This is a genomic window from Candidatus Enterococcus murrayae (assembly GCF_017315985.1).
GTDB lineage: Bacteria > Bacillota > Bacilli > Lactobacillales > Enterococcaceae > Enterococcus_A > Enterococcus_A murrayae.
Genome location: NZ_JAFLVR010000018.1, coordinates 57,672 through 115,342 on the forward strand (window position 1 = coordinate 57,672; position 57,671 = coordinate 115,342).

60 protein-coding genes and 2 riboswitches (1 of these 62 only partly in view) are annotated in these 57,671 nt (G+C 37.2%); of the genes, 55 read left to right on the forward strand and 5 right to left on the reverse strand.

Going from position 1 to position 57,671, the window contains the following annotated elements; translation table 11 throughout:
• Window positions 1-39: 39 nt before the first annotated feature.
• Window positions 40-1,557: an amino acid permease gene (locus tag JZO85_RS07620; protein WP_207107905.1), complete on the reverse strand. Its 1,518-nt coding sequence runs from the start codon at window positions 1,555-1,557 to the stop codon at window positions 40-42.
• 464 nt (window positions 1,558-2,021) lie between these two features.
• A riboswitch (cobalamin riboswitch) is annotated at window positions 2,022-2,135 on the forward strand.
• A gap of 135 nt (window positions 2,136-2,270) precedes the next feature.
• Here JZO85_RS07620 and JZO85_RS07625 point away from each other — a divergent pair.
• The 34 genes from JZO85_RS07625 (at window position 2,271) to JZO85_RS07790 (ending at window position 32,539) form a co-directional block, all read left to right on the forward strand.
• Window positions 2,271-2,768, forward strand: coding sequence for an ECF transporter S component (locus tag JZO85_RS07625; protein ID WP_207107906.1), 498 nt, complete (start codon window positions 2,271-2,273; stop codon window positions 2,766-2,768).
• Window positions 2,769-2,789: 21 nt separating this feature from the next.
• Complete coding sequence (cobD, locus tag JZO85_RS07630) at window positions 2,790-3,854, forward strand: threonine-phosphate decarboxylase CobD (protein ID WP_207107907.1); 1,065 nt, start codon at window positions 2,790-2,792, stop codon at window positions 3,852-3,854.
• Window positions 3,851-4,840, forward strand: a complete 990-nt coding sequence (locus JZO85_RS07635; RefSeq protein ID WP_207107908.1) for a GHMP family kinase ATP-binding protein — start codon at window positions 3,851-3,853, stop codon at window positions 4,838-4,840. The genes cobD and JZO85_RS07635 overlap by 4 nt, the downstream gene beginning before the upstream one ends.
• Complete coding sequence (locus tag JZO85_RS07640) at window positions 4,731-6,086, forward strand: cobyrinic acid a,c-diamide synthase CobB (RefSeq protein WP_207107909.1); 1,356 nt, start codon at window positions 4,731-4,733, stop codon at window positions 6,084-6,086. The genes JZO85_RS07635 and JZO85_RS07640 overlap by 110 nt, the downstream gene beginning before the upstream one ends.
• Complete coding sequence (cbiB, locus tag JZO85_RS07645) at window positions 6,083-7,039, forward strand: adenosylcobinamide-phosphate synthase CbiB (protein ID WP_207107910.1); 957 nt, start codon at window positions 6,083-6,085, stop codon at window positions 7,037-7,039. The genes JZO85_RS07640 and cbiB overlap by 4 nt, the downstream gene beginning before the upstream one ends.
• A gap of 14 nt (window positions 7,040-7,053) precedes the next feature.
• Window positions 7,054-7,704, forward strand: coding sequence for a cobalt-precorrin-8 methylmutase (locus JZO85_RS07650; protein WP_207107911.1), 651 nt, complete (start codon window positions 7,054-7,056; stop codon window positions 7,702-7,704).
• Window positions 7,704-8,825, forward strand: coding sequence for a cobalt-precorrin-5B (C(1))-methyltransferase CbiD (gene cbiD / locus JZO85_RS07655; RefSeq protein WP_207107912.1), 1,122 nt, complete (start codon window positions 7,704-7,706; stop codon window positions 8,823-8,825). Before JZO85_RS07650 ends, cbiD begins: the two co-directional genes overlap by 1 nt.
• Entirely contained in the window at window positions 8,822-9,433 is a 612-nt protein-coding gene (gene cbiE / locus JZO85_RS07660; protein ID WP_207107913.1) for a precorrin-6y C5,15-methyltransferase (decarboxylating) subunit CbiE, read from the forward strand. Before cbiD ends, cbiE begins: the two co-directional genes overlap by 4 nt.
• Window positions 9,423-9,977, forward strand: a complete 555-nt coding sequence (locus JZO85_RS07665) for a decarboxylating cobalt-precorrin-6B (C(15))-methyltransferase (RefSeq protein WP_207107914.1) — start codon at window positions 9,423-9,425, stop codon at window positions 9,975-9,977. The genes cbiE and JZO85_RS07665 overlap by 11 nt, the downstream gene beginning before the upstream one ends.
• Window positions 9,978-9,981: 4 nt before the next feature.
• The gene (locus JZO85_RS07670) at window positions 9,982-10,749 is read left to right on the forward strand and encodes a cobalt-precorrin-4 methyltransferase (RefSeq protein ID WP_207107915.1); all 768 of its coding nucleotides are present in this window, start codon (window positions 9,982-9,984) and stop codon (window positions 10,747-10,749) included.
• Window positions 10,742-11,800: a cobalt-precorrin 5A hydrolase gene (locus tag JZO85_RS07675; RefSeq protein ID WP_207107916.1), complete on the forward strand. Its 1,059-nt coding sequence runs from the start codon at window positions 10,742-10,744 to the stop codon at window positions 11,798-11,800. Before JZO85_RS07670 ends, JZO85_RS07675 begins: the two co-directional genes overlap by 8 nt.
• Window positions 11,779-12,504 carry a precorrin-3B C(17)-methyltransferase gene (gene cobJ, locus JZO85_RS07680; protein WP_207107917.1) on the forward strand — a complete coding sequence of 242 codons (726 nt, stop codon included), beginning with the start codon at window positions 11,779-11,781 and terminating at the stop codon, window positions 12,502-12,504. Before JZO85_RS07675 ends, cobJ begins: the two co-directional genes overlap by 22 nt.
• The gene (gene cobK / locus JZO85_RS07685; protein WP_207107918.1) at window positions 12,501-13,241 is read left to right on the forward strand and encodes a precorrin-6A reductase; all 741 of its coding nucleotides are present in this window, start codon (window positions 12,501-12,503) and stop codon (window positions 13,239-13,241) included. The genes cobJ and cobK overlap by 4 nt, the downstream gene beginning before the upstream one ends.
• Before the next feature lie 4 nt (window positions 13,242-13,245).
• Window positions 13,246-14,673: a uroporphyrinogen-III C-methyltransferase gene (cobA, locus tag JZO85_RS07690; RefSeq protein WP_207107919.1), complete on the forward strand. Its 1,428-nt coding sequence runs from the start codon at window positions 13,246-13,248 to the stop codon at window positions 14,671-14,673.
• Window positions 14,673-15,455: a sirohydrochlorin cobaltochelatase gene (locus JZO85_RS07695; protein WP_207107920.1), complete on the forward strand. Its 783-nt coding sequence runs from the start codon at window positions 14,673-14,675 to the stop codon at window positions 15,453-15,455. The genes cobA and JZO85_RS07695 overlap by 1 nt, the downstream gene beginning before the upstream one ends.
• Window positions 15,448-16,161, forward strand: a complete 714-nt coding sequence (locus JZO85_RS07700) for a cobalt-factor II C(20)-methyltransferase (RefSeq protein WP_207107921.1) — start codon at window positions 15,448-15,450, stop codon at window positions 16,159-16,161. The genes JZO85_RS07695 and JZO85_RS07700 overlap by 8 nt, the downstream gene beginning before the upstream one ends.
• A gap of 5 nt (window positions 16,162-16,166) precedes the next feature.
• Window positions 16,167-16,916: an energy-coupling factor ABC transporter permease gene (locus tag JZO85_RS07705; RefSeq protein ID WP_207108002.1), complete on the forward strand. Its 750-nt coding sequence runs from the start codon at window positions 16,167-16,169 to the stop codon at window positions 16,914-16,916.
• On the forward strand, window positions 16,903-17,202 hold the full coding sequence (locus JZO85_RS07710) for an energy-coupling factor ABC transporter substrate-binding protein (protein ID WP_207107922.1): 300 nt from the start codon (window positions 16,903-16,905) through the stop codon (window positions 17,200-17,202). Before JZO85_RS07705 ends, JZO85_RS07710 begins: the two co-directional genes overlap by 14 nt.
• The gene (cbiQ, locus tag JZO85_RS07715) at window positions 17,189-17,866 is read left to right on the forward strand and encodes a cobalt ECF transporter T component CbiQ (protein WP_207107923.1); all 678 of its coding nucleotides are present in this window, start codon (window positions 17,189-17,191) and stop codon (window positions 17,864-17,866) included. The genes JZO85_RS07710 and cbiQ overlap by 14 nt, the downstream gene beginning before the upstream one ends.
• A gap of 25 nt (window positions 17,867-17,891) precedes the next feature.
• Window positions 17,892-18,695, forward strand: coding sequence for an ATP-binding cassette domain-containing protein (locus tag JZO85_RS07720; RefSeq protein ID WP_207107924.1), 804 nt, complete (start codon window positions 17,892-17,894; stop codon window positions 18,693-18,695).
• A gap of 5 nt (window positions 18,696-18,700) precedes the next feature.
• The gene (locus tag JZO85_RS07725; protein WP_207107925.1) at window positions 18,701-20,203 is read left to right on the forward strand and encodes a cobyric acid synthase; all 1,503 of its coding nucleotides are present in this window, start codon (window positions 18,701-18,703) and stop codon (window positions 20,201-20,203) included.
• The gene (locus JZO85_RS07730; RefSeq protein ID WP_207107926.1) at window positions 20,200-20,787 is read left to right on the forward strand and encodes a cob(I)yrinic acid a,c-diamide adenosyltransferase; all 588 of its coding nucleotides are present in this window, start codon (window positions 20,200-20,202) and stop codon (window positions 20,785-20,787) included. Before JZO85_RS07725 ends, JZO85_RS07730 begins: the two co-directional genes overlap by 4 nt.
• Before the next feature lie 16 nt (window positions 20,788-20,803).
• On the forward strand, window positions 20,804-21,745 hold the full coding sequence (gene hemC, locus JZO85_RS07735) for a hydroxymethylbilane synthase (protein WP_207107927.1): 942 nt from the start codon (window positions 20,804-20,806) through the stop codon (window positions 21,743-21,745).
• A 10-nt stretch (window positions 21,746-21,755) separates the two neighbouring features.
• Window positions 21,756-22,448 (forward strand): uroporphyrinogen-III synthase, encoded by a 693-nt coding sequence (locus JZO85_RS07740; RefSeq protein ID WP_207107928.1) that lies wholly within the window; start codon window positions 21,756-21,758, stop codon window positions 22,446-22,448.
• A gap of 13 nt (window positions 22,449-22,461) precedes the next feature.
• Window positions 22,462-23,193: a hypothetical protein gene (locus JZO85_RS07745; RefSeq protein ID WP_242550273.1), complete on the forward strand. Its 732-nt coding sequence runs from the start codon at window positions 22,462-22,464 to the stop codon at window positions 23,191-23,193.
• 6 nt (window positions 23,194-23,199) lie between these two features.
• The gene (gene cobU / locus JZO85_RS07750) at window positions 23,200-23,787 is read left to right on the forward strand and encodes a bifunctional adenosylcobinamide kinase/adenosylcobinamide-phosphate guanylyltransferase (RefSeq protein ID WP_207107930.1); all 588 of its coding nucleotides are present in this window, start codon (window positions 23,200-23,202) and stop codon (window positions 23,785-23,787) included.
• Entirely contained in the window at window positions 23,784-24,545 is a 762-nt protein-coding gene (gene cobS, locus JZO85_RS07755) for an adenosylcobinamide-GDP ribazoletransferase (protein WP_207107931.1), read from the forward strand. Before cobU ends, cobS begins: the two co-directional genes overlap by 4 nt.
• Window positions 24,542-25,114 carry a histidine phosphatase family protein gene (locus tag JZO85_RS07760; protein WP_207107932.1) on the forward strand — a complete coding sequence of 191 codons (573 nt, stop codon included), beginning with the start codon at window positions 24,542-24,544 and terminating at the stop codon, window positions 25,112-25,114. The genes cobS and JZO85_RS07760 overlap by 4 nt, the downstream gene beginning before the upstream one ends.
• Before the next feature lie 156 nt (window positions 25,115-25,270).
• Entirely contained in the window at window positions 25,271-26,419 is a 1,149-nt protein-coding gene (hemW, locus tag JZO85_RS07765) for a radical SAM family heme chaperone HemW (RefSeq protein WP_207107933.1), read from the forward strand.
• A 121-nt stretch (window positions 26,420-26,540) separates the two neighbouring features.
• Window positions 26,541-27,581: a heat-inducible transcriptional repressor HrcA gene (hrcA, locus tag JZO85_RS07770; RefSeq protein WP_207107934.1), complete on the forward strand. Its 1,041-nt coding sequence runs from the start codon at window positions 26,541-26,543 to the stop codon at window positions 27,579-27,581.
• Between the two features lie 33 nt (window positions 27,582-27,614).
• Complete coding sequence (gene grpE / locus JZO85_RS07775; protein WP_207107935.1) at window positions 27,615-28,190, forward strand: nucleotide exchange factor GrpE; 576 nt, start codon at window positions 27,615-27,617, stop codon at window positions 28,188-28,190.
• Between the two features lie 48 nt (window positions 28,191-28,238).
• Window positions 28,239-30,068: a molecular chaperone DnaK gene (dnaK, locus tag JZO85_RS07780; RefSeq protein WP_207107936.1), complete on the forward strand. Its 1,830-nt coding sequence runs from the start codon at window positions 28,239-28,241 to the stop codon at window positions 30,066-30,068.
• Between the two features lie 240 nt (window positions 30,069-30,308).
• On the forward strand, window positions 30,309-31,469 hold the full coding sequence (gene dnaJ, locus JZO85_RS07785) for a molecular chaperone DnaJ (RefSeq protein WP_207107937.1): 1,161 nt from the start codon (window positions 30,309-30,311) through the stop codon (window positions 31,467-31,469).
• An 89-nt stretch (window positions 31,470-31,558) separates the two neighbouring features.
• The gene (locus JZO85_RS07790; protein WP_207107938.1) at window positions 31,559-32,539 is read left to right on the forward strand and encodes a plasmid pRiA4b ORF-3 family protein; all 981 of its coding nucleotides are present in this window, start codon (window positions 31,559-31,561) and stop codon (window positions 32,537-32,539) included.
• A gap of 68 nt (window positions 32,540-32,607) precedes the next feature.
• On the opposite strand, the gene JZO85_RS07795 is transcribed toward JZO85_RS07790, so the two are convergent.
• From JZO85_RS07795 to JZO85_RS07805, 3 genes are all read right to left on the reverse strand, one after another.
• Complete coding sequence (locus JZO85_RS07795; RefSeq protein WP_207107939.1) at window positions 32,608-33,342, reverse strand: hypothetical protein; 735 nt, start codon at window positions 33,340-33,342, stop codon at window positions 32,608-32,610.
• 361 nt (window positions 33,343-33,703) lie between these two features.
• On the reverse strand, window positions 33,704-36,283 hold the full coding sequence (gene mprF, locus JZO85_RS07800) for a bifunctional lysylphosphatidylglycerol flippase/synthetase MprF (protein ID WP_207107940.1): 2,580 nt from the start codon (window positions 36,281-36,283) through the stop codon (window positions 33,704-33,706).
• Window positions 36,284-36,287: 4 nt separating this feature from the next.
• On the reverse strand, window positions 36,288-37,010 hold the full coding sequence (locus tag JZO85_RS07805; protein WP_207107941.1) for an alpha/beta fold hydrolase: 723 nt from the start codon (window positions 37,008-37,010) through the stop codon (window positions 36,288-36,290).
• A 183-nt stretch (window positions 37,011-37,193) separates the two neighbouring features.
• Between JZO85_RS07805 and JZO85_RS07810 the strand changes: the two genes are divergently transcribed.
• From JZO85_RS07810 to JZO85_RS07865, 12 genes are all read left to right on the forward strand, one after another.
• Window positions 37,194-37,829: a lysozyme family protein gene (locus tag JZO85_RS07810; RefSeq protein WP_207107942.1), complete on the forward strand. Its 636-nt coding sequence runs from the start codon at window positions 37,194-37,196 to the stop codon at window positions 37,827-37,829.
• Between the two features lie 147 nt (window positions 37,830-37,976).
• The gene (dnaG, locus tag JZO85_RS07815; RefSeq protein ID WP_207107943.1) at window positions 37,977-39,797 is read left to right on the forward strand and encodes a DNA primase; all 1,821 of its coding nucleotides are present in this window, start codon (window positions 37,977-37,979) and stop codon (window positions 39,795-39,797) included.
• Between the two features lie 22 nt (window positions 39,798-39,819).
• On the forward strand, window positions 39,820-40,929 hold the full coding sequence (rpoD, locus tag JZO85_RS07820) for an RNA polymerase sigma factor RpoD (RefSeq protein ID WP_207107944.1): 1,110 nt from the start codon (window positions 39,820-39,822) through the stop codon (window positions 40,927-40,929).
• 265 nt (window positions 40,930-41,194) lie between these two features.
• On the forward strand, window positions 41,195-42,907 hold the full coding sequence (locus tag JZO85_RS07825; protein WP_207107945.1) for a cell division site-positioning protein MapZ family protein: 1,713 nt from the start codon (window positions 41,195-41,197) through the stop codon (window positions 42,905-42,907).
• A gap of 82 nt (window positions 42,908-42,989) precedes the next feature.
• Window positions 42,990-43,847 carry a CvfB family protein gene (locus JZO85_RS07830; RefSeq protein WP_207107946.1) on the forward strand — a complete coding sequence of 286 codons (858 nt, stop codon included), beginning with the start codon at window positions 42,990-42,992 and terminating at the stop codon, window positions 43,845-43,847.
• A 113-nt stretch (window positions 43,848-43,960) separates the two neighbouring features.
• Window positions 43,961-44,416, forward strand: coding sequence for a ferric iron uptake transcriptional regulator (gene fur / locus JZO85_RS07835; RefSeq protein ID WP_207107947.1), 456 nt, complete (start codon window positions 43,961-43,963; stop codon window positions 44,414-44,416).
• A gap of 102 nt (window positions 44,417-44,518) precedes the next feature.
• Complete coding sequence (gene xerD, locus JZO85_RS07840) at window positions 44,519-45,409, forward strand: site-specific tyrosine recombinase XerD (protein WP_207107948.1); 891 nt, start codon at window positions 44,519-44,521, stop codon at window positions 45,407-45,409.
• A 14-nt stretch (window positions 45,410-45,423) separates the two neighbouring features.
• Window positions 45,424-45,789: a GNAT family N-acetyltransferase gene (locus JZO85_RS07845; protein ID WP_207107949.1), complete on the forward strand. Its 366-nt coding sequence runs from the start codon at window positions 45,424-45,426 to the stop codon at window positions 45,787-45,789.
• 2 nt (window positions 45,790-45,791) lie between these two features.
• Complete coding sequence (locus JZO85_RS07850; protein ID WP_207107950.1) at window positions 45,792-46,538, forward strand: segregation/condensation protein A; 747 nt, start codon at window positions 45,792-45,794, stop codon at window positions 46,536-46,538.
• Complete coding sequence (scpB, locus tag JZO85_RS07855; protein ID WP_207107951.1) at window positions 46,535-47,116, forward strand: SMC-Scp complex subunit ScpB; 582 nt, start codon at window positions 46,535-46,537, stop codon at window positions 47,114-47,116. The genes JZO85_RS07850 and scpB overlap by 4 nt, the downstream gene beginning before the upstream one ends.
• Entirely contained in the window at window positions 47,116-47,832 is a 717-nt protein-coding gene (locus tag JZO85_RS07860; RefSeq protein ID WP_207107952.1) for a pseudouridine synthase, read from the forward strand. Before scpB ends, JZO85_RS07860 begins: the two co-directional genes overlap by 1 nt.
• Before the next feature lie 69 nt (window positions 47,833-47,901).
• Window positions 47,902-48,020, forward strand: a riboswitch (FMN riboswitch).
• Between the two features lie 119 nt (window positions 48,021-48,139).
• A complete protein-coding gene (locus JZO85_RS07865; protein ID WP_207107953.1) occupies window positions 48,140-48,733 on the forward strand; it encodes an ECF transporter S component in 594 nt (197 codons plus the stop codon).
• Between the two features lie 61 nt (window positions 48,734-48,794).
• Here the strand turns inward: JZO85_RS07865 and JZO85_RS07870 are convergent, their stop codons facing one another.
• Window positions 48,795-49,004 carry a ferredoxin gene (locus JZO85_RS07870; RefSeq protein ID WP_207107954.1) on the reverse strand — a complete coding sequence of 70 codons (210 nt, stop codon included), beginning with the start codon at window positions 49,002-49,004 and terminating at the stop codon, window positions 48,795-48,797.
• Window positions 49,005-49,032: 28 nt separating this feature from the next.
• On the opposite strand from JZO85_RS07870, the gene JZO85_RS07875 reads away from it, so the two are divergent.
• The 9 genes from JZO85_RS07875 to JZO85_RS07915 all read left to right on the forward strand — a co-directional run.
• Window positions 49,033-50,019 carry a helix-turn-helix domain-containing protein gene (locus JZO85_RS07875; protein ID WP_207107955.1) on the forward strand — a complete coding sequence of 329 codons (987 nt, stop codon included), beginning with the start codon at window positions 49,033-49,035 and terminating at the stop codon, window positions 50,017-50,019.
• A complete protein-coding gene (locus JZO85_RS07880; RefSeq protein ID WP_207107956.1) occupies window positions 50,010-51,401 on the forward strand; it encodes a RecQ family ATP-dependent DNA helicase in 1,392 nt (463 codons plus the stop codon). The genes JZO85_RS07875 and JZO85_RS07880 overlap by 10 nt, the downstream gene beginning before the upstream one ends.
• 68 nt (window positions 51,402-51,469) lie before the next feature.
• Window positions 51,470-52,090 carry a LysM peptidoglycan-binding domain-containing protein gene (locus JZO85_RS07885; protein WP_207107957.1) on the forward strand — a complete coding sequence of 207 codons (621 nt, stop codon included), beginning with the start codon at window positions 51,470-51,472 and terminating at the stop codon, window positions 52,088-52,090.
• A gap of 60 nt (window positions 52,091-52,150) precedes the next feature.
• Window positions 52,151-52,822 (forward strand): (d)CMP kinase, encoded by a 672-nt coding sequence (cmk, locus tag JZO85_RS07890; protein WP_207107958.1) that lies wholly within the window; start codon window positions 52,151-52,153, stop codon window positions 52,820-52,822.
• A gap of 146 nt (window positions 52,823-52,968) precedes the next feature.
• Entirely contained in the window at window positions 52,969-54,186 is a 1,218-nt protein-coding gene (gene rpsA, locus JZO85_RS07895; RefSeq protein ID WP_207107959.1) for a 30S ribosomal protein S1, read from the forward strand.
• A 449-nt stretch (window positions 54,187-54,635) separates the two neighbouring features.
• Window positions 54,636-55,946: a ribosome biogenesis GTPase Der gene (gene der, locus JZO85_RS07900; RefSeq protein WP_207107960.1), complete on the forward strand. Its 1,311-nt coding sequence runs from the start codon at window positions 54,636-54,638 to the stop codon at window positions 55,944-55,946.
• 228 nt (window positions 55,947-56,174) lie between these two features.
• Window positions 56,175-56,450, forward strand: a complete 276-nt coding sequence (locus JZO85_RS07905) for an HU family DNA-binding protein (RefSeq protein ID WP_010744623.1) — start codon at window positions 56,175-56,177, stop codon at window positions 56,448-56,450.
• A gap of 264 nt (window positions 56,451-56,714) precedes the next feature.
• Entirely contained in the window at window positions 56,715-57,437 is a 723-nt protein-coding gene (locus tag JZO85_RS07910; protein WP_207107961.1) for a hypothetical protein, read from the forward strand.
• A 164-nt stretch (window positions 57,438-57,601) separates the two neighbouring features.
• Window positions 57,602-57,671: the 5' portion of a hypothetical protein gene (locus JZO85_RS07915; protein WP_207107962.1), read on the forward strand. The gene runs 983 nt beyond the window's last position; the window shows 70 of its 1,053 coding nt (coding positions 1-70); its start codon is at window positions 57,602-57,604; its stop codon lies beyond the right edge, outside the window.

Here is a 57,671-nt window from a genome sequence, read left to right on the forward strand (position 1 = left end):
AAAGTGTCTCCAAGTTTTTTTATTCAAGAGGTTTCTAATTTACATCAACCGATTGTCTTCATTTTGCTTAGAAGGACGTAATAAAGCTTTCTTTTGTTCCAAGCGAAAATAAATGAAGTGTGAAAGGACACCAAAAAATACTGGGCCTAAAAGTAGTGTAGAAAAGTTCAAGTAATTTCCTAATTTCAGTGGTTCATAGATTTGAAAAGCAATTGCGATAAAAATACAAATACATACACTGAGAGATAAAAAGTAATTTAAGAAATTATTTTTAATAATCAATGAGTCTTTTAAAATGATCCTTTTCCTCAAAGAAAATGGGAAGCTAGCAGCAACGATGAAGTAAGGAATCGCTCTAGAAACATTTGTCATATAAGTCAACTGGTTAAACAGTTCGGATAGGAAGGTGTTACTGAAAGCGAGCAGCCCAATAAATAACGAGATAAGGAATGATTGGATCCAAAGTGCATTCTCTGGCATTTGATTCTTATTAAGCGTTGAAAACTTCGGCCAAAATATTTTCGGGGTACTTTTAATCAAACTTTTTAAAGGTCCATAACTAATAGAACTAAGTAGACTTAAGTAAGCAAGCCCCATAGTCAAAGCAGTATAGCGTATAAAAAGCTGAGTTAATAAATAACTATGTGAAGCAGATAAGTTGAAGCAAACAGCTAAATTCTTAGCTAATTGTTCCATTACACCATACATTAAATTGCCGAGATGAAGAGAGGTCGCATTTCTCAGCTCCTCAATATTGTTGGAGCAGCTCCAAAGAATGATCCCACTGATATATAGCATCAACACAACAAATGAACTGATGATCACTGATCGAGGAAACCTCGTTCGACTATTCTTTGTTTTATCTGCAAGGCTTGCAATGGTGTCCAATCCCCCAAATGCTGTGATTGAGAAAATAAAAAAAGGTAATTGGGAAAGTAAACGATTAGATGATTCTTGAAAAAAACTTGATACTGTAATGCTATGAGTGATGTTTTCTGCTACCTGATCTGGATTTTTTATGATCAGCAATAAATTTCCAATAATTGAAATAATTAGCAAGCCGACCATCGCATACCCGCTAATATGCAGAAACCTAAAAATAACTTGAAAACCACGTTTATTCATCCAAGTGATAAACAAAACCGCCAAAATTGAAAAAAGAGCTAGCCAAATCTGTGGAGAAAGTCCAAACCAATCAATTGAAGCAGTGATATCCTTGCCGAAAATAAGAACAGATATAGGGATTAGGATTTTCATAAATAGACTGATCATCCAAATAAAATAACTGCTATACCAAAGGAAAACAGTAGTAAAGGCGGCTTTGGGTGAAAGAGACTCCTTTAACCAATCATAGATCGCTCCTGAGCGATGGGCATATTTTTTGGTATATTGAGCGACGATCAACGCATAAGGAATGAAGTAAAAAAAAGCACTGATAAAAAACCAAATAAGTGATTGACTTCCTAGCATAAAGAAAGCTGAAACCATGCTAGAAAATGAATACACTGTGGTAGTGATAATCAAGATCAAATTTTGAGAAGATTTCATTTTATCCATCGTTTGCTCCCGGTAGTCTTTTTCTATATCTTATTTTCTTTCAAAAAAAAAGACAAGATAGATTATTATCCCAAAAGAATAAAATAGTTTTGCAAAAGCGAAGTAGATGATTGGTAAATCAACACTTCTAAGTACGCAAGTAGGAGCAATAACAATATATTGCTTTGTTTTCGCAAGAAATAACAAATTTTGGCTGAACTGTTCGGATTGAATAGTCTTTTAGTGATTTGTAAATTACCATTTAAGAAAGCGGATTCAATAAAATTACAGTTAGCGAGCATCTATAATAGCTTAACTTTGCTGTACAAATAGCTGGAATCTAGATTGTTATTGGTCAGCATAGTAATATTTTGTCCTCTCGTTTGAAAAATAGCATAATGTGGCTGAGTTATAGGAAAAAGATCAGTCGTAGTGTAAACGTTTGCTATAATGAGAATGAAAATTGAATATTTAATAACTAAACAAGGGAATGAGGTGAGAATCCTCAACAGCCCCTTTCTACTGTATATGCGGATGAAATCTCAACAGCCACTTTTCGGGAAGGCGAGAAAGTAAAATGATGCGAAGTCAGGATACCTTGTGTAGGGATTAAAAAATAATTGGATTGGGAAGATTATTTTGCTGAGTGTCTATTCATGAGTTTAGACAAATTAAAATACGGCGAGCCCATCTTATTTGGACTCGTCGTATTTATTTTTAAGGAGGGAATTATTATGAAATATTCAACAAAAAAATTAGCAACACTGGCAATTTTATTGGCTCTTTGCGTGATAGGTGCGAATATCAAAATTTTGGGTTCAATCGCACTAGATTCTTTTCCAGCGTTCATTGGTGCAATCATACTCGGACCTGCCGCAGGTGCATTTTTAGGGTTTTTTGGACATATGATCTCTGCATTACTGTCTGGCTTTCCTAATACTTTACCGATCCACTTGGTTATTGCAGTTTTGATGGCTGCTTGCATGTTCTTTTATAGTTGGACACGCAGAAAGTTTTCAAAAAATAAGATTGCTGCTTCTGTTGTCTCAATGTTAGTTGCCTACACAATCAATGTACCGCTTGATTTACTTTTACTCTACCCAGTGATGGGACCAGTTGTTTTTATGCTTTTTGTACCTTTGACACTCGCAACTGTAGTCAATTTATGTTTGTCCGAGGTTGTAATTTTAGGTATTCCTCAAAAATATAAAGAAGCAGTCTTTTTAAAATAATCAAAAATCGGAGTCGTTGCTATGACAGCTAAGCATGGAGGAAACATTCAAGAAATTAGTGAAATATATCAAAAGAATAAGCGTCAGTTAATTGATTTTAGCGCAAATATCAATCCTCTAGGTATTCCAGAGGAAATCAAGAAAATTCTAACAGACAATATCGAGATGTTGATTCATTATCCGGATATTCGTTACCATTCACTGATTCAAGCTATCGCAAATTTCCATAAAATTCCACAGAGATATGTATACCCTTCAAACGGTGCAGCCGAGGCAATCTTCATGTTGGGACGTACACTAAGTGTAAAGAAATTGATGTTGCTTGCACCAACTTTTATGGAATATGAGGAGGCCTTTGGTCAGCAAGATACAGAATTTTGTTATTTCTACTTAGAGCAGTCGAATTTTCAATGGTCGATTTCACAGTTAAAACAGGCTGCGAAAAAGCAAAAGGTTACAGGAATTTGTCTTTGTAATCCAAATAACCCAACAGGACAGTTATTAAATCAGTCAGAACTCGACGATCTGTTAGCTTTTTGTCGCGAAAATAAAATGGTGCTAATCGTAGATGAAGCATTTGTCGATTTCACAGAAGAAGAGCATTCGCTTATCCCGTCGATTAAGGATTATTCAAATTTATTCATTTTCCGTTCATTAACGAAAATGTTTGCGATTCCAGGATTACGATTAGGCTATTTACTAACAAGTAATTTATCAATCTTAGCAGAAATTAATGAGAAAACTATTCCTTGGCATATCAATACATTTGCTGAATTAGCGGGGCAACAAGCATTGAAAGAAACTCAGTTTATTGAGGAAAGTAAGCAGTACATTATAAGCGAACGACTTTTTTTAGAAGCAGAATTATCAAAATACAAGGAGCTGGAGTTATTCCCCAGCCAAACCAATTTTCTTTTTTTTCGCTATTCAGGGAGCGGTTGCTTACAAGAAAAAATGATCCATAAAAATATTTTGATTCGAAATTGTAATAGCTTTAATGGATTGACTAAAAGGTATTATCGAATAGCTGTTAAATCAAGAGTCGAAAATCAAAAATTACTTGAGGCATTGGAGGCAATACTATGAGGGCGACAGCATCCTGCCCAGGTTCCTGTGGGGAGCTGATTCAGGGATGGTACGGAGATTCACAAAAACTAGTCAGTTATGGTATTGATCGCTTTTCTAGAGTCACCATTCAAGCTGGGCATTCCTTTGAATCTACACACTCTAAATCTAAAGAGGCCTTAAAAAGGACTTTTGATCACTTTAATCTTCGAAACGAGGATAGTAAAAATTTTGAGCTATCGATTGTTTCAGATTTACCTTTAGCCAAAGGAATGGCCAGCAGCACTGCAGATATAGCCGCCACCTGTCGGGCTGCCGCGGCCTATCTTGGGAAAACAATATCGACAAATGAGATTATAGACATCTGCTTAGCGATCGAACGAACTGACAGCATACTTTTCCCAACACTCACCTTCTTTGAACAAAAGAATGGCACGGTTAGAAAAGAAAGTGGGTGGGCTCCTCATTTTTATGTAATTGTTCTAGAACCAGAGGAGACACTCACAACTGAAGGATTTCATACAATTGAAACAGATCGGCTTTTTTATCAGCAACGTGAGCAATTTTCTAAGATCTACCATCGTTATCAAACGGCCGTATCGGAGCGTTCAATAAAGCGGCTTGGAGAAGTAGCCATTCAAAGTGCTTTATTAAATCAAAAGATTTTACCCAAACCATATTTTTCTGAGCTATTAAAACTTCAAAAGCAGTATGACTGGCTTGGTGTTAACGTTGCACATAGTGGATCAGTAGTAGGAATAATGATCGAATCAGTAAAAGAAGTCGATCAAGTTTTGAACGTCATTCAACGATCGAAACTTAGCAGCTATTATTCAAAAGTAAGTGTACATCAAAGCTGCTATCGTGGCGTACAACTGATAGAAGTGAGGAGAAATGATGAAAAAGTTGATGATCGCAGCAGTATCCAGCGGTTCAGGCAAAACGACGATTACGCTTGGTTTAATGAAGCTTTTACAAAATCACGGATATCGAATTCAGCCTTATAAGGTTGGACCAGATTATGTTGATACGCAATACCATACACGAATTACTGGAAAACCTTCACGAAACTTAGATATGTTTTTAGTACAAGATGACGAGAGATTGCAAACACTATTTGAGAAAGAGGCCCAGCAAGTAGATATTTGTGTGATTGAAGGAGTAATGGGGCTTTTTGATGGATTGGGAGTGAGCAAGGATTTTTGTTCTAGTGCGGGTGTGGCCAAACAATTGAATTGTCCAGTGCTGTTAGTAGTCAATGGACAATCAGCTTCAACATCTGTTGCAGCTGTTGTAAAGGGCTTTTCTGATTTTGATCCTGCGGTCATGATTTGTGGCGTAATTATTAATAAGGTTGCGTCTGATACGCATTACCAATTAATAAAAAAAGCAGTAGAAACCTATACAAAAATTCCTGTTTTTGGCTATCTGAAGCGTGAAGAGGGAGTGGCACTCCCTTCTAGACAACTCGGTTTAGTACCAGATAGAGAAATTAATGATGTAGATGAAAAAATAGAACAAGTAGCAGCTTCGTTAGAAAAGACCTTTGATTTCAATGGTTTATTAGAAAAGCTGCCAGAAGAGAAAATATCGTATAGGGCACCAAATTATCCTCAATACTCAGAGCTTAAAGTGGCTTATGCACTCGATGAGGCATTCCACTTTTATTATCAAGATAATCTCGAGTTATTAACCTCATATGGGGTGGAACTTAGTACTTTTAGTCCAATGAAGGATCAACAACTTCCTGAAGCTGATTTGTATTACTTCGGGGGAGGGTATCCTGAAGAATTTGCCCAACAACTCGCTGAAAATCACTCGATGCGTAAAAGTATCAAAGACAAGCATGAGCAAGGAGCTTTTATATTGGCAGAATGTGGGGGCCTGATGTATTTAGGATCATTTTTCAAAGAAGACGATCAACGTTATCCAATGGTAGGGATTTTTGATGGAATCAGTGAAATGACCTCTGGTTTGAGAAAGTTTGGCTACTGTTATGGAGAAATTGAACGAGATACATTAATCGGAAAAAAAGGCTCAACTCTCGTTGGACATGAATTTCATCATTCAATTTTCAATACTCAAGAAAAGACAGTGTTGAAAATGACCAAGAAAAGAGATGAAGAGGTGGTAAAGCGTTGGACTGGCGGTTATCAAAAGAAGAATACATTTGGAAGTTATCTTCATCTTCATTTCTATCAAAGTGAGAACTTCTTACAGACATTATTGGAGCAAGTGAGGTCTGGACTATGACCGGGTTGGTTATTATAGCATTTTTGCTGGATTTGCTTGTCGGTGATCCATACAGCTGGCCGCATCCCATTAAAATAATTGGAAATTTTATCGACTGGTTTCAAAAGAGTTTTACTCAAACAAAAAATGAGAAAGAAAGATATCGTTGGGGCATTGTTTTATGGTTTGTAACAGTTTTAGGATCGGGTGCAGTTACTTACCTTATTCTAAGATTGGGATTTTTAGTACATCCTCTTTTAGGAAACTTGTGTTATATCTATTTGGCTTACACTACTCTGGCTATTAAAAGTTTGTCGTCAGAAGGGCAAAAAGTTTATCAGAAATTAGTAAATGAAAGTTTGAAGAGTGCTCGTCAGCAAGTCGCAATGATTGTAGGCAGAGATACGAATGAGTTAACAAAGGAAGAAATTACCAAAGCAACGATTGAAACTATTGCCGAAAATACTAGTGATGGAGTGATCGCACCACTATTATGCTTATTCATTGGCGGACCCACTTTGGCAATGATGTACAAAGCTGTTAATACCCTAGACTCAATGGTAGGTTATGTGACGCCAAAATACCGAGCAATTGGCTGGTTCTCGGCAAAAATGGATGATCTTTGGAATTTCCTGCCTGCTCGTATGACTTGGCTATACTTATTAGTTGCTACTAAATTCTTGCAACTTAATACATCTAATGCTTTGCGTGTTGGAAAAAGAGATTGTCGTAATCATAAAAGTCCTAATAGCGGCTATCCTGAAGCGGTAGTTGCAGGAGCATTAGGAATTCAACTAGGTGGGACCCATCTCTATCATGGTGTTGAAATCTATAAGCCGACTATCGGCGTACCACTTCGCTCACCCCAGCCCAAAGACATTTTAACTACGAATGCGTTGTTGTATACAACGGCTGTTTTAAGTCTGATTGTATTCAGTGTTCTATCAATTGTAATTAATAATTATCTTTTGTGAAAAGAGGGAATAACGTGGACTATATAAAAAATCCTCAAATGATTGAAACAGAAAGCTTTAATATTATTCAAGGAATTATTGAACAAGAATTTCCTAATTATTTTTTTTCATGTCCGAAAGAAGAAAAAATTATCAAAAGAGTAATTCATACAAGTGCTGATTTTGATTATCTTAAAAATCTCGTATTCACCAACGATGTAATTGCGACGTTGGAGGATTTTTTCTTAGCCGGCAACGGCACTATTTTTACGGACACTACTATGGCCCTTAGTGGGATTAATAAAAGAATTTTAGATAAATTGACTATTCGCTATGAATGCTATATTGCTGTTCCAGAAGTTGCGGAACAAGCAAAAGCTAAAGGAATGACGCGTTCGATGGCGGGGATAGAGCGAGCAGCAACAATTGATGGGCCAAAGCTTTTTGTTATTGGAAATGCACCAACTGCGATTTTCAAACTGTTAGAGCTTGTTGAAAGAAAGGACTTGGAAACAATAGCCGTAATTGGCGCACCTGTTGGCTTTGTAGGTGCAGAAGAATCAAAAGAAGCCTTATTTGAGAGTGATGTTCCAGCTATTGTTGCTAGGGGACGTAAAGGGGGAAGTAATGTTGCGGCTGCAATAATCAATGCATTGCTATATCAGTTAGTAGAAAGGGAAAACTGATGGAAGAATTCATTTTTTTCAATGGTAAAAAGTTGCGTAAGGGATATACAACCGGTTCTTGTGCAACCGCAGCAGCAACTGCAGCAGCAGGTCTGCTTTTCAACAATGAAGCGCATGAAAATATTCAAATTGAGTTGCCAAATACTGAAAAGCTAACCATTCCTATTGCTTCGTTGGAAATGAAGGAAGATACATGTGAAGCCTTTGTTGTGAAAGACGGTGGTGATGACGTTGATGCAACAGATGGTATGTTGATTGGAGCAAAGCTTAGTAAAAACGCAACAAAACAAATTATTATTGATGGTGGTACTGGAATTGGGCGGGTGACAGAAGTCGGCTTACAGATTCCTGTAGGAGAGGCGGCAATCAACCCAGTTCCAAGAGGTATGATTGAAGAGGCTGTTCGGAAAATTATTGGTCCTGAACAAGGAGCAAAAGTCGTGATATTCGCGCCAGAAGGAGCAAGTATTGCAAACCAAACGATGAATCGCCGCTTAGGAATTATTGGCGGAATATCAATTTTAGGAACAACGGGTATTGTTACTCCAATGTCTGAAGAAGGGTGGAAAAAGTCTATCTCCTTAGAATTGGAAATGAAAAAGAGTCAAGGATATCGATCAGTGATTCTATGTCCAGGAAATTATGGAGAAGATTTTGTTCTAAAAACATTGAAATTCGGTGAGGATAAGATTGTTTCTATGAGTAATTTTGTCGGGTATGTTTTAAAAGAGGTTCAGCGCTTGGAATTTGAAAAAGTTCTGATGGTCGGCCATTTAGGTAAGCTAATCAAAGTATCTGCTGGTATTTTTTCTACACATAGTAAAGATGCTGATGCGCGAGCAGAAATTTTAATTGCCAATTTAGCTTTACTTGGTATGTCTGTGGAGCAATTAAAGAAAATTCAAGGATGCCTGACAACTGAAGCAGCAGGGGATATTATTGCGGATGCAGGATATGAGAAAGTCTATCCAATTATAGCTAAAAAAATAAAGTATCGCTCTGAAAGTCTTCTAAAATATCGTAAGCATCAACCAATTATTGAGGTAGTTTTATTCTCCTCTCAAAGAGGTTACTTGGCTTCAACTAAACCGATTGAAGTACTGAAGGAGGAATGGAAATGATCACCATTGTTGGAATTGGACCTGGCGGAACACAGGATTATTTGTTTGATAAAGCTAAAGAGGTAATTGATAGTGCTGACTTAATTATTGGAAGTGAGCGTCAATTAAAGATAGTTCCTTTGAGCAAGAGAGGAAGTTGTCATCGTTTGCCGCATAAATTAGATGATCTGACTACGTTTTTAACAGAACATCAAGAAGCTGAGATCGTTCTTTTAGCTTCTGGTGATCCATTAACTTATGGCATTGGGAAATGGCTAATTAGACAGTTTCCACCAGAAAAATTGACCATCTTGCCTGGAATTAGTTCGCTGCATTATCTGTTCAATCGTTTAAATATTCCTATAGAAGACTGTTTTATTACAAGCAGCCACGGCAGAAAACCTGATTTTTCTTTATTGTTTAAATTGCCGAAAGTAGGAATTGTTACAGATAAAGCGAATGGACCTTATCAATTAGCTCAGGAAGCATTACGTCAAGGTAGTGTTGCAACTTTCTATATTGGGGAGAATCTTAGTTATTCTGATGAAAGGATCAGATGTTATAGAGCATCGGAAGTTCCCGATGAAAACTATCAAATGAATGCAGTGGTGATAATTAATGAAGGATAATTGTTTTATTCGTGGCAATGTTCCAATGACAAAGGAAGAAATCCGAACACTCAGTTTGGCTAAGCTGCAGCTGCGTGAAGCTGAGAACTTTTTAGATATAGGAACAGGAACGGGAAGTATGGCGATTGAAGCGGCATATATGTACCCTAATTTAATGGTGACAACGATTGATTCGAATCAAGAAGCACTTAATGTTTTAGAGAAAAATCAAACTAAATTCCAATTGACCAATATAAAAAGTATCTTAGGGAAAGCGCCTATCATATTGAGTGATAGTTTTGATGCCATTTTTGTAGGTGGATCAGGTGGGAATTTGTCAGAAATATTAGAGTGGAGCTTTCAATTGTTAAAACCCGGGGGCTGCTTAGTTCTAAATTTCATTCTCCTAGAAAATGCCATTGAGGCCATCGAATGGTTAAAAACTGAATGTTATTCTTTTCAGGCAATTCAGTTACAAGTAGGGCACTATACAAAATTAGGGCAAGGGCATTATTTTAAACCGCAAAATCCAGTAATGATTATTGAAATGAGAAAAGAGGAGTAATTCTATGACAAAGGTACATTTTGTTGGTGCAGGTCCGGGAGATCCGGAGCTCATTACGTTTAAGGGTTATCAACTGTTGCAAGCTGCTGATATTGTCATTTATGCAGGCTCGCTCGTCAATCCAGAGCTTCTAAGCTATTGTTCAAAGGACTGTAAGATACTTAACAGTGCATCAATGAATCTAACAGAGATTATTGATGAAATGGAACAGGGTGTTCGAGCTAATAAAGAAGTGGTTCGATTGCAAACAGGTGATTTTTCTATCTATGGCTCGATTCGGGAGCAAATTGAAGAATTAAAAAAGCGTTCAATTGATTTTACTTGCACACCTGGTGTCAGCTCCTTTTTAGGTGCTGCTTCTAGTTTAGGGGTAGAGTACACCGTTCCAGAGATATCACAAAGCGTGATCATTACACGGATGGCTGGGCGAACCCCAGTTCCAGAAAAAGAAAGTTTACGCTCTTTTGCTCAGCATCAAACGTCAATGGTGATTTTTCTATCAATTCAAGGAATAGGACAAGTTGTGGAAGAGTTGGTTGCTGGAGGGTACCAATTAACAACACCGGTAGCAGTCATCTATAAGGCTACTTGGCCAGAGGAAAAGAAAATTGTTAGTACATTAGAAAATATTACTGAAAAAATTGCAGAAGCAGACATTACTAAAACAGCTTTGATTATGGTTGGGGAGTTTCTAGGGGATGAATTTAATTACTCTAAGCTTTATGATGCCAACTTTAAGCACGAATATCGAAATGTGATAAGTAATGAGTAAGGTCGCGATTTTAGCTTTAACTTCTACAGGAATAAAACTTGCTAAGGAAATTCGGCAAATTTGGAATAAGGATGCTCAAATTTTTGTTTCTAAAGACAAAGTAGAAGAGGGCTTAAGCATTTTTCCGACTGGAAAATTTACAACGGGCATTCAGTTGTTGTTCAAACAATATGATGCACTGGTTTGCATTATGGCAACTGGAATTGTAGTCCGTAGTATTGCAGATGTGTTGGAAGATAAACAAAAGGATCCGGCAGTAATTGTACTAGATGAAAAGGGACGGCATACGATCAGTCTGTTATCAGGGCATATTGGCGGAGGAAATCAGTTAACGCTGGAAATTGCAGCAAAATTGAATAGTTGTCCCGTAATAACTACTGCAACAGATATTCAGGAAGTTACAGCACTAGATATATTGAGTAAAACAATAGATGGATGGTATTCCGATTTTAAAGAAACAACAAAAAAAGTAAATAGTCTTTTAGCTAACCATAAAAAAGTTGGGCTGATTCAACATGAACAGTGGGTAAAGGATACTAGAGGATTAACCGTCATCAAAGAAAATGATGCTATCGATTTATTTGATGCTGTCTTACTTATTTCTGATAAATATGAAGAAAAGCTATCTAAAAAAATTATTCAGGTTGTTCCTAGGAGATATGTGTTGGGAATTGGAGCAAAAAAAGATTGTGATTTTTCGATTATCCAAAAGGAATACTTGAGTTTTTGTAAATCAGTAAATGTTCATTATCGAAGTATTAAAAAAATGGTCAGTATAGATTTAAAAAAAGAAGAGCCTGGGATTGTCCGATTTTCTGAATGGCTCGATGTTTCGTTCGAGACATATTCAGCTGAGGAATTATCAACTGTATCGGGTAAATATCCAGAGTCCTCTTTTGTAAAGCAAGTAACCGGCGTTGGGAATGTAAGTTTATCAGCCGCAGATTTAGCAAGTAATGGGCAAGTGGTGACAGGTCGTTATGCAAGTCATGGAGTCACCTTTGCATTGGGAAAGGATGAAGACGACGCATGTTGTATGTTGTGGGATTAGGACCGGGCGAAAAGAAAAAGATGTCGCTTGAAGCTATTGAGGTTATAAAAAAGGTCGATGTGATCGTTGGATATACGACTTATATCCGTTTGATTAAAGAATTAGTTGATGGGAAAGAACTGATAAGTACAGGAATGAAAAAAGAAATTGATAGGTGTAAAAAGGCTATCGATATAGCAAAGGATGGGAAAGATGTCGCTGTTATTTCGAGTGGAGATGCTGGGGTCTATGGAATGGCAGGATTGATTCTAGAGCTTACAAGTCAAATGGCTGAGGAAATTGCTGTTCAAGTTATTCCTGGCATTACAGCCAGTATTGCTGGGGCCGCATTACTAGGAGCTCCATTAATGAATGATTTTTGTCACATCAGTTTGAGTGATCTGATGACACCTTGGGAAATGATTGAAAAGCGACTCAATGCAGCTGCCAGTGCTGATTTTGTGATTTGTCTATATAATCCCAGAAGTAAAGGCAGACCTAATCACTTAGCTAGAGCGCTAGAGATTATTCAACAGTATAAATCAGAAGACACTATCGTTGGAATAGCTAAGGATGTTGGAAGAAAAGAGGAAAAAGTAATTCTTACTTCGATCGCTGATTTAGATGAGACGGTGGTAGATATGACCACGATTGTATTAGTCGGTAATAAAGAAACCTATATTTCTGATAATTGGATGATTACTCCAAGAGGCTACAAGCTATGATTTTACTACTTGGAGGCACCTCTGAAAGTTTGAAAATCGCTGAAGCACTCAATGAGTGTGACATCAGATTCTATTTATCAGTGGTTACAGACTATGGAGAGAATTTAGCAAAATCTGTAGCTGAGCATATTATAAAGGGGCGGCTGACTAGAACGGAAATGATTTCATTCATTTTGAATCATAAAATTGATTTAGTAATTGACGCAACACATCCGTATGCAGTTGAGGTATCAAAAAATGCAATAGCCGCTTGTTTTGATACAGAAATTAACTATTATCGTTTTGAAAGACCATCATATCATGCTGAGGAGATGGTTTCAGTAGACTCAATAAAGGCAGCTTGTCAAAAGGCACTTGAAAACTCTGGGAATATCTATTTAACCACCGGTAGCAAAACTTTAGGGGAGTTTCTAAAATACTTACCTAAAGAACGTATTATTGCTCGGGTATTGCCAACGGCTGATGTGTTAATGACAATAGAAAAATTTGGATTATCAACTGCGCAAATTGAGGCAATAAAAGGACCGTTTTCTAAATCATTAAATCGAGAACTACTGATCCATAACCGGGCAGGCGTAATGATTACAAAAGAAAGTGGTCAAGCAGGCGGATTTTTAGAAAAAGTTCAGGCCTGTAATGAATTAAACATTCCCTGTATTGTATTAGAACGTGAGCAGATCGAATATCCGAATAAGTTTTCATCTATTGAAGAGCTGATTGATCGAATAAAGGGGTGATGGAATGATTGGAAAAATTGCATTAGTTGGTGCAGGACTGGGTGATCCAGAATTATTGACAATTAAAGGACTAAGAAAAATTGAACAAGCAGACGTGGTTGTTTACGATCGCTTGATTAATCCGGCTATTTTAAATGCCTGTAAAGCAGACTGTGAAAAAATTTATGTTGGTAAAAAACCTAATTACCATCCAGTTCCGCAAGATAAGATCGAAGAAATTATGATTGAAAAAGCGCGCCAAGGACTTAATATAGTCCGTCTTAAAAGTGGAGATCCTTATGTTTTTGGCCGAGGTGGAGAGGAAGGATCGGCTTTAAAAGAAGCAGGGATAGCTTTTGAAGTCATTCCTGGAATCACTTCATCCATCGGGGGATTGACCTATGCTGGAATACCTATTACACATAGGAACTTGTCTGCCAGTTTTCATGTCTACACAGGACATTTAAATGATTCGAGTCAAGCTATAGATTGGTCAATTGCTGCTAGAACAGAGGGAACTTTAGTATTTTTGATGGGAATGTCCGGCTTACAGGAAATTACAAAAAAACTAATGAGTAATGGGAAAGACAAGAATACTCCAGTGGCAATAATTCAATGGGCCAGTCGTAAACAGCAAAAAACAGTCGTAGGAACGTTGGAAACAATTTTCAAACAGGCACAGGCTGCTGAACTAGAACCACCCAGTCTGATTGTGATTGGGCAGGTTGTAAAGTGCAGAGAAGAGTTAAATTTTTTTGAAGAGCGTCCTTTTTTTTCAACGAGTATTACAATTCCATTTACGAAAAAGAAAGGTATAGCTAGTCGCTTAACAGATTTAGGAGCAGAAATTATTGAACTGCCACCTAGCTGTAAACAAATTTCTGAGGGAATAATTGATTTTAGTAAGGCTCAACAGGTAGTTTTCACTGATCAACTAAGCATTGAAATGTTTGTACGCTTGATGAAACAAAATAAAATCGATTGGCGAAACTTAAGTGATTGGCGATTTATTACAGTGGGACATCATACAGGTTCTACTTTGGAAAAGAAAGGTATTCTAGCAGATCATAACTATTTAGATTTAACTGTTTGCTTACAGGAGTTGGAGATTACTTCAACTACCCTATTTTTAGGTGATTCTTCAACAATTGATATTTTAAAAGAAGAAAAAATTGCAGGTACCAAGTTAATTAGTCATGAAGAAAAAATTGTTGTTGAGATTCCTAGATTATGGCAAAAAACGGATCTCATGTACTTCCCCAATTCAAAATCAGCCCGGTTATTCTTGACGGCTCTAAATAATAAAGAGTTAGAGATTGTTAAGCAGAAAAAAATTATAGTTATGGGACAAAAAACAAAGGATGTTTTTAATTACTATAAAATTCCTGTGATTCTGACAGATGAACCTAGCTATGAAAGTGTTGTAGAAAAAATCAAAGAGGAGATGGAGTGATGAAGCCTGCATTAATAGTAGTCAGCTTCGGTACAAGTTATGTTGAAACGAGAAAAAAAACGATTGACGTCGTAGAGAAAAAAATAGCTCAAGCGTATCCCGAATTTGATACTTTTCGCGCTTTTACTTCCAATAAAGTCATAAAGAAAATCAAAGAACAGGAAAAAATGACAGTTTTGACAGTAGATCAGCAAATGAAAAAACTAGTTGCTGATGGTTATGAAGAAATCTATGTTCAACCGCTGCATATTATTCCTGGAAGTGAGTACTCAAAAGCATTACATCAGGCGATGAGATACAAGGATCAATTAAAACTGGTAAAAATCGGAAAACCTTTGTTAAGTGATGTGGGAGATTATCAGAAGATCGTTGGATGGTTAGAATTGCTGTCAGAAGGATTTGCCGAAGATGAAGCTCTAATGTTAATGGGGCACGGCAGTCAACATTCAGCATTTACAGTTTATGCGTGTTTAGATCACATGTTAATGGAAAAACCAATTTTTGTTTGTGCGGTTGAAAGTTATCCAGAAATTTCTTTACTAATCAGTCGACTTCAAAAGAGCCACTACAAGAAAATAAAATTATATCCATTGATGCTAGTGGCGGGAGATCATGCGGTAAATGATATGGCATCAGATGAAGAAGATTCTTGGAAATCTCAATTAGAAAAAGCTGGGTTTTACGTGGAAACCATTCTTAAGGGAATGGGAGAGGCTCCGGAAATTCAACAGCAATTTATTGACCATGTAGGAGCGATGATAGAAGGGATGACGAATGGCTAAATTTTATGGAGTAGGTACTGGACCAGGTGCATCAGATTTACTAACAATTCGTGGGAAAGAAATCATTGAAATGGTTGATTGTCTCTATACACCTGAATCTAAAAAGGGTGGAAAAAGTCTTGCATTGCAGATTGTTGATCCTTATTTACGTACGGATTTAACAATAAAACAACGACATTTTCCGATGGTAAATGATTGGGAACAGAAGCGAAGTGCTTGGAACGAAATTACAGAGGAAATTGTTGCTGATGTAAAAAAAGGGTTGAATGTTGCCTTTATCACATTAGGCGACCCGATGGTTTATAGCACTTACAGTTACTTATTAGAGCGATTATCAAACAAGATCGAGACTGAAACAGTGTCCGGAATATCCTCTTTCTGCCAGATTTCTAATAATTTACAGATTCCTTTGGTCATCGATGAAGAGAGCTATGCCGTTTTGCCAGCAACAGCTGATGAATCAACTATCCGTACTGCATTGGAACAAATATCAACGATAGTTTTGATGAAGGTTTCAACCGCATTGCCTAAGATTCTAAAAATTTTAACAGAGTTAGAATTATTGGACCATACGATATTAGTCAGTGATTCTTCAATGGATTCTGAGAAAGTAATGATTGGTTTAAATGAGTTAAATGAGGCGGATCAACTATCGTATTTCAGTACCATGATTGTCTACAAGAATAGAGAGTTGAAAGGAAGTTAAAAATGATGAAGCCTAAAGTGAAAACAATACGAAAAATCTTTTTAGTATTACTTCTTTTGGTTCTAGTTGTACCACAAAAAGCCCATGCTATGCATATCATGGAAGGCTTTTTACCATTAGGCTGGTGTTTGTTTTGGTATGCAGCATTCATTCCATTCTTTATTTATGGTCTGATAAGTATTAGAAGAGCTGTTGCAGACAATCCACACAATAAGATTCTTTTAGCATTCAGCGGAGCCTTTATCTTCATTTTGTCGGCGTTAAAAATCCCGTCGGTTACTGGTTCTACTTCTCACCCAACAGGTGTCGGAATTGGGACTGTTCTCTTTGGACCGGGAGTCATCAGTGTGCTAGGAACGATTTGCTTGCTTTTCCAGGCTCTACTGCTAGCTCATGGGGGGATTACAACCTTAGGTGCTAATGCTTTTTCAATGGCTGTAGTTGGACCTTTCATCGGATACGGTGTGTATTTTCTTTTGAAAAAGACAAATGCACCAACCTCCGTTTGTTTATTCCTATGCGCATTCATAGCAGATCTAGCAACATATTTTACAACCGCACTTCAATTAGGTCTTGTTTTTCCAGACTCTTCAACAGGGATCATGGGAGCAATTGCGAAATTTGTTGGAGTCTTTATGCTAACTCAAATTCCAATTGCCATTGCAGAAGGACTATTAACGGTTGTTGCTTATAATTTAATTTCTGCGAATTTTCCTTTTAAGGAAGGAGGCATTTTGAATAATGGAAAGAAATAAATCAAAAACGACGTTAAACATTATTCTTTTATTAGCAGTAATAGGATTGATAGCTGGTGCCTTATTGGTTAATCAAAATGGGGAATTCAGCGGTTCGGACGGTGAAGCAGAGAAAGTTATTACTGAGATTGCACCAAACTATCAACCTTGGTTTGATTCATTGCTAGAACCTAAAAGTGGAGAAATTGAAAGTTTATTATTCACTCTTCAAGGAAGTCTAGGGGTTGGGATCATTACCTATATTTTAGGATATTACAGAGGGAAGAAGAAAAATGCTGCTCATTGATAAGATTGCCTATGAGAATCGATTGATTGAACTTTCTCCCAAAATAAAAAGTGCTTTCTATCTTTTTCTATTAATAATATGTTTTTTAACTACACCAATGATTCAAGGGATAATAAGCTTAATCATAGGTTTAGCAACAATTTATGTTACTAAAGTGAAAGTTACGAGATACTTCAAATGGCTCTTGATACCTGCCCCTTTTTTAGCAATAAGTATTTTAACTATTTTGTTTTCAATAAGTTCGCAATCAAGTGCGTTTATTTTTAAGATCCCCGTATTTAACAATTATTTAGGAATAACAAGTACTTCGCTAACAATAGGTACAAAGTTATTTTTCCGCTCTTTTAGTTGTTTGATCTGTACGTATTTCTTTATTTTAACGGTGCCTTTTCATCAAATATTAGTAGTGATGAAACAAGCTCGTTTCCCAATATTATTAATTGAACTGACAATGCTAATGTATCGTTTCATATTCATTTTTGCAGATGAATTTTTGATAATTAAAAGAGCACAAGAAATGCGTTTTGGATACAGAGGATTGAAAAATAGTTATCATTCTTTAGGTTTAATGATCAAAATACTGTTTTTCCAATCATTTGATCGATTTAATAAGATGATTCTTTCTCTTGAAATAAAATTTTTTGATGGTGATTTTCCACTGTAACAATTAAATGAAGGAAGGAATCAAAATGTTTAAAGTAGCAGATTTATGTATTAGTTACGAAAATCAAGCAGATGTGCTGCATCATCTGTCTTTGGATTTTAGTGATCATAAGGCTGTCGGTATTTTAGGAGCAAATGGTTCAGGAAAGTCCACTCTGTTTGCGGCAATCGTGGGGTTACTGCGCCCTAATCAGGGCAAGATTATCTATGAAAATCAACCACTAGAGTATAAAAAGGCAGCACTCTATAGATATAGACAAGAAGTGGGCATTGTTTTTCAGGAGCCGGAACACCAAATATTCTATTCAATTGTTGAAGACGATGTTGCGTTTGCTCTAAAAAATCTTGGGATTGACTCTTCTCAGATTAAACTCCGAATGAATGAAGTGTTTTCTTTACTTAAAATTGATGATTTGAAGAAAAAACCAGTACAATATTTGAGTTACGGACAAAAAAAGAAAGTAGCGATCGCGAGTGTTCTAATGCTCAAGACTAAATGGCTGCTTTTGGATGAACCGACTGCGGGATTGGACCCTTCTGGAAAACAACAAATGATAGAGATTATTTCTCAACTAATCCAACAGGGGACTAAAATTATATTATCAAGTCACGATATGGATCTAATGTATGAAATCTGTGAGTACTTATATGTACTAGACAAAGGAACAATCATTAAGGAGGGAAGTTCTGACGAGGTGTTTCTAGACAAAAAAGTATTAGAATCAGCGGGCTTAGAGCAACCTTGGTTAGTTAAGATACATCAGCAATTAGGATTCCCGCTTGTCAAAAATCAACAGGAATTTATGCGAACAAAGTTAAACGTGAGGTGAAACAAATGGGGAAAAGTTTGATGATTCAAGGAACTGCATCGGATTCAGGCAAGAGTATACTAGTCGCTGGTTTATGTAGAATTTTTTATCAGGATGGATTGAAAGCGTTACCTTTCAAATCGCAAAATATGGCTCTTAATTCTTACATTACTATGAAAGGTCAAGAGATGGGACGTGCCCAAGTTTTCCAAGCAGAAGCTGCCGGGATCGAACCAGATGTACGCATGAATCCTGTTCTATTAAAACCAACTTCTGACAGAAAATCACAGGTTATATTTAACGGTGAGGTTCTCTGTGACATGGATGCTGTAGAATATCATGAGTTCAAGCCGCAATTGATTGAGAAAATAACTGGCTTATATCAAGAACTGGTGCAGGAAAATGATGTGATTGTACTTGAAGGTGCGGGAAGCCCGGCGGAAATAAACTTAAATAGTCGAGATATCGCTAATATGGGGATGGCTAAAATTGCTGATGCTCCGGTAATTTTAGTAGCGGACATTGACAAGGGAGGTGTCTTTGCCTCAATTTATGGAACAATTCATTTACTTGAACCGGCTGAAAGAGCACGGATCAAGGGAATTATTATTAATAAATTTCGTGGTGATATTGCCTTGTTAGATCCCGGATTGAAGATGATTGAGGATTTGACAGATGTTCCCGTAATTGGGGTGATACCATATGCTCAATTAAATATCGAAGATGAGGATAGTGTGGCTTTAACAAAGGTGAATCGATCGTATAATCCGCAAAAAGATTTGGATATTGCAGTGATTGGATTATCCAAAATATCCAACTTTACTGATTTCAAAAGTTTGGAGAGTGAACCGGATGTATCTATTCGATATGTATTTCCTGGTGATCAATTAGGAAGTCCTGACATTCTTATTTTACCTGGCAGTAAAAATACTTTAGAGGATTGCTTGTACTTGAAAGATTCGGGGATGGCTAAAGAGATTCAAAGAGTTCGGAATGAAGGAAAAATGATTTTTGGAATTTGTGGTGGATTTCAGTTGCTTGGAAAAATGCTGCATGATCCTCACCAAGTCGAATCTACACATGGTAGTCTCAAAGGATTAGCTCTATTGAACATAGAAACTTATTTTGAAGCCAAAAAAACAACTACTAGAGTTGAAGCAAAAATTGGTGAAGAAACAATTCACGGCTATGAAATCCATATGGGAAGATCAGAAAACTATGAGAAGCAATACTTTGCAGAGCTCATTACTGCTAACGGTAAAAAAATTTCGAGAAAAGATGGTGCTGTAAGTTCAGATAAACTGGTAATTGGGACTTACCTTCATGGTGTTTTTGATAATAGTGCTTGGCGAAGAAAACTATTGAATCAGGTTCGAGAAGCAAAAGGGCTCTCTTTAATTAAAGAAGTAGCTATACCTTATAAAGAATATAAAAATCAACAATATGACAAATTAGCAGATTTGATCCGCAAAAATGTTGATTTAGAAAAAATTTATCAAATTATGAATCAGGAGGAGATAAACGTATGAGTATCTATACGCGCTATGGTGATCGAGGATACACTAAATTAGTTGGGGGCGGAAGGGCTAAAAAGAGCGCTCCCCGGGTCCAGGCGTATGGATCTATTGATACATTAAATGCCCAGTTGGGTTTAACTGTGGCTTCATTGAATGAACAAGAGAATTATTTGTATGCGGAACTAGTTCAATTACAGCAATGGATATTTGACTGCGGCAGCGATTTCGCAACCCCTGATGAAAAGCGTCCATATAAAGTTGAGCCGCAAATGATTGTGTGGCTTGAAGAAAAAATTGATTTTTATTGGTCTAAATCTCCAACGATTGATCGTTTTGTTTTGCCAGCAGGAACTGTCAGCTCTGTAAATTTACATCTTTGTAGATGTTTTACACGCGAAGCTGAGCGAAACGCTGTAAGCTTACTGGAGTACGATGAAGCAGTCAATGAAGAAGCATTGAGGTTTTTAAATCGTTTATCTGACTATTTTTTTGTTTTGGCACGTTGGGTTAATAGTCAGGCCGGACAACCAGAGATTTTTTATGAAAACAGTATTTCAGTTTTTAATAGAAAAAAGAATAAAAAAGAGCTTTTCTAGTGAAAGAAGGAAGAAAATGAAAAAACTGAAAGTTGGTACACGAGGCAGCAAGCTCGCTACTACACAAACAAAGCAAGCTTTAGCAGTTTTTCAAAGCTATTTTCCAGATGTAGAAGTTGAACTTATAAAAATCAAGACCAAAGGAGACCACTTGGCGACACATAACTTACAGTCGATTGGTGGACAAGGCTGTTTTGTTAGAGAACTAGAGTATCAACTTCGCGCGGGTAATATTGATTTCGCAATACACAGTTTGAAAGATATCCCTACTGATATCCATGAGGACTTGACGCTTGCTTGTGTTATGGAGCGTCATTCACCAACGGATGCCCTGGTCATTAGGGAACATAGAAGTTTGGCAAATTTACCTAAAAATGCTGTCGTTGGAACCAGCAGTCTCCGTAGAAAAGCACAGCTTTTGAATGCTCGGCCTGATTTTGATATTCAGCCGATCAGAGGAAACATTGATACTAGAATCAGGAAAATGAATGAAGGTCAGTATGATGCAATTGTTTTAGCTTTAGCAGGACTGGAACGCTTGAGTCTTGATCAAACGGTTTATCATCAAGAGCTTTCACCAGAAATCATGTTGCCTGCCATAGGACAAGGCGCACTGGCTTTAGAGTGTCGAAAAGATAATAAAGAAGTGTTGCACATGTTAAAAAAAATGGAGCATCTGCCAACAGCAATTGCTGTAAATGCTGAGCGTGCCTTTTTAAATAGTTTGGATGGTAGTTGTACGTTTCCTGTAGGGGCGTATTGTTTCCCCAAGGATGGGACTTATGAACTGACCGGAATGATTGGTAGTGAAAACGGACAAATTATTTTAAAGGAAACAATGCAAGGTAATGATCCAGTGATTTTAGGAAAATCTGTAGCTGCTAAAATGATCCAGCAAGGAGCAATTATGTTGATTGAGGAGTGCAGAAACGATCAAAAAGAAACTTTTATACACTAGAGAAATAGCCATGCCAGAGGATATTTATTATACCTTTGCGGAAAAAAATATTGAAGTAATTACAATTCCTTTGAATCGAACAGTGATTCAACCATATCAGAAAATGGAGCAGGACTATGATTGGATTTTTTTTACTAGTGCAAATGCTGTAAAGTATTTTGATTTTAACTTTTTAAACAAGCAAGCCAAAATACTTGCTATCGGTAATCAAACAGTAAAAGTATTGAAAAATCTAGGTTTTGATGTTGATTTCCAGCCAAAAGAAGCTTTTTCAGAAGGATTAGTGAAAGAATGGTTAACTTTTGCAGATGGAAAGCAACGGGTTTTTTGGCCGCATTCATTTCAAGCTAGACGTGTGATATATAATGCGTTAACAAATCAAGGGCATGATGTGTTGGAACAGGTGATATACAGAAATGAGTTTTATCTTGAGGACCAAGAAAAATTGAGACATTTTTTGCTTAATGAAGTTCTGGATTATGTGCTTTTTGCAAGCCCTTCTGCTTGGATGTCCTTTTCCAAAGTAACGGAGCCTCTCCAACAACTGCCTGCTGATTTTTGGTCTCGACTGAAAATAGCCGCAATTGGACCTGTTACGGCGAAAGCGATTAAAAAGAAACAATCGGTTGTGATTCAGCCAAAAATTTATGATATGCCGCATTTATATGAATGTTTGTTACAGGATATAGAACAAGAGGAGTGAGTATGCCGTGCCTATGACAAAAGAATATCGTGATCTTTCCATCTTACCTTTTTCTAATGAAAGTTCTTTAGTGATTGCATGCGATTCAAGTGCTGGAATTGGTAAGAAGGAACAAGACGTTGTTACTATTGATCCAGCAATAACAGCTGCATTTTGCTTACGTGTTCCTTTAATGGAATTATTTTGTTATGGAGCAGTTCCAATTGCGGTTGTTGATTTAATAGGTAATGAATATAATCCGACTGGAAAGCAAATGTTAGATGGAATAAAAGCAGAGTTGGCTAAAGCAGGACTATCTCATCTACCATTAAATGGCAGTACGGAAGAAAACATGCTGACAAAGACAACCAGTTTAGGAATCACAGTGATTGCTCAGGCTTCAGCAAAAAAAGAAAGCTTTAAAATGCAAGAAGACTGTAGTCTCTTACAATTAGGGCACCCTTATGTTGGAGAAATGGTTGTTAAGAATCAAAAAAATATTTTTTCCTATTCTTTAGTAAAGGATATAAAAAAAGAGTCAGGTGTTTTAGATATGCTTCCTGTTGGCTCGAAAGGAATTCGTTATGAGGCACAATTAATGGCAAAAAATTCTGAATACCATGTGATTTTTAGTGAAGAGGATGGCATCGATTGTTCTGCCGGACCCGCCACAGTCATTCTTTTAGCAGTAAAAAAGAAAGCAGAAGCGGATATTTTAGCTCGCTATGCTGAAATAAAAAAAATTGGTGAGTTTAAAAAGGAGTGATTAAATTTGGGAGAAATCATCTTAGTTACTGGTGGTGCGCGCAGCGGAAAATCTGCTTTTGCAGAAGGACTTCTTGATCGAAAAGCAAAAATTAGTTATATTGCAACGAATTGTACAGCTCAAGATGAGGAAATGAAAAATCGTGTATTTCTCCATCAAAAAAGACGATCCAACTATTGGCAAACCAATGAAACTTTTTTAAATGTAGCAGATTTGATTGACCAATCTCATGCTTCTGCACACTTATTGGATTGTGCGACCATGTTAACAACAAATTATTTTTTTTATTTAATGAAAAAACGATTCGGAGACGATTTTCAACTAATCGATAAAAAAATCGCGGAGCTGTCTGAAGAAGAAAAAGCAGAGATTGAAGCCAAAATTCTTGCGGAATGGCATAAAATTTTTATGGTAACTCAAAAGAGTTCTGTGAAATTAGTTGTTGTTTCAAATGAAGTTGGGTTGGGGATTGTCCCAGAAAATCCTTTTTCTCGTTGGTTTAGAGATGTCTTGGGACGTGTAAATCAAGCGCTAGGAAAGGAAGCGAATACCGCATTTTTAGTGATAGCCGGTATTCCTATGAAGATAAAATGATTGATAGTATAATTCTGTATTTTCAATTTTTTACTCGAATACCGATTTCCGTAGCAATCACTGAACCAGAAAAGAAAATGCGTTCTGGCGTTCGTTTCTTTTCATTATTTGGTCTGATGATAGGATTCATAGAAGCTATTGTGTATTGGTTTCTACAAGTTTTATTTACTCCGAGTATTGCGTGGATACTTGTATTATTTTTTGATGTCCTATTGACAGGCGGGTTTCATTTAGATGCTTTATCCGATATGGCTGATGGGCTTTTTTCGTCGCGTAAAAGAGAACGGATGCTTGAAATCATGAAAGATAGCAGAGTAGGTAGCAATGGGGTATTAGCTATCGTTTTTTATTATCTTCTCATAACATTTAGCTTTTTTTCATTACTGCCTCAAATAACTAGTAAATTACAAGTTATTATTGTTTTGCTGTTAAATCTTATTGGGAAAAATGGAATCAGTCTACTGTTTTATCAAATGAAATATGCTGGAAATAATGCAGAAGGATTAGGTACAACTTTTTTAGATGTAAAAAAATATGATATAGGATTCTGTCAGCTCCTGTCCTTTTTAACAATGTTTCTTTTTTTAGGAAAGGCGGGGATTGTGTGCTTTATTATAAGTGATCTTGTCATAATGATTTATCGTAAAATGGTTATAAATAAAGTAGGCGGTTTTAATGGGGATACATTGGGAGCCTGTTCACCAATTTCACAGGCGGTTTTTTTACTGACACTAGTTATTATGCGAGGATTTTTATGAGAATATATTTGATTCGTCATGGTGAAACAGAATATAATCGCCGCCGCTTATTCTATGGAAAAAGTGATATTTCGTTAAATGAAACAGGAATTGAGCAAGCGAATTGGTTGGCAGAAAAGTTTAAAGAAGGAAAGATTGATGCGGTTATTTATACCAGTTCATTAAGGCGTACGATTGAAACAGCGAAGTTAATCTTTCCGAACCAACCAATAATTTCACTGGAAGATTTAGATGAAAAAGATTTTGGTTTGTGGGAAGGAATGAGCGCAGATCAGATTAATACAGAGTATCCGGTGGAATGGGAAAAATGGCTGCTATCTCCCTTTGAATATACTCCCAAAAATGCAGAAAAGTTTTCAGTTTTTCAAAATCGTGTATTAAGCTGTTTTAACGATTTGCTCCAAAAGAAAGAAGATTTTGTGCTTGTAGGTCATCTAGGTGTATTGCGTACTATCTTAAAGACCTATTTTTCTGAGCTCAATTTTTGGGAGATTGATCTAGAACAAGGAAACTATACAGTGATGGAATCAGAGAATTCGAGATTTAAAATTATCAAGTGGAATAGTTAAAATCTATTATGATTTATTGTATTGATTACGAGCCGTCTCTTAGCAGCCGGCTTTTTTCTTATATATATCTTTAATCAATCTACTAATTGCCGTAAATAATGATTATTGTGGTAGAATACCTGTTATTACTATTTATATAGAAGAAAGAGGAACAACATGGCAGAATCAACTTCAGCGTACATCCATATACCGTTTTGTGAGCACATCTGTTACTACTGCGACTTCAATAAAGTTTTTCTTGAGGGTCAACCCGTAGATGAATATATTGAAGCGGTGCTTAAAGAAGCACGATTGGCTTTAATTCAAAATCCAGTTAATAAAATGGAGACGCTCTATATTGGAGGAGGCACACCAACATCGTTGAATGCAAGACAGCTTGACAGCTTGCTAAGCGGCCTGCGTGAAATTTTACCTTATAAAGAGGGCGAGTTCACGGTTGAGGCAAATCCAGGCGATCTCACGGGAGATAAATTGAATGTTATGAAAAACTATGGTGTCAATCGTCTATCGATGGGTGTTCAAACGTTTGATGATCGATTATTGAAAAAAATTGGTCGTAAACATACTGCAAAAGATGTTTACGAAACGATTCGTTTATTAGAGGAAAAAGATTTTCAGAATGTAACGATTGACTTGATTTATGCTTTGCCAGGGCAGACTTTGGAGAGTTTCCGAGATACCGTGACGCGAGCGTTGACATTAGATTTACCCCACTATGCGCTATATTCATTAATATTGGAAAATCAAACGATGTTCATGAATTGGGTTCGTCGAGGTAAGATGCAGTTGCCAGAGCAGGACTTAGAAGCGCAGATGTATGCAGAAACGATTGAAACGATGGAAAAAAATGGACGTATGCAATATGAAATTAGTAATTTTGCCAAACCTGGTTTTGAAAGTCAACATAACCTCGTTTATTGGGACAATCGGAATTATTTTGGACTTGGTGCGGGAGCGAGCGGTTATATTGGAAATCGGCGGTATAAAAATCGTGGTCCTATTCAGCATTATTTAAAAGCATTGAGTGAAGGAAATTTACCAACGCTCGAAGAAGAATTATTAACTCAAAAAGAACAAATTGAGGAAGAGATGTTTTTAGGCTTAAGAAAAATTTTAGGAGTAGAAAAGGCGAAATTCATGAAACGATTTGGTCGAAGCTTAACGGATGTCTATGGAGAAGTTATTACTGACTTGAAAGAGCAAAACCTTTTAGCAGAGACAGATTCGCGAGTCTTTTTAACAAAAGATGGATTATTTCGAGGAAATGATGTTTTCGAAAAATTTTTATTGCAGAAGAACGATTAGCACTCTTGGTACGAGAGTGCTAATTTTTTGTATTTTTCCCTTGACTTATAAGACAGATGTGGTATATTAATAATCGAGTTAGCACTTAAAAAGAAAGAGTGCTAACTAAAGGATGAGAAGAATGTTAACGGAAAGACAAAAACTGATTCTCAGCTTAATCATCCAAGACTTTACCAACACAGGACAGCCAGTTGGATCAAAAAGTTTAATGGAAGAAGGCGTAAAAGCAAGTTCCGCAACTATTCGTAATGACATGAAAGCTTTAGAAGAGGTAGGTCTGCTAGAGAAGACCCATTCTTCATCAGGAAGGATTCCTTCGGCTTTAGGTTATCGTTATTATGTGGACCACCTATTAACGCCAGCAAAGGTGAGTAATCAAGAAGTAGATCAGATACGCAGATCGTTAAAGAAAGATATCCATGAGATTGATGATATCATTCAGCAATCTGCAAAAATACTTTCGCAAGTTACTAGCTATACGGCGTTTTCGTTAGGTCCTGAAATGAAAGATCGGACATTGACTGGTTTTCGGATTGTTCCATTAAACGATCGTCAAATTTTGGCGATCATTGTTACAGACAAGGGAAACGTTGAGAGCCAAGTTTTTCGTATACCTGAAAATGTTGACAGTCAGGATTTGGAAAAAATGGTTCGTATCATCAATGATCGTTTGGTAGGGCAGCCGTTAATTAATGTCTACCAAAAATTGAGAACGGAAATTCCAATGATCTTACATCGTTATTTTCAAACGACCGAAGGAATTAGTCATTTGTTTGATGTCATTTTGAATGACGCCTTTGAGGACAAGGTTTTTGTAAGCGGACGAATGAATATATTGAATTTCAATCCGGATCAAGATGTTAATCATGTCAAATCTATGTACTCATTGATGCAAAATTCCGGTGAACTGACGCAGTTGCTGTTGCCATCTGATAATAGCATTCACGTTAGAATTGGAACGGAGATGGGGAATGATTTGTTTGATCAATTAAGTATGATTCAGGCGAATTATGAAATTCGTGGACACGGACGAGGCACCATTGCATTACTGGGTCCAACATCAATGCCTTATTCAAAGATTTTTGGATTGCTGGAAGTTTTCCGATACGAGTTGACAAATGCATTGGACGACTATTATCGTTCTTTGGATTTATATCACTAGAAACGATTCCTAAAGAGAAAGGGAGTAGGCGTAGTGGCAGAAGAAAAGAAACAAGAAGAAGTAGAAAAAACTAAAGCTGAGGACAATGAAACAACAGATAAAGTTGTAGAAAACGAATCAGCAGAAATTGAAGCGGAAGAAATCGACATCCCAGAAATTTCAGAGGTAGAAGAATTGACCAAAAAGTTCAATGAAATGGAAGATAAGTTCTTACGAGCTCGTGCTGAGATCGCGAATATGTCTAACCGCAACAAAAACGAACGAGAACAATTAGTTCGTTACCGTTCACAAGATCTTGGAAAGAAATTATTGACCTCGATCGACAACTTAGAAAGAGCCTTGGCGACCGAAGTAACAGACGATCAAGGTGCCAGCCTGAAAAAAGGTGTTGAAATGGTTCTTGAGAGTTTGACGGTTGCCTTGAAAGAAGAAGGAATTACAGAAATCAAGGCTGAAGGCGAAAGCTTTGATCCTAATCTGCATCAAGCAGTTCAAACTGTACCAGCAGATGATGATCATAAAGCTGATACAATCGTCAATGTATTACAAAAAGGGTACCAACTTCACGATCGCGTGTTGCGTCCAGCAATGGTGATCGTAGCTCAATAATAAACATCTAATTAAACTAAACATATATGAAAAAGGAGATTTTCAACTATGAGTAAAATTATCGGTATTGACTTAGGTACAACTAACTCAGCAGTCGCTGTCTTAGAAGGCGGAGAAGCTAAAATTATTACAAATCCAGAAGGAAATCGTACAACACCATCTGTTGTTTCATTTAAAAATGGCGAAATCCAAGTCGGTGAAGTAGCAAAACGTCAAGCAGTTACAAACCCACATACGATTTCATCAATCAAACGTCACATGGGAGAAGCTGGATATAAAGTAGAAGCAGACGGCAAAAACTATACACCGCAAGAAATTTCTGCGATGGTATTACAATACATCAAAGGTTTCGCTGAAGATTACTTAGGGGAAAAAGTTGAAAAAGCAGTTATCACTGTGCCTGCTTACTTCAATGACTCACAACGTCAAGCAACAAAAGACGCTGGTAAAATCGCTGGTTTAGAAGTTGAACGGATCGTCAATGAACCAACTGCGGCAGCTTTAGCTTACGGCTTAGATAAAACAGATAAAGATGAAAAAATCTTAGTATTTGACCTTGGTGGTGGTACTTTCGACGTTTCTATTCTTGAATTAGGAGACGGGGTCTTCGATGTATTATCAACTGCAGGAGATAACAGCCTAGGTGGAGATGACTTTGATAATAAGATCATTGATTACTTAGTTGCTGATTTCAAACAAGCAAACGGCATTGATTTATCTAAAGATAAAATGGCTATGCAACGTTTGAAAGACGCTGCTGAAAAAGCGAAAAAGGACTTATCCGGTGTTAGCTCAACTCAAATTAGCTTACCATTTATCACTGCAGGCGATGCTGGTCCATTGCATTTAGAAACAACACTTTCTCGTGCGAAATTCGATGAGATCACTGCTGACTTAGTTGAACGTACTAAAGCTCCGGTCCGTCAAGCGTTGAAAGATGCCGGCTTATCTCAATCTGATATCGACGAAGTTATTTTAGTCGGTGGTTCTACTCGTATTCCGGCAGTTGTTGAAGCTGTACGTAAAGAAACTGGCAAAGAACCTAACAAATCGGTTAACCCAGATGAAGTAGTTGCTATGGGAGCTGCAATTCAGGGTGGCGTTATCACTGGGGATGTTAAAGACGTTGTCTTACTAGACGTAACTCCATTATCATTAGGTATTGAAACAATGGGTGGCGTGTTCACTAAACTGATTGATCGCAACACAACGATCCCTACAAGCAAATCACAAGTATTCTCAACAGCTGCTGATAACCAACCTGCTGTAGACATTCACGTGTTACAAGGTGAACGTCCAATGGCTGCTGACAATAAAACATTAGGTCGTTTCCAATTAACCGATATTCCAGCTGCACCTCGTGGAATCCCTCAAATCGAAGTTACATTTGATATCGACAAAAACGGTATCGTAAATGTATCTGCGAAAGACCTAGGAACACAGAAAGAGCAAAAAATCACGATCAAGTCTTCATCTGGTTTATCAGACGATGAAATCGAACGTATGGTGAAAGATGCTGAAGCAAATGCGGATGCTGATAAAGCTCGTAAAGAAGAAGTAGACCTACGTAATGACGTTGACGCTCTATTGTTCTCTGTTGATAAAACATTGAAAGAATTAGAAGGAAAAGTTGACGCTGATGAAGTTAAGAAGGCTGAAGATGCTAGAGATGAACTAAAAGCAGCGGTTGAAGTAAACGATATTGAACAAATGAAAGAAAAACGTGATGCTTTGAATGAAATCGTACAAAACTTAACGGTTAAACTTTATGAACAAGCAGCACAACAACAAGCAGAGGCTGATCCAAACGCAGCTCAAGGCGGCGCGGATGATGTCGTGGATGCTGATTTTGAAGAAGTTAACGATGACGACAAATAATTGATTCGTTGATAAAGGCCAAAGTCATCACTTTGGCCTTTTTTCTTTCGAAAATGATTGCTAACTTTATAAATGCTTTTCGAACTCGTTTAGCTTTAGAGTGATAAGTGGAAACGTCTGACTATCACTCAAAAACTTGTTTGTAAGGTCGGCATCACAGAAAAAATCTAAGAAAAGTATCGTATCTAATACGATTGTGATACAATACTAACGATTCTATGAAATTATGGAGGGAAGCCAATGGCTACAAAACGGGATTATTACGAAGTCCTTGGGGTACAAAAAGGCGCTTCGGATGATGAAATTAAAAAAGCATACCGCAAGCTTTCCAAACAGTACCATCCGGATATTAATAAAGAAGCCGATGCTGAAGAGAAGTTTAAAGAAATTTCGGAGGCTTATGAAATTTTAAGCGATCCACAGAAAAGAGCAGCTTATGATCAGTATGGACATGCTGGCACGGATCCGAATTTTGGTGCTGGTGGCGCAGGCGGTTTCGGTGGCGCTGGTGGCTTTGGCGGAGCAGGCGGTTTTGGATTTGAAGATATCTTTGAATCGTTTTTTGGAGGCGGAGGTGCGCGTCAAGCGGACCCTAAGGCACCTAGACAAGGTTCTGATCTACAATATTCAATCAATCTGGAATTCGAAGAAGCTATTTTTGGTGTGGAGAAGGACATCAAATATAATCGTGAAGAAACATGTCATACATGTAACGGAAACGGAGCAAAACCTGGCACGCAACCAGAAGTTTGTCATAAATGTCATGGCTCTGGATCAATCAATGTAGAGCATCAAACACCGCTTGGCCGTGTAATGAGCCGCCAAACATGTGATGTTTGTCATGGTACTGGGAAAGAAATCAAAGACCCTTGTCCAACATGTCATGGTTCTGGACACGAAAAACGACCACACACAGTTAAAGTAAAGGTGCCTGCTGGCGTTGAAGACGGACAACAAATGCGTCTAGCAGATCAAGGGGAAGCGGGAATTAACGGTGGACCTTATGGTGATCTTTATGTGGTCTTCAAGGTGAAACAGAGCGATATCTTTGATCGTGATGGCGCGGAGATTTATTACACATTGCCGTTGAGCTTTGTGCAAGCGGCTTTAGGCGATGAGATCAATGTACCAACTGTTCATGGAGACGTGAAACTAAAAGTCCCCGCTGGAACACAAACGGGAGCTAAATTTAGACTTCGCGGCAAAGGTGCACCGAGACTTCGTGGAAATACGAATGGCGATCAACAAGTAACAGTGAAAATTATTACACCTAAAAACTTAAATGATAAGCAACGTGAAGCTTTGCGCGCATTTGCGGAAGCTGGCGGACAAGTTGTTAGTGAACAAAAGGAAGAAGGTTTTTTTGGTAAAGTAAAAGATGCCTTCGGTGGAAAAAAATAAACTCAGGGGTTCAGTCAATTCAGTATTGATTGAATCCCTTTTTTCTTTTACTATTATTAAGAAGAGAATTTGTGTTGAAGGAGGTTCGCATGGATAAGTTGGACAAATTGTTTGATCGGATGACCAGAGATATGATGCATTACTTTATTGCTGGAGGACTCGCTGAACCAGATGGCCTTGTTCGCACAGTAGAATTTTTCTTGAGCTTTATCGATAAGGGAAAGCTGAGCAACAAATTATTGGATGAAGCAGTTGTTAAGGATGCTTTGATTCATCATATACCAAAGCATATGCCGCTATTTATTGATGAGAGTTTTTATGCTTATCAAATTTTACTTGATCTTTATAGTGCTCTATATCACGAAAAAATAATAACTGAAGAACAATGCAAAGACATGCAATATTTTATTTACCTCAATAAGACAGCTTTTCTTACTCGTATGAGTAATCCCAATTATTGGTCGAAGACGAAGTTGGCCATTATGGATGAGTGGCGTGAGGGGAATTTCGAAGTAGAAGATCCTTATAATGTTGAACACTACAATCTTGAAGAGCCACCACAAAAGAATATCCCTAATAATATTTTAAAGTTTCCTGGGCAAAAAAATAAAAACGAAGTAACAAGCTACTTTGTTCGAGTAGATTTAAAAGGATACAAACCCCCAATTTGGCGAAGACTGCAGATTCCTTCAGGTATAACGTATGAACGCTTACACAGGATTTTGCAAATTGCATTTGGGTGGGAAGACAGGCATCTTCATAGTTTCTTTGTAGATCGTACGAAAATGATTGGTCCGGATGATTTAGAAATGCCGCAATTTTCAGAAGAACAGCGATTGATTGATGAAGATTTCCAAAAAGGTGTAAAAATTGAATACATTTACGATTTCGGTTGTGATTGGACCCATCGGATTGTCGTTGAAAAAGTCGTTTTGGATGATTTAGTACGACCTGGATATGCTGTCTGTGTCAAGGCAAAAGGGGATACTCCGCTTGAAGACTCCCGAGGAGAGGAAGTCTGGAAAGAATTTATCTTATCTGAAACGAACGAACTATTGCAAAAAGAGTGATACCTTTTGTTTTGTTATACACGTTTTGAAAGGGAGTCTAGGATTTTTTATCCTAGACTCTTTATTTTTTAGGAAATTGGATGGGACTTGAAGAGTGAGAGTGCTCGACTGTTTATTACTTGTTTTTCAGATCGTAAATACATCTTTTTTCCTATAGGAAGATTAGAGGGCAATGAATCAAGTATTTCTTTGTAATTCAATTGGTGATCATAAATACGAGCTTTTTTTCTTAACTCGCACCGACATTTACTATCTTGTGAAAGTCCTAAATTAAGTAAAAAAGTCTGTATGGAAATTAGTTCTTCTTGAGATACTATAGCACTTATATTCGTGTCGATTATAACACCATCAAGTTGAGTCGTTACCAGTTGCAAGTGTCTTGCTGCTACGTTTAATAAGCAGGCTTGTTTTTGTTTAGCGATTGTAAGCTGACTGAACAAAGTAGTTGGTATCTGAATTAACGAGATCCCCCCGTGGTAGGTCGCAGAAACATAGCCGCTTAATTGGCAAACTGCTTCATTACCCAAACCAATTATTCCATCTGTTTTGGTCATTTTTTGATTGGTTAAGAAACTGTAAACTAGGTTTGCGGTATTTGTTGTATAGAGAACCTCATTTAAAATCAATGAATGTACTTCGAAACCAAAGATTGTTAGGTATTGAAGTATTTGTGTGCCGTAAGTATCGAAGGATTCTTTATCGCTGATCAAGACAATTTTTTTCTTTTTCCACAGTGAAGCAGCGTAACTGCCGATTGCTTTAAGACCATCTGATTGAATCATAATTTTTGGTACAGTATTCATAAAAATTCCTCCAATTTTTTGTATTTGCTAACCGAGATAATAGAAAAAGCCCATTATAGATTTGAAAATCTACAATGGGCTCCGTGATACGAAAATAAAAAGCCACAATAGATTCTCATCTACGTGGCAAAAAGTCAGCTTTAATCGCTTTAGCCATCATAGATACAAACTCAAGTGTTTGTATCCACGAAATATGAATACAAACTTATCTAAAATAGCTAAAGTAAAAATTATTCAGTTGTCCAGAGATTAATTGATTCATAATAAAAACGCTCCAAACTGATTAGTTTTATATTGTGGTTTATTCTAGAGGGATTGTTTGGTCTTGTCAAGAATAAATTGGTTCATAATTGGAGATTTTCTAGTCCCTGAAAATAAAACGACGAAAACCTTGATATTTTTTTTCACCTTGGATTGGTGCATTATCAGTAATTAGTAAAGCAATCATAACATAGCCGATCCAGCTGTCACGCGAGTATAAAACATATTCAGGAACCCATTCATTCGCATATTTATCCTTATATTCTTTTAGTCCCCCAAATGAATAAAAGCGTGAACCAAAATTATAAACTAAGTATGCGATTCGTTCTTGGGTAAAACTTTTACGAGAGGTTCCAACGTTGGCTAAGGGAGCCATTCCTAGATCAAAGTATTCAATTCCCATTTCATCACGCATATATTGAAAAAGGTTGATAAAAAGAAAATCCATCGTTCCACTGGGTGCTTTTTCAGGACTATGACGCATCAAATCGATCGTTCCAACATTATCAGTATAAGTTGGCATAAAATTGGCGAATGCTACGATTTCTTGCTGTTGATTTTTAATAATTGCGATTGGTGCACGTTGCAGATACTCTTCTGAGAAAAAACCAAGAGAAAAGCCTTTTTCTTTACGTCCGTTTAACCACTCATCAGATACGGCCTTCAACGCTTCCATGGTATTGAAAGAAAATGGCGGCTTGATAACATCGAATTGATAGCCTTCTTTAATCACCTTATTGAAACTTGCTCGTTGCCCCTTCATCCTCTTTCCACTTAACGTAAAATCCGGTAAATGAACGTGTGCTCGTTCGCCGAATTTAATAAAGTCATAACCGAACTCATGAAGAATCATGACCATTTCTTCGCTGTTTTCATAAAAGACTGGTAAATAATTGTATCGATCAACCTCATTAATCAATGCTTCTGTAGCAGCTTCAAAATCATCCTTTTTCCCAGAAGGATCTCCCATTATCAAAATCTTATTGTTGAAGGTGGATAATTGGAAGAAGACCGTATCTTCCTCTCCGCTATTATAATAGAAGACCTTCTTATCCTTGAGAAAAACTAGTTGACTATCAGAATTACCACCATAAGTCTCTAATATGTGTTGAATCCGTTGCTCATCCAAGTCATCGCCAACTTGGACCCGTCTATTTTTCAAGAAACGGATCAATAAGAGGATGATGAAAGAAACAATCAAAATCGCCACAAAACCAACAATCCAAATTTGTTCGCTGGGAAACAAGAAAAACTCAGGTAAACGATGGCGATGATGGATTTTTGGACTATTATATACACCAATAATAATGTATAAAACTGCTAAACCGCCCATAATAATTCCATCAATTGTCAACCATTCTGCAGAATAAACAAGTTGCTCTCTAAATAGTTCGTTTTTTGAAAAAATAACAAATAGCAATAATAGAGCAAGAAAAATCCCAGTGGAAATACGGAAGCCAGCTAGTAAAGAATAGAGGAAGGTAAACGTTACGATAATGATCGTAGGAATATACGCTCGCTTAACTCGTGCTGAGATTCCTCTGCCAGAAATAATCAATAAAAAACCTAATAAGATTGCTGGAAAAACAACGATTACACGGGAATGAATCGGATTCAAACGCTGCAGGAATGGCAGGCGTATAAATGCTTCAGGAATAGTCGCGGACAATACTAACATGATGCCCGTAAAATAGAGCAGAAGACCTTCAAGTTTATGAGCCAGCTCCCTCAAAAGGCTGACTGGAATACCTTTGTAACGTGTGTTGATCGTTGTACCAAGGTTTTTGAAAAATAAAATCAAACCAATAGCAAAGGGAATTACATAATAAAAAAGCCTAAATAATAACAACCATGCGACTACCGTTTCTCTTGGAGTGCCTAATGCGGACAAACCAATGATCATCATTAGGTCAAAACTGCCAAGTTCTCCTGGGATCATTGAGGCTATTCCAATAACTGTAGCTGCAATAAATAACGGAACAACTTCGCGGATATTGACATCGATTCCCATTAAAAGACCAGTAGAGAGGAAGCTTATCAATACTCCTGTCCATTCTAGCAAGGATGTTCCAATCAATTCTAGGCGATGTGCTCCCTTTAAATCACCAAGGTATTCACCTTTGCCAAACAAGCTAAGGCAAAAAACGATTGGAAAGTACAAGCCGCCTCCGATTAACCAAATCCAATATTGACGCAAATACTGATTATGGTCATCAAACATTACTAAGAGAAAAGAAATTAATGCATAAATAGATAAGCCGGACATAGTAAACACTAAAATTTTTGACAAGGCTTGGATGACTTTTTTTCCAGAAGACTGTTTTCCATAGAATTCAGAACGCAATCCTGCGCTAATAAAACCACCAAAACCAGCAATATTATTCAATGTGTTAACTAACCAGCTAGTCTCAAAAATATATCTCTTTTTTGGTTTTTGTTCCAAAATACGATTTAAAGTAAAATCATAGCCAATCATTGGTGTAACCGAAATCAGTCCAATCAATGCCATCAATAGGATATTCCAACTATTGATCTTGCTAAAAATGGTTGATAGCTGATCGAAAGAGATTGTTTTTGCAATACTTGATAGTTCAAATATGACGATAATAATAACTGAAATTAAAAAAATTGTTTTGAACTTATTTATGTGTGCTTTAAACCATGCTGCTAGCTTAACCATCAAATCACTCCTCGTTGATTAGAAATTGTAGCACCTCTTGGTTGAAGCGTTTTGGATTTCTTCGTGCAAACATATGACCTTGCCCTGAAACAATTGCAAAACTTGCATTTGGAATCGAGCGGGCAAGATACATGGAATGTTGCGTTTTAATAGAATCGTGTTTTCCGACAATAACCAGAGTGGGTGCTTGAATTTGATTTAAATCTTCCGTTGAAAGACCAATATCTCGGAACAGCAAACGTAGAATCGGCAGAAAATTGCGCATACCTGTATCGACAAACGCTCCTATCCACACGATGGCGTATTGCACATAGCTTAAAAGATGTGGAATGGTTCGCACTCCGCTAGGCACCGTATTTCCAGCATTTAAAATCAAATGTACAACTTTCTCAGGGTAAAGACGTGCAAAAACCATTGCTAAGTTGGCACCGTCGCTAAAGCCCAGAAGGTCGGCATGGTCGATGTTTTCCAACATCATAATTGCAGCAAGGTCGTTAGCCATCAATTGAAAACTTGTTTCTTTTTGCGTATTGGTCGAACGTCCATGTCCGCGACTATCCACGACATAAACACTAAAATGTTTACTGAAACTATTTAGCTGTTTCGAAAAGTATCTTCCGCTGCCGCCGTTACCGTGAAGTAAAAAAAGTGCGGGACCTTGTCCGTATTTCTCATAATAAATTTCTGAACCATCACTCATTTGAGCAATTTTCTTTTCATTTTTCACAACATCACCTACCAGACATAAGTATAACGATTTTTTTAAGTCTTGCACATTAATTTAATTATACGATGAAATGAAAACTTTAGAATGATTAATTAAATATAAAGCTGTCGATTTATGCTTTTAAAAGTTTAGTAGATTCTTGTAGTATGGATAAAGAAAAAAGAAGATAGATGGGCAGATTTTATGTTGAAAATGATCGGGAAATTTTTGAAAATAATTATTACATTTGTAATTCTTGCATTTCTCTTAGCAGGAGGAATTTTTGCAGTTCGAACATATAAATATACAAAAACAGTAAATAGTTACCGCAGCGAAGTACAGACTTTAGCAGATCAAGCAGGTGTCGGGGATCATACAGATGTTATTTTAGCCATTATGTATACTGAATCAAAAGGCAAGGGGACTGACTTAATGCAAAGTTCCGAGAGTGTCTACGGTAGCCGCGGAAAAATTATTAGTCAAAAAGAAAGCCTTGAAAACGGGGTTAAACACTTTGCAGAAAGCTACAGACAGGCTAAAGCTGCCGGATGCGATCTTAATACAGCCATTCAGGCGTATAATTTTGGGACGAAGTATATTCAATATGTCCACGATCACGGTGGTCAAAACAATGTAGAGCTAGCTGAGGAATATTCTCGAGATATATTGTCGCCAGGATACGGCAATGATCAACAACGTACGTATCGTTACATGCAGATGCAATCAGTATTTTATAACGGCGGGTATTTGTATCAAAATGGGGGGAATATGTTTTATGCTGAAATTGTCCAAATGAATAAACGCTATATTACATTATTCCAAAGGTTTCAAAATAGTTAATTTAATGAGCAGAAAGCTTGTAATAATAAAGAAATATGCTAAAATGATACTTGTATAAGTTTGTCAAAAAAATCGCGCTGATCGAAAGATGAATTAGGGCGATTTTTTAAGGCTGTTATCATATTTTTAGGAACTGGGGTGAAGTTTTTGGCGCAAAGAATTCCCCAACAAGTTATTGATGAGGTTCGTGAAAAAACCAATATTGTAGAAGTTATCGGACAATACGTTCAATTAAAAAAGTCTGGTAAAAATTATTTAGGACTATGTCCATTTCACGAAGAGAAAACTCCGTCATTTTCGGTCGCTGAAGATAAGCAGATATTCCATTGTTTTGGTTGTGGCAAAGGAGGCAATGTATACACCTTTTTACAAGAGCTGGAAGGAATCAGTTTTCCAGAAGCAGTAAAAAAAGTTGCTGATATAGAGCAAATTCCTTTAAGTATCGAATTTTCTAGTGAACCTGCTAGTCAGGCAACTACGGGACAACAGCAATTAATTGCTTTGCATGAACGTACACGTGATTTGTACCATCATCTGTTGATGAATACCAAAGTAGGTGAAACTGCGTTGGAGTATCTTCATGAACGTGGATTGAGCGATGAATTAATCAATGAGTTCAAAATTGGTTTTGCACCAAGTCAAAGAGACTTTTTAGTTCAAGTTGCACAGCAAGATAAGGTGAGCAGTGATTTGATGGAACGTAGCGGATTGTTTATTCGCCGTGAGGATGGCAGTTTTAGTGATCGCTTTTATCATCGAGTCATGTTTCCTTTAAATGATTTTCGGGGAAAGCCAATTGGTTTTTCGGGCCGTTTATTAAAAACAAAAGATTTTTCTGGAGATGACCAGCCAAAATATCTGAATTCTCCAGAAACAGAGCTATTTAACAAGCGGCAGGTTCTATTCAATTTTGACAAAGCGCGAAATGAAATCCGTAAGCAAGGCGAAGCGATCCTATTTGAAGGGTTTATGGATGTACTGGCTGCTTGGCAAGCGGACATCAAGATTGGGTTAGCTTCAATGGGAACTAGTTTGACCGAACAACAGATTGCTGCGATTGAACGTGTCACTGGTCAAGTGGTGATTGCATACGATGGAGATGACCCTGGACAAGCTGCGACAGATCGAGCATTAACGATCTTAGATGCGCATAGTCGTTTAAATCTTGTAACTGTTACTGTACCAGAGAAGCTTGATCCGGATGAGTATTTGCGGAAATATGGCGTCGCTGAACTACAAAATTTATTGCAGCATGGTCGTCAAACACCTTTTGCTTTTAAGATGCAGTATCGCAAAGAAGGATTGAACTTAGAGAATGAAGCCGATCGGTTGAACTATTTAGATGTTGTGATGCAGGATTTGGCAAAGGTCCAGTCCCCCGTTGAACAAGACATGTATTTAGGTCAGTTAGCAAACGATTTTCATTTAACAAGAGAAAGCTTAAAGCAACAGCTGCAGATGGTTCGTCAAACGCTTCGCACTGAGAGGCGGCAAAAGCAATCGTCAGTTTCTCAAATACCGATGCAACCAGTAAAAAAAGTACTGACCAAAGAAGAGAAGGCTGAACGTATGTTATTGTATCGCAGCATGAATGAAGCCTCGATTCGTGAACAATTAGTTCAAACAGATTTTCAATTTATTCATGATCAGTATCAAGAATTGCTTCTTTACTTAGATAGTTATATGATGGTTCATGGAAATTTTGTTTTAGCCGACTTCCTGAACTATTTAAAAGAGAATGAGATGAAACAGTTAGCCATCGACATCTCTATGATATCCATGTCAGAAGATAGTAATGAACGAGAAATCTATGATTTGATGCGGGTAATCTCCCAATCTGGCATTGCTGAAGAAATAAAACAACGACAAAAAGAGCAGCTTGAGGCCAGAAAAAGTGGAAACCAGCAAAGGGAATTAGAATTGACCGTTCAGATTATCGAATTGACGAAACGGTTAAAACAAGCCTAGAAGTGAAAGGGGCATTTATTTTATGGCAGATGTAAAAAATAAAAAAGAGTATGAAAAAGCTGTAGCGGCCTTCATTAAGGAAAAGAAACCAATGGGACAAGCGGTGTATGACGAGCTAACGAATCGATTGGCCACTCCTTATGAATTAGGTGCAGAAGCAATGGATGAGTTGATCCAAAAAGTCGAGGATGCTGGTGTCAGTGTTGTAGATGAAAATGGTGAACCTTCTAAAGCTAGTTTGAAACAGAATGAAGAAACTGCAAAAGCCGCGCAAAAGGAAGATTTATCGGCCCCAACTGGTGTCAAGATCAATGACCCGGTTCGTATGTATTTAAAAGAAATTGGACGCGTTTCATTACTGACTGCTGAAGAAGAAGTTGAACTTGCTTTGCTGATCGAACAAGGAGATCAAGAAGCTAAGCAACGTTTAGCAGAAGCAAACTTACGTTTAGTTGTAAGTATTGCGAAACGTTATGTTGGGCGTGGAATGCAATTTTTAGATTTGATCCAAGAAGGAAACATGGGATTGATGAAGGCTGTTGAAAAATTTGATTACCGCAAAGGATTTAAATTTTCAACGTACGCGACTTGGTGGATTCGCCAAGCAATCACACGTGCGATTGCTGACCAAGCTCGTACAATTCGGATTCCTGTCCATATGGTGGAAACGATCAATAAATTAATTCGTGTGCAACGTCAGTTATTGCAAGACTTAGGGCGCGAACCAACACCAGAAGAAATTGGTGCTGAAATGGACTTACCTACAGAAAAAGTTCGTGAGATTTTGAAAATCGCTCAAGAACCTGTTTCTTTGGAGACGCCGATTGGTGAAGAAGATGATTCACATTTAGGTGATTTTATCGAAGATCAAGAAGCAACCAGTCCTGCTGAGCATGCGGCTTCTGAAATGTTGAAAGAACAATTAGAAGATGTTTTAGATACATTGACTGATCGGGAAGAAAATGTGTTGCGTTTACGTTTTGGGTTAGATGACGGCAGAACACGTACTTTGGAAGAGGTCGGACGAGTCTTCGGAGTTACCCGTGAACGAATTCGTCAGATAGAAGCGAAAGCATTGCGCAAATTACGTCACCCATCACGTTCAAAACAATTAAAAGATTTTCTAGAATAGTTTTTTGCAATCCTCGAGATATTTCTCGGGGATTTTTTCTCTATTTCTAGAGTAAGTAGAATAATGTTTATGTAGGTAGAGAGCAGGTATTTTTTAGTTGAAAGATGTACTAACTAATGAGAGCATTTGAAAATCTAAGGGATTTTTATGTCTCAAAAGCCAAATAGAATTTATTATTTTTGATTAATTCACTCGAAAATTGCTTGGAACATCCCTAAACATATGATAGATTAAAGCATATGATTGAAAAAAGGAGCCGATTTCATTGCAAAAATGCCCTAACTGTGGTTTTGAACCAGTCAAAGGATGCACGACTTGTCCGAAGTGTGGCTTTTCATTACAGTTAAACGATCAAGAACACATTGAAAAGAATAATGAAAAAAATGATACGATAGAATGGTCAGAATTAGCTGATATGCCTATTGAATCTGTGCAAAAAATGTTTAAGGATAATGAAGATAAGATGAAAGAAGAAAATTCAAAAGAAACTACTGAAGAAACTCCTGAGATGAATCCGATTTTGGCACAATATATTCGCGAGCATAAAGATGATCAGGAAAAATCAGTTAATGATGAAGATGAAACTAAAAATGAATCTGAGAATGCAAGTGAAGCAGACTCTGTTAACGATGAGATTGAGGAAACAAAGGCAGATAATCTTTCAGAAGCAAAAGATCAAAATCGTGTTGAAGATTCAACAGTTCCAGAAGAAGAGCTAGAGGATCCTGCAGATAAAAATATCCCTGAAGCAGAAGAATCAGTAGTAGCTGAAGAAGAGACTTTATCAGAAACTACCGAACCAGTGACACCTGAACTTTCAAAAGAGAGTGAGGCTGCGAATATGGATGTAGAAGAAACAGTCGAGCATTCTGGTGAGGAAAATATTTCGCTAGATGATTCTGATAAGCCTCAAGAGCCGCGCAAAAAAAATCGCAAGAAACTTTACATTACTTTGACAGCAATTGCGGTTTTAGGTTTAGGCGGTGGTTATTATTATCATCATGAAAAGGAAGTTGAAGCTCAACGTATAGCAACTGTGAAGAAAGAAAATGAAGCGCTTGACTCAATTGAAGATAGTATTGCGAGCTATTACACGGATGATAAGCAAATTTTTCTTGCCAGTGATAAAGTCGCTCTCAACACTAGCAAAATTGATGAAGAATTGTCTCGATATAAAGACAACAAACGTTATGATGAGTTGAAAAAAGAATATAATGAGCTCGTAGAAAAACAAAAGGCTGAGCAATCAGTCAATCAATTATTTACAAGCGTTGCGATTAATGGAGATAAAATCACAGAAAAGCCACTATTAAGCACTGCTGAACCAGTGGAACTATCAATTAATACTGGTGATAAAGAGTTTGATGATTTGATGAATCAGGCTGTTAACAATGCCAAGGAACAATATACGAAGATTGAAACTGCTAAAAAGGCTGTTGAAGGTTTATTGAAAGATGGAAATGTAGTTGATTCAGTAAATCGTGACCAATACAATACAGCGAATAATGCTGTTAAGGCAGTTGCAAATCAAACATTGGTTCAGTCACAAAGAGATGATTTAAGCAAAGTTGATCAAACGCTGAAGGATAAAGAGAAAAAAGCTGCCGAGGAAAAGGCAGCTGCAGAGAAGGCTGCTCGAGAGAAAGAAGAGCAAGAAAGAGCTGCACAGGAAGCGCAAAATAAGGCTTCTTCGACTGGTAATAATAATCAAGTCGGTGACACAAGCAGCAGTGCGTATGCTTGGGCTCCAGGAGTTAAGGAAAAGGTTATTCAAACCTGTATTTCGCGTGGTTATATTGTTGAAGGTGGTTATAGTTTAGAACCAGTAAAAGTTGAAAATGGTGAAGGATACTATAATCTGTATGCTACTTCAAATCAAGCTTCCTTAACAAAAGGATATTCGGACTCAGACTTGCCGATGTACTTGGTAACAATCAACTGTAAAACAGGTTGGTTTAAAGGTGATGGACCAAATTAAATTAACATATAGAGGCTGGGGAGATACTGTCTTCCCAGCTTTAATAATGATGTAAGACAATTTTTTATAAGGAGTAATGATTATGAATGAACTATTAGGACAAGTTTTTACCGGACTAATTATCGATGAAAACGAAAAAAGGTATTTGGTACAAAAGAATGGTGTTACGTTTCAATTATTAAAAGATGAAGGCGAAACGCATGAAGTAGGTGAATCAGTTGAAGGATTTGCCTATGTGAATCAAAAAAGAGACGCTATTTTCACGACAAAAATCCCACAAGTTCGAATCGGGCACTATGCTTTTGGCGAAGTTACGGATGTTCGTCGCGATTTAGGTGTGTTCGTGAATATTGGATTAGCTGATAAGGATATGGTAGTTTCGTTAGACGAGATGCCTAGTATGAAGGAGCTATGGCCAAAAAAAGGCGATCAATTAATGATTAGTTTACGCGTTGATGAAAAAGATAGAATGTGGGGCGTATTAGCAGATGAAGCTATCTTTCATTCATTGAGTCGTATTGGAAATGCGGAAATGCAAAATGAAAACAAAAAAGGAACAATTTATCGATTGAAAGTTGTAGGTTCTTATTTAATTACAGACGATTTTTATATTGGTTTTATTCATCCTTCAGAACGGTACCAAGAGCCTAGACTAGGCGAAATTGTAGAAGCACGTGTTATTGGAGTCCGACCAGACGGGGTCTTAAATATGTCATTAAAACCTCGAAGCCATGAAATGATTAACGATGACGCCGCAATGATTTTAACAATGCTGCAAAGAAATGACGAGCATAAGTTGCCATATTGGGATAAATCTGCACCTGATGAAATCAAAGAAGCTTTTGGCATAAGCAAGGGGCAGTTCAAACGTGCAATTGGCCATTTATTGAAGGAAAAATTGATCGAACAAATTGAAGGTGAGATTCATTTGAAGAGCTAATTGAGAATGTTCTTGCATAAATAAAGGTGATAAACTATAATAATTCTAAGAAAAACGGCAGTGTTTTTGTCCGTTAATTACAATTATTCTAAAATAGATAGAGGAGGGTTCTCTTGAACGCAATCCTAGCCTTACAAAAAACTAAAAAGCAACTTCATGATTCTGGATTCAAGTTGACACCTCAGCGTGAAGCAACCGTTCTCGTTTTATTGGAAAATGAAAAAGATCATTTATCAGCTGAAGAAATTTATTTTCTAGTGAAAAAGAAAAGTCCTGAGATTGGCCTAGCGACGGTATATCGTACCTTAGAAATATTGACTGAACTGCATATTGTAAACAAAATCAGTTTTGATGATGGATTGGCTCGATACGATCTGCGCAAAGAAGGTGCAGAGCATTTTCATCATCACCTTTTGTGTCTTGAATGTGGAAATATTGAGGAAATCGAAGAAGATCTTTTAGGAGATGTGGAACGAGTGGTAGAGTCTCGCTACCATTTTTTAGTGAAGGATCATCGTTTGACATTCCACGGTATTTGTCAAACATGTCAAGAAAAAAAGAATGCGTGAGTTTTCTAGTTAAAAATGTATTAATTTATATAGTCCCTTGCAAAGATACATGCTATCATTTCAAGGGACTTTTTGTTATGATAAAGCGAAAGTGGTGAGGACATGGATGAACAGATAACAGAATATTTGCATTATTTATCGATTGAACGCGGCCTTTCGGAAAATACACGGATCAGCTATCAAAGAGACCTGCAACAATACTTGTCTTTTTTGAATGATCAAAATGTGGCTGAATGGCAAGCAGTTGATCGATACATAGTCGTGGCCTTTTTGACAAGTCTGACTGAAGCCGGTAAAGCGTCTACTACAATTACGCGAATGATTTCCAGCCTACGTCGTTTTCATCAATTCTTGCGTCAAGAACGTTATACGGATCACGACCCAATGCAGCATATTGATAGCCCCAAAAAGGCTCAAAAGCTTCCCCAAACACTTTCTTTATCGGAAGTAGAACGTTTAATTGCGGCACCAGATACCACTACTGATTTAGGAATTCGTGACCGGGCAATATTAGAAGTGATGTATGCGACGGGGTTGAGGGTAAGTGAGCTGATTGGATTAAAGCTTGGCGATATCCATTTAGAAATGGGTCTCTTACAAACTGTCGGTAAAGGGGATAAAGAGCGAATTGTTCCATTGGGAGATTATGCAATCCATTGGTTAGAACGTTATCTTGCAGAGGTTAGACCTTTATTGACTAAGAAAACACCGAATGACATTTTCTTATTTGTTAATAATCATGGTCATGGAATGAGCCGCCAAGGTATATGGAAGAATCTAAAGCAATATGTTATCAAGGCAGAAATCATGAAAGATGTTACCCCTCACACTTTAAGACATAGTTTTGCGACGCATTTACTTGAAAATGGGGCAGATTTACGAACTGTCCAAGAACTTTTAGGTCATGCCGATATATCTACAACACAAATTTATACTCACATCACTAAACGAAGAATGACAGAAGTGTATAAAGAGTTTTTCCCGCGTGCTTAACAGGAGGAGAAAGAATGCTTACTCAATATCGAAAAAACCAACGAAAAATTGCAATGGGGCTTTTAAGCTTTCACGAAAGTTTGAAGGATCAACAGCATTTGCTAAAAGAGATTGATACATATGAAGGAGACGATCGTTATCAACTTTATTGTTATTACAATGAAAAATCTGATAACGTACAAGGAGTAATTGGTGTAAGCCAGTTGGAAGATCAAGAAATTGTCCTTCATGATATCAGCTTGAATCCTTCTTACCGAGGCGAAGGGATCAGCTATGCTATGATGGATGAATTACAAGCAATGTATCCTAATCAAAAAATTATAGGAACGCCAGCAACCTCTGCTTTTTTAGCAAAATGGCAAGAGCATAAGCGAGGGTAAAAATGGAAGTAATTAGTTTAAAGTTAGATGTATTTGAAGGTCCGTTGGATTTGCTGCTTCATTTGATCCAACAGCTGGAAATTGATATATATGATATTCCCATAGCAGCGGTAACTGAGCAGTATATGAACTTTATTCATGCTATGAAAACTTTAGAATTGGAAGTGGCTGGTGAGTACTTGGTTATGGCCGCAACACTTATGTCGATTAAAAGTCAAATGCTGCTGCCAAAACCAGAACTAGAATTTGACTATGACGATGAAGAAGGAGAGGATCCCCGAGAAGCCTTAGTCCAGCAATTGCTAGAATATCGTAAGTATAAATATGCGGCATCTGTCTTGTCGGAGAAAGAGGAAGAAAGAAGTTTGTTTTATACTAAGGCGCCCATGGATCTTTCTGAATATGAAGATGAGCTTCTGCCTTTACCAAAAAATCAATTAAATACGATTGATCTTTTTTTAGCACTGCATGATGTTTTACAACGAAAGAAACGGAATAAGCCGATAGAAACGACAGTTACTACTGAAACAATCACTGTTGATCAAAAGGTAAGTGAAATTGGTCAACGATTGGCAGAATTATCTGAGTCTGAAGGATTACCATTAGAGTCTTTTTTTATTAAGTATACAAAAGACGAAATGATTACGACTTTCATGGCTCTCTTAGAGTTAATGAAAAAGGGACAGGCTTCGGCGACTCAAGAGGAAACTTATGCACCAATCTTAATATTTAAAGGAGCTGTCGTATGAACCAATTAAGTCAAGTTGAAGCGATGCTTTTCGTAGTGGGTGAAGAAGGAATAAGCCTAGAAGAAATGGCCTTTACTTTGAAAAGGCCAATGCCAGAAATATATCAAAATATTACTGATTTAAAGGATTCTTATGAGAGCAATGAAACTTCCGCGCTTACTCTTTTAGAGGTGGGGAATCATTTTGTTTTAAGTACAAAAAAAGAATTTGCTCCGTTGCTAAAAGAATTTGCTCGATCTCCAATAGCTAATCGTTTAAGCCAGGCAGCCTTAGAGACACTTTCGATTATTGCCTATAAACAGCCTGTAACACGTTCAGAAATTGACGAGCTTCGAGGTGTTCAATCAAGTGGAGCTGTCCAAACGCTAGTAGCTCGGCAATTAATTGAGGAAAAGGGACGTGTGGATGGCCCAGGTCGGGCGATCTTATATGGAACAAGTGCCTATTTCATGGACTATTTTGGTTTAAAAGATATGGAAGAATTACCAGATGTTCAAAAAATGGAAGAAGATTTAGCGGATGAGGATGAACCTTTGGATCTATTCTATGACCGCTTTAAAGAAGAGGATGAACAATAATGGAGAGATTGCAAAAAGTTATCGCGCACGCGGGAATTGCGTCACGACGTAAAGCTGAGGATTATATCACCGTTGGGCGGGTTAAGGTAAATGGCGAAGTTGTCAAGGAACTGGGAACAAAGGTTGGTAAGAAAGATATTGTGGAAGTTGATGGTGTACCAATCTATCAAGAGGACCATGTCTACTATTTATTTTACAAACCTCGTGGGGTTATCTCTGCTGTTGCTGATGATAAAAATCGAAAAGTTGTAACGGATTATTTTTCTGCTGTATCTGAAAGAATTTATCCAGTAGGACGATTAGATTACGATACATCTGGCATTTTACTTTTAACCAATGATGGAGATTTTTCACAAAAATTAGCTCATCCCAAACATCAAATTGATAAGGTTTATGTAGCGAAGGTAAAGGGTTATGCAGAGAAAAGAACTTTATTACCTTTAACAAAGGGAATACGAATTGAAGGCAAGAAAACAGCACCAGCTCGTTTTGAAATTCTGTCAACGGATAAAAAAGCTGAGACGAGTATTGTGGAGTTAACGATTCATGAAGGTAGAAATCACCAAGTCAAAAATATGTTAGCAGCAGTTGGTTTACCTGTTCAAAAGCTAAAGCGTGAACGTTATGGTGATTTAACTTTGCAAGGCTTGCGTCCAGGAGAGTATCGCAGATTAAATAGTAAGGAAATCAATACTTTGATGAACCAGGCAAGGTAACCAAATCAATTACTTGTTTTTTGATAGTAAAATTGTTATAGTGAATTTACAATAAAAAAATAATTTAAGGTTCGTCTTCAGGGGCAGGGTGAAAATCCCGACCGGCGGTAATAGTCCGCGAACTGCGTAAGCAGCCGAATCGGTTTGATTCCGATACCGACAGTACAGTCTGGATAAAGAAGATAGAGCTTATTTGAGTGAGTCTGAATTCAAGTAACTCTATGCTTTTTCTGAAGCATAGAGTTTTTTTGTGGAAAATAACGCTCAAATAGTTCGATGAAGATGATTCCGAAACGGAGGATTTCAGATGAAGAACTTAAGGTTACAAAAAATGACAGCAGTGGCAGTAGCAGCAGCAATGGGACTAATTTTACAGTTTATCGCATTTCCAATTGTTCCAATGTTTCCCTTTCTAAAGTTAGACTTTAGTGACATTCCAGTCCTAATTAATATGTTTATCTTTGGACCATTAACAGGAGTCGTTACTGCGTTTATTCGGTCATTACTACATTTAACTATGAGCGGTTTTTCCATTGATAATATGATTGGAGATTTTGCCAGCTTCTTTGCATCAACGTTGTATACATTACCGATATTCTTAATGTTCAGAAAAAAAACATCTTCGAAACGAGTATTGGGTCTTGGATTAGGGATTTTAGCAATGACGATTTTTATGAGCATTGCAAATTATTTTGTGATCACGCCACTCTATTTAAAGGCCTTTGGACTTTCTGCAGGTCAAATGCTAGGGATGGGATTAGGTCGCTATATTTTAGTAGGTATCGTTCCATTTAACATTTTGAAGGGAATAATCGTCAGTGCGGTCTTCTTAGTATTACATGCAAAATTATTGCCTTGGCTATCAAAAAAAACATTAACTTCACAACATCATTCAGCATAAATGTGCTTAAAAAAATCTCAGACCAAGCGTCTGAGATTTTTTTTGCTGATATGTGTTATTATTATTTCTGATATAGTATAGCATGCGACGGGCAGCGCTTGGCAGCTTCAATGACTGTAGCCTGCTGGTCTTTAGGGATAAATTCATGAGTTACTCCAGGCTCGCCGACAAAAAGAACGAGACCATCATCTGTGTAATCAAAAATTTCTGAAGCGATTGTTTGGCATAAACCACAAGCAATACAACGTTCGGGAATGATTTCGCATTTCATTTTTTCACCTTCCAGAGGAGATTTTACTATGACTTTTTTTATTTTAACGTTATTTCAGACTGGCTACAAGTTAAGAACCTCCACTTTATATCATTTATTAGTGGGAAAAAGAACTAGCTCAGTATTGCTCCATGGTTTTTTTTATAAGAATTTGGCTTATTTAGGGGCACTGCCAAATTTAAAAGAAGAAACATTTCAAAAAGAACTTCAACAATTGATAAATCAGAAGTTGATTGTAGTTGATGACGGTTTTGGAAGGATGACAAAAGAAGGAGAAAAGCTATTAACAAGTGAGTTTTTTGATTTGAGCGGACTGAATAATTTACGCTATGGTCGAATGCGAGAGAATTCGTGGCAAATGATTCTCTTCGCGGTACAAGTTATCAGTAATTTATCCTTTAATGAAAATGATTACCTTCCAATTGAAAATAGACCGTATTACTCGCAGCAAATAAAAAAATGGTTAGCAACTTCACAACCTAATTTAATAAGAAACTTCTATCAGGAATTAACAAGTATTTTAAAAGATTTGCCACAGGTAGAGGCGGATTTTTTAGCCAATCAATTTTCAGGCTATGGGTTTCAAGGTAAAACTGCTTTTCAATTGTTTCCTGAGAAATGGCAAGGGTTTCCTTGGAATATCCTTTATCGCCAGCGTGCGATTGATCTTTTTTTTGCACAGATCGAAGACGGTGAAATATCAAGATTATTGTTACAGTTAGACCAGCAAAATATCAATCAAAGCATGTTAAAGACAAAAGAGTTCTTTCTAGCAGGGAAAACAATGAATGAAATTTTGGAGTTGCGTCATTTGAAACAAGGGACTATCAATGACCATTTTATCGAATGGGGTTTAATGGATAAAGATTTTCCATATGAACGATTTGAGAGAGTCGATTTTAGCGCTCTTAACGAGGAACAAGTAATCCATGCTCATTATCAAGATTATGAGGTGCCTTACTTAACTTTCCGCTTGTCGCAACTCTATTATTTGAGGAGAAAACAATGGAGCTGATAGAGTTACTAAAGACAAAATTTAATTATGATCATTTTCGACCGGGGCAGCAGGAGATCATTGAGTCTCTTCTATCTGGTAATTCTGTCCTTGGAATGCTACCAACAGGAACGGGGAAGTCCTTATGTTATCAATTACCGGGATATTTACTTGAGGGTACTGTAATCATTATTTCGCCTTTGATATCTTTAATGGAAGACCAGGTAACTCAATTGCAAAGGCTTGGGGAAAAGCGTGCGGTCGCTTTGAATAGCGTACTATCATCTTGGGAAAAACAATTGGTCTTAAGTGAAGCGCAGAAGTATAAGTTTATTTTTATGAGCCCGGAAATGTTTTTGACAGCTAACGTTCAAAAAACTTTACAAGCGATGAAATTGTCCTTGGTTGTTGTTGATGAGGCTCATTGTATTTCACAGTGGGGAATTGATTTTCGCCCAGAATATCTAAAACTAGCAGATGGTATAAAGAAGGTTAACGTATCATTAGTTCTGGCCCTGACAGCTACAGCCACCAAATCTGTACGCCAGGATATCCAGCGCTTACTATTTAATGACGAAGCACAGGAGTTTATATATTCAGTTGATCGACCGAATATTAGTTTTTTTGTTTATCAAGGGGATAAATTGAAGAAATTACAAGAGTTAGTTGAGTCATTAGCGGGTTCAGGAATTGTTTATTGCGCCACACGAAAAAAAGTGGAGGAACTGTACAAGTTACTTAAGCAAACTCATGCTGTTGCTTACTATCATGGAGGACTCAGCGGTCAAGAACGGCGAATGTTGCAACAGCAATTTCTAGCGGGAGATTTACAGTTGTTAATTGCAACAAATGCTTTTGGAATGGGGATTAACAAAGACAATATTCGGTTTGTTATTCACTATGATTTACCGGATTCACCTGAGAATTATTTGCAAGAAGTAGGTCGAGCTGGTAGAGATGGCCAACCTAGTCAAGCCATTCTACTTTATGAAGAAGGCGATGAACATATTCATCATTTTCTACAAGAACAAACGAATCAATCAAAAAAATTATTTGAAATCAAACAGAAAATAACGGATCTCGTTTTTGAAGATCCTCTGATTAAAAAATGGGAGCAATTTTTTCCTAATCAAGAATCACGCTTGCTAGATTTATTAAGTAAGAGAGGAGTAACAAAAAAAGTACAATTAAAAAAAATGTTAGATTATATTTCAACAGCAAACTGTCGTCGCAAATTTTTAGTATCCTATTTTGACGAGACGCTTCATAAGAAAAATTCAAATTGTTGTGATAACGATGGGGCCACTTTAGCAATAAAAATAAGTAAAGAAATACCGTCCGAAACACCATTTACTTGGCAAAAAATAGTTCAAAAAATTTTTAAAAATGCTAAGAAAGATTGAAAAGTAACGCCACTTTTTCAAGAGCTATGGTATAATACATGGCGATAGCATTTAGGAGGTTAGAGAAATTGAGTAGAAAAGATCGCTATAACGATACGAACAATGAACCGTGGGATCAACATATTTACGAATCTGATAGTGAAGAAGAAACATATTCACGTAGCCAGTCTCGTCGTAGTGGTGGTAACAAAGGTGGCGGAAATACGAAATTCTTGACAATTCTGGTCGCATTATTGTTAGCCCTTATTTTGATTCCCGCGGGTGCCTTTTTCTGGATTACTCGTGGAGATGATAAACCAGCGGCCTCTCCTGAGAGCACAACGCAGGTATCAAAGGTATCTTCAACAGAGAAATCCAGTACTGAAGAAAGCAGCACCGAAGAAAGTAGTTCAACAACAGAGTCTGAAGCAAATCAGCAGTCACAACAACAAGCGGCTGAACAGCAAGCGGCAGAACAACAAGCAGCACAGCAACAAGCACAACAACAGGCACAACAACAACAAACTCAGCAAAATCAAGACAATACACAAAGTGATGCAAATGCTCAGTATGGAACAGTTCAGGCAGGCGAAGGTCCAAAACAAATTGCTGGACGTTATGGGTTGAGTGTTGATGAATTTTTGAAACTTAATGGTATGACTTTGGATAGTTTTTACTTTGATCCAGGCCAACAAGTGCGTGTTAAATAATTTGAATATCTTGCCGTAATCGTTAGCGATTACGGTTTATTTATTGAAAAGAGGCAGAACATGGAAAAAATTTCAATTGCAATTGATGGTCCGGCATCTTCAGGAAAGAGTACAGTAGCTAAGATTCTAGCAAGAGACTTTGATTTTATTTATGTTGATACTGGTGCGATGTATCGTGCTATTACTTTCTTAGCAATCAAATATCAGGTCGCATTTTCAGACGAGTCAGCTTTAGCTGAACTGACAAAAAAATATCCAATTACTTTCAAACAATCTGTTCATGGACAGCTAGTATTTGCGAATGGTGAAGAGATTACTCAGGCGATTCGTCAGCCCGATGTAACTGCAGCTGTATCAGAAGTTTCCGCTCATGCTAAAGTTAGAAACGAATTGGTGGAAGCGCAGCGTCAGTTGGCTGAAGCAGGCGGAATCGTAATGGACGGGCGAGATATTGGTACAACAGTCTTACCAGAAGCGGAAGTAAAAATTTTCTTAGTAGCAAGTGTCGAAGAACGAGCACAACGCCGATACAAAGAAAATCAAGAAAAGGGAATCGATATGGACTTTGAAGCAATTAAAGAGGCTATTGCAAAGCGTGATTATTTAGATTCGCATCGCAGTGTTTCTCCGCTTGTACAGGCTGCAGATGCTCAATTGGTGGATACGACGGGAATGTCGATCGATCAGGTAGTAACGAAGATTAAAGAGGTTATATGTTCAAAAGGTTTCTAAATTTTGGATAAAATCGATAAATAAAGCGAATTTCTTTCGATTTTTTAGAAAAAAAGAAGAAATCGCTTTATTTTTCATGTGGATTACTCTAAAATAGAATATGTAGTGTATTTTACGTAGAATTGTTGGTAAGGAGGACAAACGACATGACAGAATTAGAACAAAATTCGATGGACAACGAAAATGTTTCCATGGAAGCAGCAATGGAAAGTGTGCATGAAGTTCAAGTTGGCGATATTGTTAAAGGTGAGGTGCTCGCCTTAGAAGATAAACAAGTTATCGTTGGTATTGAAGGTGCAGGGGTGGAAGGTGTAGTTCCTGCTAAAGAGCTTTCAACATTACCTGTTGAAGATATCAATGAAGAAGTCAAGGTTGGCGATATTCTTGATTTAGTCGTTATCTCTTCTATCGGAAAAGACAAAGAAAATGGTAGTTATCTCCTTTCTAAACGTCGCTTGGATGCGAAGAAAGTTTGGGAGGACATCGAAAAGGATTTCCAAGATGGAAAAATTATCGAAGCACCGGTAACTAGCAGTGTTAAAGGTGGTTTAGTCGTTGACGTGGGCGTACGTGGTTTTGTGCCAGCATCAATGATTGATGATCATTTTGTTGATGATTTTTCAGCTTATACTGGAAAGACATTGAAATTCAAAATTATTGAAATCGAACCTTCTGAGAATCGTTTGATTCTATCCCATAAAGCAGTTGTTGAAGCTGAAAAAGCAGAGAAGAAAAAAGAAATTTTAGCAGATTTATATGAAGGCCAAGTAATTAAAGGCCAAGTTGCTCGTTTAACAGACTTCGGTGCCTTTATTGATCTTGGTGGTATTGACGGTTTGGTTCACGTATCAGAAATTTCTCATAGTCATGTGGCGAAACCATCAGATGTTTTGACTGTTGGCGATGAAGTAGAAGTTCAAGTCCTCTCTGTTGATCCGGAAAAGGAACGTATCTCATTATCAATCAAAGCGAATCTCCCTGGACCTTGGACAGATATCGAGGAAAAAGCAGCACCAGGTTCTGTACTCGAAGGAACTGTGAAGCGATTGACTAGTTTTGGTGCTTTCGTTGAGATTTTTCCTGGAGTAGAAGGTTTAGTTCACATTTCTCAAATTTCTCATAAACATATTGCTACACCACACGAAGTTTTGCATGAAGGGGATCAAGTAAAAGTAAAAGTATTAGAAGTTCATCCTGAAGATCATCGTGTGGCACTTTCAATCAAGGTGTTGGAAGAGAAACCTGAGGAAACTAAATCAGAACCTGTGGAAGAAGAATCCTATGAATTGCCTGAAGAAAATACTGGTTTTACTATGGGCGACATCTTGGGCGACGCTTTAAGTGATGAAACAGAAGAAGAATAATTATCCATTAAAGACGTGCGTGAGCACGTCTTTTTTTGCCTAAATCGAAGGAGAAATTTGCGTTATTTGCTGGAACGGTGAACTGACTAGAGCCACAAAGTGTAATTTTATTATTATTTACTAGATGAAAATGGCTCCTTCTCTTGCAAGAAGAAGTTTTCTTAGTTAAACTAAGGAGAATTTGAAAAAAGAATGCAGCCGTTAGTTCTACCTTCTGCTTTTGAAAAAAATAGTAGAAGAGTATGTAATTGAATCTAAATAGATTTTGTGGAGATTTATTAAAATAATTTGAAATTATCCTGGTTTTACAGTTTGTTTTAACAGATGACGGGAGTTTTGTTACTGATCTTCTAAAGGAACGTACTAAATATTAGGATAGATACTGTGAGCATCGGGCTCAATTTTTTTGAAAAAATTTAATACATTAATTAGAAACGGGGAGTTAAGTTATGTCAAATCCTACAATTGCGATTGTTGGTCGACCAAATGTCGGAAAATCAACATTGTTTAACCGAATTGCTGGCGAACGTATATCGATCGTAGAAGATACACCAGGGGTAACTCGCGATCGGATCTATGCAAAGGGTGAATGGTTGGACCATGAATTTTCGATCATTGATACTGGTGGAATTGATGTTGGTGACGAGCCTTTTATGGAACAAATCAAACAACAAGCTCAAATTGCGATTGATGAAGCAGATGTTATTTTGCTTGTTGCAAGTGGAAAAGAAGGTGTTACTGACGCAGATGAAGCAGTTGCTAAGATTTTATACAGAAGTAAAAAACCAATAATCTTAATGGTGAATAAAGTAGATAATCCCGAAATGCGCAATGATATTTATGAGTTTTATTCTTTAGGATTAGGAGAACCATATCCTGTTTCAGGCAGTCATGGATTAGGTCTGGGGGATGTTCTAGACGAAGCAGTCAAACATTTTCCTACAGATAATGGGGAAGATGAAGATGAATCAATCAAGTTTAGTTTGATTGGTCGTCCGAATGTGGGCAAATCATCATTGATAAATGCAATTTTAGGGGAAGATCGGGTAATTGTATCAGATATCGAAGGAACTACACGGGATGCGATTGATACAAAGTTTGTTGGTGATAATGGCCAAGAATTTACGATGATTGATACGGCTGGAATGCGAAAACGCGGTAAGGTTTATGAAAATACAGAGAAATATTCTGTAATGCGTGCTATGCGTGCAATTGATCGATCTGACGTTGTTTTGGTCGTGTTAAACGGCGAGGAAGGGATTCGTGAACAAGACAAGCGAATAGCTGGTTATGCTCATGAGGCTGGACGAGGCGTAATCATAGTGGTCAACAAATGGGATTTAGTCAAAAAAGATACCAATACAATGAAAGAATTTGAAGAAGAAATTCGCGATGAATTTTCTTATTTAGATTACGCACCAATCGTATTTGTTTCAGCAATGACTAAACAACGGTTGAATAAAATTCCAATAATGATTGAAGAAGTCAGCATGAATCAAAATTTAAGAATCCCTTCTTCTATTTTGAACGATATTATCATGGATGCAGTTGCGATTAATCCAACACCTACTGATAGAGGAAAAAGGCTGAAGATTTTTTATGCGACTCAAGTTGCTGTAAAACCACCGACATTTGTAGTATTTGTTAACGAAGAAGAGCTAATGCATTTTTCTTATGCACGTTTTTTAGAAAATCAAATTCGCAAAGCTTTTGAGTTTGAAGGTACGCCGATAAAAATAATCGCCCGTAGGAGAAAATAAGGTATTTTATCATACTTTTATTTTGGTGACAACAGATTTCTCTGAATGATAAAACAACCATGAATTTTATGCCATTAATTGCTAAAAACCTTGCTAACACAAGGTTCTTATGCTATCGTTATAACAGAATATTGACCAAATCAATATTTCTTAGCTGATGACTGGACCACTCAGTTATCAGTCGATGTTTACACATCATTACTCATTTCTCAGGAGGTGAATTCATTCATGGCAAACAAAGCAGAATTGATCGAAAAAGTTGCAGCAGCTACTGACTTAACTAAGAAAGACGCTACAGCTGCTGTCGATGCTGTATTTTCAACTATCCAAGACGCATTAGCTGAAGGTGAAAAAGTTCAGTTGATCGGCTTCGGTAACTTTGAAGTACGTGAACGTGCGGCCCGTAAAGGACGTAACCCACAAACTGGTGAAGAAATCGAAATTCCAGCAAGCAAAGTACCTGCATTTAAACCAGGTAAAGCGCTAAAAGACGCAGTTAAATAATTTTTGCTGCTAAAACCGTTATGACTTTATAGTCATAACGGTTTTTTGTCTGAAAAATAGAAATAGATATTTCTGATGTTTATTTCTACGTTCGTTGGCTATTTCATCTAAATTATAACTTAATTTTTATTTTACGAAAGGCTTTACATACGATAAAATGGAGTAGAGCGTTTTACTTTTTTGTTTTATCCGCATAGTGAACTTATAGAAAATGGTATACTGATTAATATAAAAATTTTTAGAAAGAAGAAGGAAGGTGAAGCGATGTCAAAGGAACGACTTTTCTACGCCAAGAAAAATGATTCTTGGCATTCATATGATTTTCTTAGGCAAAGACAAAATGATCCTAGGTGGCGACAGGCCTTTTTAGAAGCAGATGCATTGCTAGAGCAGGAAGATAAAAAAAGGAAACGTCGCAACTTTATAATATTACTGGTATCAGTTCCGTTGTTATTGATCATCGTATTGGTTGGGTTGTATTTTTATGGATCTTCAGATGAAGAGATTATTCCAAAGCGAGAAGTAAGTTTGAATAACTCTACTTCAATCTCTTCTACGATAACAGATGCCTCCGAAACAATTGATACATCAAGTGTTGGACAGGTATTGACAACGCCGTGGGGAGAGCAGGTGACTGTTTTGCGAGTCTTGTCAAACGGAGAACGGGTTATTAAAGAAGGATATTCGCCTTCAGATTTGAATGGTGACGGTTTGCTGACTTTTGAAGAGTTATCAAAAGTAGAAGAGCAGGCGAACCAAGGAAATCAACAACAATATCAGCAACAAACGCCGCAGCAAGGTCAGAACTATCAGCAAGAACAATATGATCAACAACAAACACCACAGCAGAGCCAAAATAATCAACAACAGACACCTCAGGAAAATCAACAGCAGGGTGTGCCAAATCAATCTAATTTGCAGCAAGCTCCTTCAAATCATGATGGAGAATCAACTCATAATCAACAAAATGCTCCGCAAAGTCACTAAATGAACAGAACTAAATTAGTATTGAATTTGCAACTAATTAATTTTAAAATCCGGATTCTTTTTTTATTCTTATAATAATGAAAGAGAAATGTCTTACAGCCTTTCGCAGATTTGTTGCGAGAGGTTTTTTTGTAGTATAAAATAAAGAAAACGGGGTGACTGTGATGGAAGTATTGTATCGAAATAAGCAAAATGAGACCTTGATCATTTATGGGGAAACTGTCGCTTCAATGA

Bases quoted from the DNA above. Each gene is read 5' to 3' on its own strand.
- JZO85_RS07620 (WP_207107905.1), bottom strand. From the start codon at position 1,557: ATGGATAAAATGAAATCTTCTCAAAATTTGATCTTGATTATCACTACC.
- JZO85_RS07625 (WP_207107906.1), top strand. From the start codon at position 2,271: ATGAAATATTCAACAAAAAAATTAGCAACACTGGCAATTTTATTGGCT.
- cobD (WP_207107907.1), top strand. From the start codon at position 2,790: ATGACAGCTAAGCATGGAGGAAACATTCAAGAAATTAGTGAAATATAT.
- JZO85_RS07635 (WP_207107908.1), top strand. From the start codon at position 3,851: ATGAGGGCGACAGCATCCTGCCCAGGTTCCTGTGGGGAGCTGATTCAG.
- JZO85_RS07640 (WP_207107909.1), top strand. From the start codon at position 4,731: ATGAAAAAGTTGATGATCGCAGCAGTATCCAGCGGTTCAGGCAAAACG.
- cbiB (WP_207107910.1), top strand. From the start codon at position 6,083: ATGACCGGGTTGGTTATTATAGCATTTTTGCTGGATTTGCTTGTCGGT.
- cbiD (WP_207107912.1), top strand. From the start codon at position 7,704: ATGGAAGAATTCATTTTTTTCAATGGTAAAAAGTTGCGTAAGGGATAT.
- cbiE (WP_207107913.1), top strand. From the start codon at position 8,822: ATGATCACCATTGTTGGAATTGGACCTGGCGGAACACAGGATTATTTG.
- JZO85_RS07665 (WP_207107914.1), top strand. From the start codon at position 9,423: ATGAAGGATAATTGTTTTATTCGTGGCAATGTTCCAATGACAAAGGAA.
- JZO85_RS07670 (WP_207107915.1), top strand. From the start codon at position 9,982: ATGACAAAGGTACATTTTGTTGGTGCAGGTCCGGGAGATCCGGAGCTC.
- JZO85_RS07675 (WP_207107916.1), top strand. From the start codon at position 10,742: ATGAGTAAGGTCGCGATTTTAGCTTTAACTTCTACAGGAATAAAACTT.
- cobJ (WP_207107917.1), top strand. From the start codon at position 11,779: ATGTTGTATGTTGTGGGATTAGGACCGGGCGAAAAGAAAAAGATGTCG.
- cobK (WP_207107918.1), top strand. From the start codon at position 12,501: ATGATTTTACTACTTGGAGGCACCTCTGAAAGTTTGAAAATCGCTGAA.
- cobA (WP_207107919.1), top strand. From the start codon at position 13,246: ATGATTGGAAAAATTGCATTAGTTGGTGCAGGACTGGGTGATCCAGAA.
- JZO85_RS07695 (WP_207107920.1), top strand. From the start codon at position 14,673: ATGAAGCCTGCATTAATAGTAGTCAGCTTCGGTACAAGTTATGTTGAA.
- JZO85_RS07700 (WP_207107921.1), top strand. From the start codon at position 15,448: ATGGCTAAATTTTATGGAGTAGGTACTGGACCAGGTGCATCAGATTTA.
- JZO85_RS07705 (WP_207108002.1), top strand. From the start codon at position 16,167: ATGAAGCCTAAAGTGAAAACAATACGAAAAATCTTTTTAGTATTACTT.
- JZO85_RS07710 (WP_207107922.1), top strand. From the start codon at position 16,903: ATGGAAAGAAATAAATCAAAAACGACGTTAAACATTATTCTTTTATTA.
- cbiQ (WP_207107923.1), top strand. From the start codon at position 17,189: ATGCTGCTCATTGATAAGATTGCCTATGAGAATCGATTGATTGAACTT.
- JZO85_RS07720 (WP_207107924.1), top strand. From the start codon at position 17,892: ATGTTTAAAGTAGCAGATTTATGTATTAGTTACGAAAATCAAGCAGAT.
- JZO85_RS07725 (WP_207107925.1), top strand. From the start codon at position 18,701: ATGGGGAAAAGTTTGATGATTCAAGGAACTGCATCGGATTCAGGCAAG.
- JZO85_RS07730 (WP_207107926.1), top strand. From the start codon at position 20,200: ATGAGTATCTATACGCGCTATGGTGATCGAGGATACACTAAATTAGTT.
- hemC (WP_207107927.1), top strand. From the start codon at position 20,804: ATGAAAAAACTGAAAGTTGGTACACGAGGCAGCAAGCTCGCTACTACA.
- JZO85_RS07740 (WP_207107928.1), top strand. From the start codon at position 21,756: ATGCCAGAGGATATTTATTATACCTTTGCGGAAAAAAATATTGAAGTA.
- JZO85_RS07745 (WP_242550273.1), top strand. From the start codon at position 22,462: ATGACAAAAGAATATCGTGATCTTTCCATCTTACCTTTTTCTAATGAA.
- cobS (WP_207107931.1), top strand. From the start codon at position 23,784: ATGATTGATAGTATAATTCTGTATTTTCAATTTTTTACTCGAATACCG.
- JZO85_RS07760 (WP_207107932.1), top strand. From the start codon at position 24,542: ATGAGAATATATTTGATTCGTCATGGTGAAACAGAATATAATCGCCGC.
- hemW (WP_207107933.1), top strand. From the start codon at position 25,271: ATGGCAGAATCAACTTCAGCGTACATCCATATACCGTTTTGTGAGCAC.
- hrcA (WP_207107934.1), top strand. From the start codon at position 26,541: ATGTTAACGGAAAGACAAAAACTGATTCTCAGCTTAATCATCCAAGAC.
- dnaK (WP_207107936.1), top strand. From the start codon at position 28,239: ATGAGTAAAATTATCGGTATTGACTTAGGTACAACTAACTCAGCAGTC.
- dnaJ (WP_207107937.1), top strand. From the start codon at position 30,309: ATGGCTACAAAACGGGATTATTACGAAGTCCTTGGGGTACAAAAAGGC.
- JZO85_RS07790 (WP_207107938.1), top strand. From the start codon at position 31,559: ATGGATAAGTTGGACAAATTGTTTGATCGGATGACCAGAGATATGATG.
- JZO85_RS07795 (WP_207107939.1), bottom strand. From the start codon at position 33,342: ATGAATACTGTACCAAAAATTATGATTCAATCAGATGGTCTTAAAGCA.
- mprF (WP_207107940.1), bottom strand. From the start codon at position 36,283: ATGGTTAAGCTAGCAGCATGGTTTAAAGCACACATAAATAAGTTCAAA.
- JZO85_RS07810 (WP_207107942.1), top strand. From the start codon at position 37,194: ATGTTGAAAATGATCGGGAAATTTTTGAAAATAATTATTACATTTGTA.
- rpoD (WP_207107944.1), top strand. From the start codon at position 39,820: ATGGCAGATGTAAAAAATAAAAAAGAGTATGAAAAAGCTGTAGCGGCC.
- JZO85_RS07830 (WP_207107946.1), top strand. From the start codon at position 42,990: ATGAATGAACTATTAGGACAAGTTTTTACCGGACTAATTATCGATGAA.
- xerD (WP_207107948.1), top strand. From the start codon at position 44,519: ATGGATGAACAGATAACAGAATATTTGCATTATTTATCGATTGAACGC.
- JZO85_RS07845 (WP_207107949.1), top strand. From the start codon at position 45,424: ATGCTTACTCAATATCGAAAAAACCAACGAAAAATTGCAATGGGGCTT.
- JZO85_RS07850 (WP_207107950.1), top strand. From the start codon at position 45,792: ATGGAAGTAATTAGTTTAAAGTTAGATGTATTTGAAGGTCCGTTGGAT.
- scpB (WP_207107951.1), top strand. From the start codon at position 46,535: ATGAACCAATTAAGTCAAGTTGAAGCGATGCTTTTCGTAGTGGGTGAA.
- JZO85_RS07860 (WP_207107952.1), top strand. From the start codon at position 47,116: ATGGAGAGATTGCAAAAAGTTATCGCGCACGCGGGAATTGCGTCACGA.
- JZO85_RS07865 (WP_207107953.1), top strand. From the start codon at position 48,140: ATGAAGAACTTAAGGTTACAAAAAATGACAGCAGTGGCAGTAGCAGCA.
- JZO85_RS07870 (WP_207107954.1), bottom strand. From the start codon at position 49,004: ATGAAATGCGAAATCATTCCCGAACGTTGTATTGCTTGTGGTTTATGC.
- JZO85_RS07875 (WP_207107955.1), top strand. From the start codon at position 49,033: ATGACTTTTTTTATTTTAACGTTATTTCAGACTGGCTACAAGTTAAGA.
- JZO85_RS07880 (WP_207107956.1), top strand. From the start codon at position 50,010: ATGGAGCTGATAGAGTTACTAAAGACAAAATTTAATTATGATCATTTT.
- cmk (WP_207107958.1), top strand. From the start codon at position 52,151: ATGGAAAAAATTTCAATTGCAATTGATGGTCCGGCATCTTCAGGAAAG.
- rpsA (WP_207107959.1), top strand. From the start codon at position 52,969: ATGACAGAATTAGAACAAAATTCGATGGACAACGAAAATGTTTCCATG.
- der (WP_207107960.1), top strand. From the start codon at position 54,636: ATGTCAAATCCTACAATTGCGATTGTTGGTCGACCAAATGTCGGAAAA.
- JZO85_RS07905 (WP_010744623.1), top strand. From the start codon at position 56,175: ATGGCAAACAAAGCAGAATTGATCGAAAAAGTTGCAGCAGCTACTGAC.
- JZO85_RS07910 (WP_207107961.1), top strand. From the start codon at position 56,715: ATGTCAAAGGAACGACTTTTCTACGCCAAGAAAAATGATTCTTGGCAT.